This window comes from Marinomonas sp. UCMA 3892, from assembly GCF_012726345.1.
Lineage (GTDB): Bacteria > Pseudomonadota > Gammaproteobacteria > Pseudomonadales > Marinomonadaceae > Marinomonas.
On sequence record NZ_PTXN01000015.1, the window covers coordinates 1 to 57,671 of the forward strand.

At 42.9% G+C, this 57,671-nt stretch carries 58 protein-coding genes (1 of these 58 running past the window's edge); 20 read left to right on the forward strand and 38 right to left on the reverse strand.

Annotated elements, in window-relative coordinates:
* Nucleotides 1–333: 333 nt before the first annotated feature.
* From nusB to nrdR, 3 genes are all read right to left on the reverse strand, one after another.
* Nucleotides 334–858 carry a transcription antitermination factor NusB gene (nusB, locus tag B6N13_RS18375; protein WP_012071710.1) on the reverse strand — a complete coding sequence of 175 codons (525 nt, stop codon included), beginning with the start codon at nt 856–858 and terminating at the stop codon, nt 334–336.
* Between the two features lie 290 nt (nt 859–1,148).
* Nucleotides 1,149–2,303 carry a bifunctional diaminohydroxyphosphoribosylaminopyrimidine deaminase/5-amino-6-(5-phosphoribosylamino)uracil reductase RibD gene (gene ribD / locus B6N13_RS18380; RefSeq protein WP_012071711.1) on the reverse strand — a complete coding sequence of 385 codons (1,155 nt, stop codon included), beginning with the start codon at nt 2,301–2,303 and terminating at the stop codon, nt 1,149–1,151.
* Nucleotides 2,300–2,812: a transcriptional regulator NrdR gene (gene nrdR / locus B6N13_RS18385; RefSeq protein WP_169460237.1), complete on the reverse strand. Its 513-nt coding sequence runs from the start codon at nt 2,810–2,812 to the stop codon at nt 2,300–2,302. Before nrdR ends, ribD begins: the two co-directional genes overlap by 4 nt.
* A 162-nt stretch (nt 2,813–2,974) precedes the next feature.
* Here nrdR and B6N13_RS18390 point away from each other — a divergent pair, with 162 nt between their 5' ends.
* The gene (locus tag B6N13_RS18390; RefSeq protein ID WP_012071713.1) at nt 2,975–3,880 is read left to right on the forward strand and encodes a DMT family transporter; all 906 of its coding nucleotides are present in this window, start codon (nt 2,975–2,977) and stop codon (nt 3,878–3,880) included.
* Nucleotides 3,881–3,994: 114 nt separating this feature from the next.
* Complete coding sequence (gene ettA / locus B6N13_RS18395) at nt 3,995–5,656, forward strand: energy-dependent translational throttle protein EttA (RefSeq protein ID WP_012071714.1); 1,662 nt, start codon at nt 3,995–3,997, stop codon at nt 5,654–5,656.
* An 82-nt stretch (nt 5,657–5,738) separates the two neighbouring features.
* Here the strand turns inward: ettA and B6N13_RS18400 are convergent, their stop codons facing one another.
* Nucleotides 5,739–6,686, reverse strand: a complete 948-nt coding sequence (locus B6N13_RS18400; protein WP_012071715.1) for an Abi family protein — start codon at nt 6,684–6,686, stop codon at nt 5,739–5,741.
* Nucleotides 6,687–6,872: 186 nt separating this feature from the next.
* Nucleotides 6,873–7,829 carry a DMT family transporter gene (locus tag B6N13_RS18405; RefSeq protein WP_169460238.1) on the reverse strand — a complete coding sequence of 319 codons (957 nt, stop codon included), beginning with the start codon at nt 7,827–7,829 and terminating at the stop codon, nt 6,873–6,875.
* A gap of 136 nt (nt 7,830–7,965) precedes the next feature.
* On the opposite strand from B6N13_RS18405, the gene B6N13_RS18410 reads away from it, so the two are divergent.
* Nucleotides 7,966–8,427, forward strand: coding sequence for an Lrp/AsnC family transcriptional regulator (locus B6N13_RS18410; protein ID WP_169460239.1), 462 nt, complete (start codon nt 7,966–7,968; stop codon nt 8,425–8,427).
* A 75-nt stretch (nt 8,428–8,502) separates the two neighbouring features.
* On the opposite strand, the gene B6N13_RS18415 is transcribed toward B6N13_RS18410, so the two are convergent.
* Complete coding sequence (locus B6N13_RS18415; protein ID WP_169460240.1) at nt 8,503–10,116, reverse strand: methyl-accepting chemotaxis protein; 1,614 nt, start codon at nt 10,114–10,116, stop codon at nt 8,503–8,505.
* Nucleotides 10,117–10,467: 351 nt separating this feature from the next.
* Here B6N13_RS18415 and B6N13_RS18420 point away from each other — a divergent pair, with 351 nt between their 5' ends.
* On the forward strand, nt 10,468–11,793 hold the full coding sequence (locus B6N13_RS18420) for a DUF2868 domain-containing protein (RefSeq protein WP_012071719.1): 1,326 nt from the start codon (nt 10,468–10,470) through the stop codon (nt 11,791–11,793).
* A gap of 3 nt (nt 11,794–11,796) precedes the next feature.
* Nucleotides 11,797–13,161 (forward strand): DUF3482 domain-containing protein, encoded by a 1,365-nt coding sequence (locus B6N13_RS18425; RefSeq protein WP_169460241.1) that lies wholly within the window; start codon nt 11,797–11,799, stop codon nt 13,159–13,161.
* Here the strand turns inward: B6N13_RS18425 and B6N13_RS18430 are convergent.
* The 4 genes from B6N13_RS18430 to B6N13_RS18445 all read right to left on the reverse strand — a co-directional run bounded on the left by B6N13_RS18430 (nt 13,158) and on the right by B6N13_RS18445 (nt 18,395).
* Nucleotides 13,158–13,883, reverse strand: coding sequence for a 1-acylglycerol-3-phosphate O-acyltransferase (locus B6N13_RS18430; RefSeq protein ID WP_169460242.1), 726 nt, complete (start codon nt 13,881–13,883; stop codon nt 13,158–13,160). The two genes, B6N13_RS18425 and B6N13_RS18430, sit on opposite strands and share 4 nt — an antisense overlap.
* Nucleotides 13,884–13,946: 63 nt before the next feature.
* Nucleotides 13,947–16,253, reverse strand: a complete 2,307-nt coding sequence (locus tag B6N13_RS18435; protein WP_169460243.1) for an EAL domain-containing protein — start codon at nt 16,251–16,253, stop codon at nt 13,947–13,949.
* Between the two features lie 115 nt (nt 16,254–16,368).
* Complete coding sequence (gene rlmF / locus B6N13_RS18440; protein ID WP_169460244.1) at nt 16,369–17,352, reverse strand: 23S rRNA (adenine(1618)-N(6))-methyltransferase RlmF; 984 nt, start codon at nt 17,350–17,352, stop codon at nt 16,369–16,371.
* Nucleotides 17,353–17,462: 110 nt separating this feature from the next.
* Entirely contained in the window at nt 17,463–18,395 is a 933-nt protein-coding gene (locus B6N13_RS18445; RefSeq protein WP_169460245.1) for a LysR family transcriptional regulator, read from the reverse strand.
* A gap of 111 nt (nt 18,396–18,506) precedes the next feature.
* On the opposite strand from B6N13_RS18445, the gene B6N13_RS18450 reads away from it, so the two are divergent.
* Nucleotides 18,507–19,472 carry a DMT family transporter gene (locus B6N13_RS18450; protein WP_169460246.1) on the forward strand — a complete coding sequence of 322 codons (966 nt, stop codon included), beginning with the start codon at nt 18,507–18,509 and terminating at the stop codon, nt 19,470–19,472.
* 24 nt (nt 19,473–19,496) lie between these two features.
* Here B6N13_RS18450 and B6N13_RS18455 read toward each other — a convergent pair whose 3' ends face one another.
* From B6N13_RS18455 to B6N13_RS18500, 10 genes are all read right to left on the reverse strand, one after another.
* Entirely contained in the window at nt 19,497–19,847 is a 351-nt protein-coding gene (locus B6N13_RS18455) for a DUF6164 family protein (RefSeq protein ID WP_012071726.1), read from the reverse strand.
* 86 nt (nt 19,848–19,933) lie between these two features.
* On the reverse strand, nt 19,934–21,487 hold the full coding sequence (locus tag B6N13_RS18460) for an EAL domain-containing protein (protein WP_169460247.1): 1,554 nt from the start codon (nt 21,485–21,487) through the stop codon (nt 19,934–19,936).
* Between the two features lie 246 nt (nt 21,488–21,733).
* Entirely contained in the window at nt 21,734–22,285 is a 552-nt protein-coding gene (locus B6N13_RS18465; RefSeq protein ID WP_169460248.1) for a DUF3833 domain-containing protein, read from the reverse strand.
* Between the two features lie 36 nt (nt 22,286–22,321).
* Nucleotides 22,322–23,050: a hypothetical protein gene (locus tag B6N13_RS18470; RefSeq protein WP_012071729.1), complete on the reverse strand. Its 729-nt coding sequence runs from the start codon at nt 23,048–23,050 to the stop codon at nt 22,322–22,324.
* 25 nt (nt 23,051–23,075) lie between these two features.
* On the reverse strand, nt 23,076–23,591 hold the full coding sequence (locus tag B6N13_RS18475) for a DUF2878 domain-containing protein (protein WP_012071730.1): 516 nt from the start codon (nt 23,589–23,591) through the stop codon (nt 23,076–23,078).
* Nucleotides 23,592–23,605: 14 nt separating this feature from the next.
* Entirely contained in the window at nt 23,606–24,874 is a 1,269-nt protein-coding gene (locus B6N13_RS18480) for a cyclopropane-fatty-acyl-phospholipid synthase family protein (RefSeq protein ID WP_012071731.1), read from the reverse strand.
* A 39-nt stretch (nt 24,875–24,913) separates the two neighbouring features.
* Nucleotides 24,914–25,699 carry a DUF1365 domain-containing protein gene (locus B6N13_RS18485; protein WP_169460249.1) on the reverse strand — a complete coding sequence of 262 codons (786 nt, stop codon included), beginning with the start codon at nt 25,697–25,699 and terminating at the stop codon, nt 24,914–24,916.
* Nucleotides 25,693–26,943 carry an FAD-dependent oxidoreductase gene (locus B6N13_RS18490; protein ID WP_169460250.1) on the reverse strand — a complete coding sequence of 417 codons (1,251 nt, stop codon included), beginning with the start codon at nt 26,941–26,943 and terminating at the stop codon, nt 25,693–25,695. The genes B6N13_RS18485 and B6N13_RS18490 overlap by 7 nt, the downstream gene beginning before the upstream one ends.
* A gap of 65 nt (nt 26,944–27,008) precedes the next feature.
* On the reverse strand, nt 27,009–27,767 hold the full coding sequence (locus B6N13_RS18495) for an SDR family NAD(P)-dependent oxidoreductase (protein ID WP_169460251.1): 759 nt from the start codon (nt 27,765–27,767) through the stop codon (nt 27,009–27,011).
* Between the two features lie 10 nt (nt 27,768–27,777).
* Nucleotides 27,778–28,221 (reverse strand): nuclear transport factor 2 family protein, encoded by a 444-nt coding sequence (locus tag B6N13_RS18500; RefSeq protein ID WP_100186794.1) that lies wholly within the window; start codon nt 28,219–28,221, stop codon nt 27,778–27,780.
* A gap of 266 nt (nt 28,222–28,487) precedes the next feature.
* On the opposite strand from B6N13_RS18500, the gene B6N13_RS18505 reads away from it, so the two are divergent.
* From B6N13_RS18505 to B6N13_RS18525, 5 genes are all read left to right on the forward strand, one after another.
* Nucleotides 28,488–29,063, forward strand: coding sequence for a sigma-70 family RNA polymerase sigma factor (locus tag B6N13_RS18505; RefSeq protein ID WP_012071736.1), 576 nt, complete (start codon nt 28,488–28,490; stop codon nt 29,061–29,063).
* A gap of 5 nt (nt 29,064–29,068) precedes the next feature.
* A complete protein-coding gene (locus B6N13_RS18510; protein ID WP_012071737.1) occupies nt 29,069–29,764 on the forward strand; it encodes a ChrR family anti-sigma-E factor in 696 nt (231 codons plus the stop codon).
* Nucleotides 29,765–29,889: 125 nt separating this feature from the next.
* A complete protein-coding gene (locus B6N13_RS18515; RefSeq protein WP_048814147.1) occupies nt 29,890–30,072 on the forward strand; it encodes a hypothetical protein in 183 nt (60 codons plus the stop codon).
* A 187-nt stretch (nt 30,073–30,259) separates the two neighbouring features.
* Nucleotides 30,260–30,469 carry a hypothetical protein gene (locus B6N13_RS18520; RefSeq protein WP_012071738.1) on the forward strand — a complete coding sequence of 70 codons (210 nt, stop codon included), beginning with the start codon at nt 30,260–30,262 and terminating at the stop codon, nt 30,467–30,469.
* Between the two features lie 192 nt (nt 30,470–30,661).
* Nucleotides 30,662–32,392 (forward strand): lysophospholipid acyltransferase family protein, encoded by a 1,731-nt coding sequence (locus B6N13_RS18525; RefSeq protein WP_169460252.1) that lies wholly within the window; start codon nt 30,662–30,664, stop codon nt 32,390–32,392.
* A 7-nt stretch (nt 32,393–32,399) separates the two neighbouring features.
* On the opposite strand, the gene B6N13_RS18530 is transcribed toward B6N13_RS18525, so the two are convergent.
* On the reverse strand, nt 32,400–32,576 hold the full coding sequence (locus B6N13_RS18530; RefSeq protein WP_157036014.1) for a hypothetical protein: 177 nt from the start codon (nt 32,574–32,576) through the stop codon (nt 32,400–32,402).
* Between the two features lie 366 nt (nt 32,577–32,942).
* On the opposite strand from B6N13_RS18530, the gene B6N13_RS18535 reads away from it, so the two are divergent.
* The 4 genes from B6N13_RS18535 (at nt 32,943) to B6N13_RS18550 (ending at nt 37,890) form a co-directional block, all read left to right on the forward strand.
* The gene (locus tag B6N13_RS18535; protein ID WP_012071740.1) at nt 32,943–33,248 is read left to right on the forward strand and encodes an isoamylase early set domain-containing protein; all 306 of its coding nucleotides are present in this window, start codon (nt 32,943–32,945) and stop codon (nt 33,246–33,248) included.
* Between the two features lie 308 nt (nt 33,249–33,556).
* Nucleotides 33,557–35,014: a betaine-aldehyde dehydrogenase gene (gene betB / locus B6N13_RS18540; RefSeq protein ID WP_169460253.1), complete on the forward strand. Its 1,458-nt coding sequence runs from the start codon at nt 33,557–33,559 to the stop codon at nt 35,012–35,014.
* A 61-nt stretch (nt 35,015–35,075) separates the two neighbouring features.
* Nucleotides 35,076–36,758, forward strand: coding sequence for a choline dehydrogenase (gene betA, locus B6N13_RS18545; RefSeq protein ID WP_169460254.1), 1,683 nt, complete (start codon nt 35,076–35,078; stop codon nt 36,756–36,758).
* A gap of 259 nt (nt 36,759–37,017) precedes the next feature.
* The gene (locus B6N13_RS18550) at nt 37,018–37,890 is read left to right on the forward strand and encodes a hypothetical protein (protein ID WP_169460255.1); all 873 of its coding nucleotides are present in this window, start codon (nt 37,018–37,020) and stop codon (nt 37,888–37,890) included.
* 173 nt (nt 37,891–38,063) lie between these two features.
* On the opposite strand, the gene B6N13_RS18555 is transcribed toward B6N13_RS18550, so the two are convergent.
* Nucleotides 38,064–39,998, reverse strand: coding sequence for a bifunctional 2',3'-cyclic-nucleotide 2'-phosphodiesterase/3'-nucleotidase (locus B6N13_RS18555; protein ID WP_169460256.1), 1,935 nt, complete (start codon nt 39,996–39,998; stop codon nt 38,064–38,066).
* 225 nt (nt 39,999–40,223) lie between these two features.
* Between B6N13_RS18555 and B6N13_RS18560 the strand changes: the two genes are divergently transcribed.
* Both B6N13_RS18560 and B6N13_RS18565 read left to right on the forward strand, forming a co-directional pair.
* Nucleotides 40,224–40,475, forward strand: coding sequence for a type II toxin-antitoxin system prevent-host-death family antitoxin (locus tag B6N13_RS18560; RefSeq protein ID WP_169460257.1), 252 nt, complete (start codon nt 40,224–40,226; stop codon nt 40,473–40,475).
* On the forward strand, nt 40,472–40,732 hold the full coding sequence (locus tag B6N13_RS18565; RefSeq protein WP_169460258.1) for a Txe/YoeB family addiction module toxin: 261 nt from the start codon (nt 40,472–40,474) through the stop codon (nt 40,730–40,732). Before B6N13_RS18560 ends, B6N13_RS18565 begins: the two co-directional genes overlap by 4 nt.
* 7 nt (nt 40,733–40,739) lie before the next feature.
* Here B6N13_RS18565 and B6N13_RS18570 read toward each other — a convergent pair whose 3' ends face one another.
* On the reverse strand, nt 40,740–41,063 hold the full coding sequence (locus tag B6N13_RS18570) for a hypothetical protein (RefSeq protein ID WP_169460259.1): 324 nt from the start codon (nt 41,061–41,063) through the stop codon (nt 40,740–40,742).
* Between the two features lie 443 nt (nt 41,064–41,506).
* Nucleotides 41,507–42,184: a zinc metallopeptidase gene (locus B6N13_RS18575; RefSeq protein WP_169460260.1), complete on the reverse strand. Its 678-nt coding sequence runs from the start codon at nt 42,182–42,184 to the stop codon at nt 41,507–41,509.
* A 110-nt stretch (nt 42,185–42,294) separates the two neighbouring features.
* Between B6N13_RS18575 and B6N13_RS18580 the strand changes: the two genes are divergently transcribed.
* Together B6N13_RS18580 and mltA are read left to right on the forward strand one after the other, a co-directional pair.
* On the forward strand, nt 42,295–42,873 hold the full coding sequence (locus tag B6N13_RS18580; protein ID WP_169460261.1) for a DNA-J related domain-containing protein: 579 nt from the start codon (nt 42,295–42,297) through the stop codon (nt 42,871–42,873).
* A gap of 251 nt (nt 42,874–43,124) precedes the next feature.
* A complete protein-coding gene (gene mltA / locus B6N13_RS18585; protein ID WP_348981556.1) occupies nt 43,125–44,204 on the forward strand; it encodes a murein transglycosylase A in 1,080 nt (359 codons plus the stop codon).
* Between the two features lie 114 nt (nt 44,205–44,318).
* Here the strand turns inward: mltA and B6N13_RS18590 are convergent, their stop codons facing one another.
* The 10 genes from B6N13_RS18590 to B6N13_RS18635 all read right to left on the reverse strand — a co-directional run bounded on the left by B6N13_RS18590 (nt 44,319) and on the right by B6N13_RS18635 (nt 53,285).
* Nucleotides 44,319–45,242, reverse strand: coding sequence for an energy transducer TonB (locus B6N13_RS18590; RefSeq protein WP_169460262.1), 924 nt, complete (start codon nt 45,240–45,242; stop codon nt 44,319–44,321).
* Nucleotides 45,239–45,670, reverse strand: coding sequence for a biopolymer transporter ExbD (locus B6N13_RS18595; RefSeq protein WP_012071748.1), 432 nt, complete (start codon nt 45,668–45,670; stop codon nt 45,239–45,241). The genes B6N13_RS18590 and B6N13_RS18595 overlap by 4 nt, the downstream gene beginning before the upstream one ends.
* Nucleotides 45,667–46,089, reverse strand: coding sequence for a biopolymer transporter ExbD (locus B6N13_RS18600; RefSeq protein ID WP_012071749.1), 423 nt, complete (start codon nt 46,087–46,089; stop codon nt 45,667–45,669). The genes B6N13_RS18595 and B6N13_RS18600 overlap by 4 nt, the downstream gene beginning before the upstream one ends.
* Nucleotides 46,079–46,759, reverse strand: a complete 681-nt coding sequence (locus B6N13_RS18605; protein WP_157036015.1) for a MotA/TolQ/ExbB proton channel family protein — start codon at nt 46,757–46,759, stop codon at nt 46,079–46,081. The genes B6N13_RS18600 and B6N13_RS18605 overlap by 11 nt, the downstream gene beginning before the upstream one ends.
* A 196-nt stretch (nt 46,760–46,955) precedes the next feature.
* Nucleotides 46,956–47,909, reverse strand: coding sequence for a magnesium/cobalt transporter CorA (gene corA, locus B6N13_RS18610; RefSeq protein ID WP_012071751.1), 954 nt, complete (start codon nt 47,907–47,909; stop codon nt 46,956–46,958).
* Between the two features lie 307 nt (nt 47,910–48,216).
* Nucleotides 48,217–48,960: an amino acid ABC transporter ATP-binding protein gene (locus B6N13_RS18615; RefSeq protein ID WP_012071752.1), complete on the reverse strand. Its 744-nt coding sequence runs from the start codon at nt 48,958–48,960 to the stop codon at nt 48,217–48,219.
* Between the two features lie 12 nt (nt 48,961–48,972).
* A complete protein-coding gene (locus tag B6N13_RS18620) occupies nt 48,973–50,091 on the reverse strand; it encodes an amino acid ABC transporter permease (RefSeq protein WP_012071753.1) in 1,119 nt (372 codons plus the stop codon).
* Between the two features lies 1 nt (nt 50,092).
* The gene (locus B6N13_RS18625) at nt 50,093–51,226 is read right to left on the reverse strand and encodes an ABC transporter permease subunit (protein ID WP_169460263.1); all 1,134 of its coding nucleotides are present in this window, start codon (nt 51,224–51,226) and stop codon (nt 50,093–50,095) included.
* A 96-nt stretch (nt 51,227–51,322) separates the two neighbouring features.
* The gene (locus tag B6N13_RS18630; RefSeq protein WP_012071755.1) at nt 51,323–52,342 is read right to left on the reverse strand and encodes an amino acid ABC transporter substrate-binding protein; all 1,020 of its coding nucleotides are present in this window, start codon (nt 52,340–52,342) and stop codon (nt 51,323–51,325) included.
* Nucleotides 52,343–52,613: 271 nt separating this feature from the next.
* Nucleotides 52,614–53,285 (reverse strand): GntR family transcriptional regulator, encoded by a 672-nt coding sequence (locus tag B6N13_RS18635; protein ID WP_012071756.1) that lies wholly within the window; start codon nt 53,283–53,285, stop codon nt 52,614–52,616.
* A 185-nt stretch (nt 53,286–53,470) separates the two neighbouring features.
* Here B6N13_RS18635 and iadA point away from each other — a divergent pair, with 185 nt between their 5' ends.
* Entirely contained in the window at nt 53,471–54,640 is a 1,170-nt protein-coding gene (gene iadA / locus B6N13_RS18640; protein WP_248280383.1) for a beta-aspartyl-peptidase, read from the forward strand.
* A 40-nt stretch (nt 54,641–54,680) separates the two neighbouring features.
* Here the strand turns inward: iadA and B6N13_RS18645 are convergent, their stop codons facing one another.
* The 4 genes from B6N13_RS18645 to B6N13_RS18660 form a co-directional block, all read right to left on the reverse strand.
* On the reverse strand, nt 54,681–54,905 hold the full coding sequence (locus B6N13_RS18645; protein ID WP_169460264.1) for a hypothetical protein: 225 nt from the start codon (nt 54,903–54,905) through the stop codon (nt 54,681–54,683).
* Nucleotides 54,906–55,052: 147 nt separating this feature from the next.
* Complete coding sequence (locus B6N13_RS18650) at nt 55,053–55,637, reverse strand: LysE family transporter (protein ID WP_169460265.1); 585 nt, start codon at nt 55,635–55,637, stop codon at nt 55,053–55,055.
* Nucleotides 55,638–55,702: 65 nt separating this feature from the next.
* Nucleotides 55,703–56,530, reverse strand: coding sequence for an AraC family transcriptional regulator (locus B6N13_RS18655; RefSeq protein ID WP_169460266.1), 828 nt, complete (start codon nt 56,528–56,530; stop codon nt 55,703–55,705).
* 80 nt (nt 56,531–56,610) lie between these two features.
* A protein-coding gene (locus tag B6N13_RS18660) for an MATE family efflux transporter (RefSeq protein ID WP_169460294.1) crosses the window boundary here: on the reverse strand, nt 56,611–57,671 show its 3' portion. 274 nt of this gene lie beyond the right edge of the window; 1,061 of the gene's 1,335 nt are visible here — the last part of the coding sequence; the start codon falls outside the window, past its right edge; the stop codon is at nt 56,611–56,613.

Genomic DNA, 57,671 nt, shown 5'->3' on the forward strand with positions numbered 1-57,671 from the left:
CAGTTACTGCACTGACGCCCTGTTAACAATGCCACCCTCAAACACAGCCTAGGTCTGACTGAGTATCGGGCTTTGCGCTATTTTGCACGCTTACCCACCTAAACTGCCGAAGCAGGTTCACTTGCGTTGTGTACTGTTAACTTCCTATCGCTTCCTTCAGACCCTGCCGTTGGCCAGCAACGCCCTTGCGATTCGGATTCTCTTCCCCCCAGTCGGGGTGAGACAGGTTTCTTACAACCTGACGGGTTTGCCAGCTTCGCTGGGCAAACAAAAAAGCCCCGTTATTAGCAAGTAATAACGGGGCTCTTAGGTATCTTTTCGTAATACTTTCTATTACTTGTTCGACTCTTTATTCGCTTCTCGGCGAGCGGCGATTTCTTCACGGCGCACGCGTTGTGCTAGTTTGTCCAGTATACCGTTTACGTATTTGTGACTTTCCGTCGCGCCAAAACCTTTTGCCAGTTCTACGCTTTCGTTGATCGCAACACGATAAGGTACATCTAAACGCTGAGACAATTCGTAGGAACCAATTCGCATAACTGCCAATTCGATTGGGTCTAGTTCGCTTAATGGACGGTCTAGTAATTCTTCAAACAAAGTATCCAGTTTTTTAGCGCTGGCTGTCACACCTTGTAGTAATTCGCGGAAGTAGACTTTGTCGCAAGAATCCATATCGCGGTCTTGGTCTATAACGAATTGAGTTTCGATCTCGCTAACGGCCGTTTTGTTCATCTGCCATTGGTAGACCGCTTGTAATGCCAAACGACGTGAAGCACTGCGCAACTGCGAACGTGAAGGCTTTTTATCCTTACGTTTTGGTGCTGGAGTTTGGTCGTTTGTTGTTTCCACTTCGCTCATTTTTTGCCTCAATTGTCCAGACTACGCCGCCTTATGGGCTGACGCTTTTGCCTGTTTGGCTTTTGTCTGTTTGGAAATACCCTTGGTTGTTAAAGAGCTACTAGATACAGCCTTTAGACAGCATCTGAGTCATATCGACCAAAGGTACGAATATACGGGTTGTCTTGGGCGGCGATTATAGCAACATTTATTCTAGGTTTCTCGGCAAAGTTGGCGAAATTTCAGCAAGAAAAAACGATTTTCAGGCTTTTCTTAAAAAAAGCCTGAAAAAGCAATGACTCAGCTTTTAGCTATTCGTCAAAATCGCCTTCAAAATCTTCATCGAGGTATTTTGGTATATAGACCAAACGCACATCTTGCCCAACTTGGCGGACCGATTTAAGCGTCAAATCAACCGCTTCGTCCATCACATCTAAAGGCAACTTAAACAAAGGACGAGCGCTGGAGCCCAATAATTTCGGCGCCATGTAAACAATGATTTCGTCAATCAGACCCGCTTCTAAAAACCCACCCGCTAATTCCGCGCCAGCTTCTAACAAGACTTCATTAATACCTGCATCGGCAAGCTGTTCCATGGCATCTAGTAAGTCTAGTCGGCCATCTTCGCCACGGGGAGCAAAACGCACGGTTACGCCTTTTTTCGTTAACAACTCTAAATGCTCTGCTTCGACCTCTTCTTCTACCGAAAATACCCAAGCTTGATTTGCTGGATAAAGAATTTTCGCTTCTGGAAGAATCGACAAAGCCGTGTCCATTACCACACGAATCGGCTGACGCACGCTTTTCGGATCAGCTTCTTGGTCATCGTTGTCTATGCGAACTGTCATGCTTGGGTTATCTGCCAACACCGAGCCAATACCTGTGACAATAGCATCACTCTGGGCGCGTAAACGCTGCACATCAAGACGCGCTGCTGAATCGGTAATCCATTGGCTTTCGCCAGATTCCATAGCCGTACGGCCATCCATGCTCATAGCCAGTTTCACTCGCACATAAGGAAGACCTTCGCGCATGCGTTTAATAAAACCGGGATTCAGAGCTTCGCAATCAGATTCCAGAATAGGACCAATAATTTCAATGCCGGCTTTTTTGATTTTCGCTAAGCCATTGCCTGACACTTCTGGATTTGGATCTTGCATACCATAAACAACACGCGCCACGCCCGCTTTAATCAAGGCATCGGCACAAGGCGGAGTTTTACCTTGGTGGCTGCAAGGTTCCAAGGTGACGTAAGCCGTTGCACCAACCGCGTCGTGCTTTGCATCCGCCAATGCATTGACTTCTGCGTGGCCCTCTCCAGCTTTAACATGAAAGCCTTGGCCGATAATTTGCTGATCTTTAACCAACACACAACCAACTCGTGGGTTTGGATGAGTGGTATAGCGGCCTTTTTTCGCCAGTTGAATGGCTTTCGCCATCCAGTATTCGTGATTATATGCTGTCATGCTTGATCTTCTTTCTTCGATTCTGGAGCGGTTTTTTTCGATTCTGGTATGCTAACGCTGTGGCTTTCTAGGCGGTCTATTGCCTCGCGGAATTCACTGATGTCTTTAAAGCTTCGATAAACGGAAGCAAAACGCACATAGGCGACTTGATCAAGACGCTGCAGCTCCTCCATCACAGCTTCTCCAGTCCAACGAGAAGGCAATTCACGTTCACCTGTTGCCTGCATTTTTTCTTTGATTCGAGTGATTGCGGTTTCTACCGCTTCAATGCTGACTGGACGTTTTTCAATGGCTTTAATAATGCCATTACGTAATTTGTCTTCATCAAAGGCTTCTCGGCTGCCATCGCTTTTGATCAATTTAGGCATTTGCAATTCAGCCACTTCAAAGGTGGTGAAGCGCTCTTGGCAATGAATGCAGGTACGACGGCGGCGAACTTGTGCGCCTTCAGAAACCAGTCGAGAATCCACTACTTTAGTATCTTGAGTTCCACAAAAAGGGCATCGCATGGTGCTTCCAATATCGCTAATTTGGTGTAAGAATGCCTGAGACTAGGCCATCGTTTGATGGATGAAATCATACCAACCCCGCCATAATATAGCTACCAAGCTACTGTATGCGCTTTTACCATTCTTCTACATCAGAGAATGGATGAGTTTATAAGGATTTATATGCCGTTCGCAGAATTATCGGGCTTGGTCGCTGCCTTATGCTGGACCATTTCGAGCCTAATGGCACCAAACTTAATTCAACGTTTTGGTACCATGCGTTTTAATACCTTTCGTATTGTTATCGCTAGCTCCATTCTGCTAGTAATTTGTTTAATCACCCAGCGTTTCAATGCAACTTTGTGGCAACATGCCGAGATAGTCATGTTGTCTGGTTTGCTAGGAATTTTTATCGGCGACACCATGTTGTTTACCGCAGTCCATCGCCTTGGCCCTCGACGCACAGGCGTGCTTTTTGCCACTAATGCGCCTATGTCGATTTTATTAGCTTGGCTGTTTTTAGGTGAAGATTTAACACTCAGCCAACTATTCGCCTGCTTCTTGGTGTTAATAGGAGTAGTGATAGCCATACTCTTCGGCCGAAAAAATAATCTCCACGCTTGGGAACAAACCAAAGGAAAACTAAGTGTTGGTATCCTGCTCGCTCTTGGCGCAGCACTTGGTCAGGCCAGTGGTGCTTTACTTAGCAAACCCGCACTAATCGATGGCGCAGACCCTATCGCGGTATCCGCTTTGCGGGTTGGAACTGGCGCGCTCGCATTGGTTTTGGCTTATAGCTTGTACTACCGACATAAACAGCCAGCCGATGCCATTCCATTTGGCCAACTTACTCGTGCTGATTTCATGGGCATCGCTACCCTCGCCACCATTGGTATGGTTATCGGCATGAGCGTCTTAGTCTGGGGTGTCGGCAACGCCAACGTCGGTATTGTCACCACGCTATCAGCAGTCGTTCCCGTACTTATTTTACCGGGCTTGTGGATTACCACAGGCCAACGCCCTGCATTTGGTGCGTGGATTGGTGCTATTTTCGTTGTGGCTGGCGCGGCTTTGATTATTCTGAAATAGCCTTGATTGTGCTATCCTTAACCCCACTAATTGCATTTGGCTCTCCATCAATTTGCCTACTTTGTATTTGGCGAATCATGGAGCGTTTTTTAATCTAGGATAAGTGGCATTTCTATGGCTCAGTTCGTATACAGCATGAACCGCGTTGGGAAAGTTGTTCCCCCAAAACGCGAGATTCTAAAAGACATTTCTCTTTCATTCTTCCCTGGCGCTAAGATCGGTGTATTGGGTCTTAACGGTTCTGGTAAATCGACTCTACTTCGCATCATGGCGGGTGTTGATACCGAGCATAACGGTGAAGCGCGTCCAATGCCGGGTATCAAAATCGGCTATTTGGAGCAAGAACCTCATCTTGACCCAGAAAAGAACGTGCGTGGCATTGTTGAAGAAGCCTTCACTGATGTAATCGAAGCCATGGCTCGATTGGATGCGGTTTACGCAGAATACGCAGAACCTGATGCTGACTTTGATGCCCTAGCAAAAGAACAAGGCCAACTTGAAGCCTTGATCGAAGCGAAAGAAGGTCACAACCTAGAGCGCGCTCTTGAAGTAGCAGCCGATGCGCTACGCCTTCCACACTGGGACGCAAAAGTAGAACACCTTTCTGGTGGTGAGCGTCGCCGTGTTGCGCTGTGTCGTCTATTGCTTAATAAACCAGACATGATCCTGCTAGACGAACCAACCAACCATTTGGATGCGGAATCCGTTGCTTGGCTAGAGCGCTTCCTAAAAGATTACCCAGGCACTGTTGTGGCGATTACCCACGACCGTTACTTCCTAGATAACGCGGCGGGCTGGATTCTAGAACTTGACCGTGGCCATGGTATTCCATACGAAGGCAACTACTCTTCTTGGTTGGAGCAAAAAGACGCTCGACTACAAACCGAAGCGAAGCAACAAGCCTCTCACCAAAAAGCCATTAAATCGGAACTAGAGTGGGTTCGCCAAAACGCCAAAGGTCGTCAGTCCAAATCCAAAGCACGTTTGGCTCGCTTCGAAGAAATGAACTCTCAAGAGTTCCAAGATCGTAACGAAACCAACGAGTTGTACATTCCACCAGGACCACGTCTTGGTAACAAAGTGATCGAAATCGAAGGCGTGAGCAAAAGCTTCGAACACAAGATGCTACTAGAAGACTTCAACATGGTCGTGCCACAAGGTGCAATCGTAGGGGTTGTTGGTGGTAACGGTGCAGGTAAATCTACTCTATTCAAAATGATCGCTGGTATCGAAAAACCTGATACAGGCACAGTCACTATTGGCGAAACGGTACAGCTTGCTTACGTAGACCAAATGCGTGAACTGGATGGCGACAAAACTGTCTTTGAAGAAATCGCAGATGGCCTAGACATGATCACGGTACACAACTACAAAGTGCCGTCTCGTGCGTACATTGGTCGCTTTAACTTCAAAGGGTCGGATCAACAAAAATTGGTTAAGCATTTGTCAGGTGGTGAGCGTAACCGTTTGCACCTTGCCAAACTGCTTAAAGAAGGCGGCAACGTATTGCTACTGGATGAGCCAACCAACGACCTTGACGTAGAAACATTACGTGCACTAGAAGACGCGCTACTGGCCTTCCCAGGTGCGGCGATTGTTATTTCCCACGACCGTTGGTTCCTAGACCGTATCGCGACACACATCCTAGCGTACGAAGGCGATTCTAAAGCCGTCTTCTTCGAAGGTAACTACGCAGAATACGAAGCCGACTACAAACAACGCACCGGCAACGAAGCCACACCAACACGTATCAAATACAAACGTATTGATGCGTAATTCTATTTAATAGGATTGGTTGGTTTGAATGGAGAGCCGCTTTCAGAAATGGAAGCGGTTTTTTTATTATAGAGCATTAAGATCAAGACCAAATAGGATCATCATACCACTCTACGGGAAAACCAGCTGAATGCGCTCTAGTCTTGGACTCAGTATACTTATCAAATAAACTCAAAAGATGGTGCTTCACCTGAAAACCCATTGATAAATGGTCATCCACTCTCTTAAGTAAAATACAAAACAAATAGATTTTATTCGGATTCGTTGGAAGATAACTAGCATGTAACTTATTTAATATTCCGCTAGCCTGCCTATGATTAGCGTTCCAAACCCTAGAGTGGTGTGCACATCGATTACGAACATCTCGTATTGCTATAATCCAATTATTAAGTTCTTTTAAATTTCTTGCCCCAAATTCATTAGCTAAAGCATCTAACCTATTCGAATTCTTAACCCCTTGAAACTGAGCTTTATCTAAAGAATTGTAAATAATAGGTATCTGCCCAAAAGTCGCTAACTCACTAATCACCCAGAATGGTGGCAATTGCTTAAAGTCATTATTTGTGTCGTTATAATAGTTATTTTTAAAGTGATTTGAGAAATCGTCTTTTGATCGAAGAAAGTTAGAGGACAGGTTTGTCCTAACGCCATCAATGGCACGGTGGGCGTTTTTAAGGAATAACGTATTATCTAGATACCAAAATGGATTATTAGTATGGGAAGCAACAACCTGATCTAGCTTCGAACGCAGCTTAATCTCAATTCTACAAATTATAGAGAAGATATAACTACGTAGCTCCTCATCGAAACGATAAAGCTCAACCCCTTGCTCAAAGCTTGATGGTGATAAGTAAAACGCCAAATTCTCATCGAGAAAAGGCCAAAGATAGGCTTTAAAACGATAGTAATTAACATTCTCAATAAATCGCTTTGCTTCATAGTCACTCGCTACAGACAATCCCTTAGTTTGCATATATAGCACGAGCTCTTCAGGGGATTTATACCCTTTATTGTAATAACGATATGGCATGATACTTCCCTTATCATAGACATAAAAAAGCCCACTGACTTCTTAAGAATAAGAGTAGCGGGCGTTGTTGCTATTCATAATATACTCACTCTAATAGACTGTCAAACAGAGCAAATACTCAATAACTAGTTACCGTCAAGCTCAGTAGTTGACCTCTTAACCTGCTCAGGTGTGAAACCAACAAAACTACCGCTTTTTAAAGATCCCACTCGCGATGACAACACCAACGCTGACGAAGATAAGTCCGGCGATGGAGTAACCTTCTAAGTGTTCACCAAGAACGGGGATGGCGATGAGCGCGGCGAGAACTGGGGTAAAAGCGCCGATGGCGGCCATGTTTTCAGCGCCCAGTTTTTGGATGGCATAGCCGTAGGAAAATCCGGTCATTAAGCCGACGAGTAAGCTTTGCACAAGAATTTGACCTGCCAACATATCCCAAGAGGCATCAGCCAGTCCGCTAGAAGCTAGCCCACTTGCCCATAAGAAAAGCAGCGCGATCAAGGACACCAAGCCCATCAGTGCTGTCGATACCAATGGTGGCAAGCCTGCAATCCGTAAACTGACGGTATACACCGCCCAGAAGAAGCTCGCAGCTAGCAGTAATAAATCACCTTTCCATGTGTTCTCAGGCGCAGTAAGCAGCGACAAGCTGAACAAAACCAGTACGCCAACACTGACTAAACTCAAACCAATCTTGCGTTCACGGCTGACTTTTTCTTGATAAAAGAGCACAGCTAATAAGGTCACGAAGAAAGGAAAGGCACCAAGGATTAATAAGCCGGCATGAGATGCAGGAGCGTATTTCAAGCCGGTCGCACTTAGGTAGAAAAACGGTAAACCTGCGCCACAGACAATGCCTAACAAAAGTATGGGAGAAACGGTTTTAACTTGGGCTCTGGCGCGCCACAAAAAAGGCAACAGCAATAAAGCTGGCGGAGAAAATCGTAAGATGCCCAAATCGAAAGCAGTCAAAGTATTAGTCATGCCAGCGCGCATGCTGACCAGCCAGGAAGCCCAAATCAAAATACTAACAAAAGCAGCCAATAGACCAAGGCGAAAGCCCCAACCCGTGGCGTATTGTTTGTACTTTGGTGGTTCTTGAGTGGACATGGTTGATGTGTGTTGTGTGACTGTTTGCGGCATAACCACCTCGCGGGAAATCGATAGCTTTATTATCTGCTCTCATCCGCGAGCATGTCCTTGCTATTTACCCTCAAGAAAGGCTACTTTTTAGTATATAACACTCAATTCAATCCTATAAATTACTAAGTGTGCCAATATGGATAAAACAGACCTAGATATTCTCTCTCATCTGCAATCAGACGGACGCCTGACCAACGTCGCATTAGCGGAGGAAATTCACTTATCACCCTCGCCTTGTTTACGTCGCGTGAAGCAATTGGAAGACACTGGTGTGATCGAGGGTTATCACGCACGCATTGATCGTCAAAAAGCCGGATTTTCCATGACGGTGTTTGTGGAAGTGCGTTTGAAGAGCCATGCTGGCGATAAACATATTGTGTTTGAGAATGCGATTTTAGAGATGGAAGACATCATCAGCGCCCATCTTGTCTCCGGCATTGCTGATTATCGTCTAGAAGTAGTCGCGGTGGATCTACAAGATTACGAGCGAATCCTAAAAGCCCTTCAGTCTTTGCCTCATGTAAAAGACATTCAAAGTCATTTTGCTATTCGCTCAGTAAAAACTGCTGCGCCATTGCCGTTAAAAAGAATGTCGTAAGCGTTTATCTCAAACTCTAAACGAAAAAACCGCTTATCTTTCGATAAACGGTTTTGGGTGCGTTACTTGGTAGAACTAAACTTTAAAGCTACCAACTTGCTGATCAAGGTTTTTATACAGCTTAGTAATGTCTTTGGACTGTTGTTGAATAAGGTCCGATACCGACTGAACAGAGTCCGTTTGGTCTTTCAACGACACCATATTTTGGTTGATGTCATTGGAAACAATAGATTGCTCTTGAGTCGCCTGCGCTGTCTGGGCGGCCATTTCTTGAACTTTTGCAAATGATGCCCGTATACCGTTAAATATTTTAGTTACTTCACCAAAGTTGGTAACCGTAGACTCAGCATTGTCACGACTGTTTTGAATCGCTTTAGAAGATTCCGTTACATTGATTTTTAACTGTTCAATCATGCCTTCAATTTCATTGGTGCTATCTTGAGTACGGGTAGCCAAGGTACGAACTTCATCCGCAACCACCGCAAAACCACGACCTTGCTCACCAGCACGGGCTGCTTCTATCGCTGCGTTCAATGCCAACAAGTTGGTTTGTTCAGCAATATTACGAATCACTTCCAAAACAGAAGCGATACTTTCTGAACTCTTTTGTAGCTCACCAGAACGGCCAAGGGCAACTTCTATATCAGCCACTAGCGTCGTAATAGCATGTTGGGATTTATTGACTGCAGCCATTCCATTTTGCGTCAAATTATTAGAATTCTTAGCTTCGTCTGCGGTATCACGAGCTACCGTCGCCATTTGTTGATTAGACATATCCATTTGATGACCTGCACTAACTATGGAAGCCGAAGCATTCGCTAGTGCGGTCGTAATTCCAGACGTCTGTTTTGCAACATTATTTAGCTGGCCCGTCATTTCACCTAACGCATCAGACTGTTTGTGGATGCTTCCGATGATACTTCTTAGGCGATCGACAAAATCGTTAAATTCATTAGCAAGATCCCCCAATTCATCTTTAGTAGAAAATTCGATACGTTGAGTTAAATCGCCGTCGCCTTCAGAAATTTCACGAATACGCTGTCCTAAATAACGCACTTGGTGAGCCAAGGTTTTAGGTGTTTTATAACTGAACCAAACGGCAATAAGCAAACCTACAACAACAATAACAATGGCAACTTTTTCAAACGCTTTTTCTTCTTCTATTATGGTCTTTTTAGACATTTCTGCATGGTTGTTTACCGCTTCACCCGCTTTGTCGAGGATACCTCTAAGAGCACTAAAGTCTGCATTAGCTTTTTGCTCAGCAGCTGTAAAAGTGGGAGCATTTTTATCTAATGCAACAAAGGCGTTGGAAGAGTTTAACCAAGTAGTAAAAGCTTTATCAAAGTCACCCAGTGACTTATAAATCAGAGGTTCTGCAGACAAGTACTGACGGAATAAATTAAAACGATCTTTTACTTGTTGAGCATTTTCAACCCGGTCCTTTTCTTCGTCATCAAGCTTGCCCACACCAACCACAATACGCTGCTCAGCAAGCTTAGCTTGATAAAGATCTCGGTCCGCATTCAAAATAACTGCTGAAGCTTTTCCATAAGAGTCTGCCTGTGCATTAAGAGCACCGCTTAGCTGATTAACGATATACACCATTGAAGCTAAGGCTACAATAAGAGTAATACTCATCACAAGAACGGGCAAAGAGCTTTTTACCCTGATGGAATTAAAACGCATAATTTTGTCTCCTAACAAAAATCACCGTGTCTACGGCATATAAGGTGATAGTAGAGTGGCTTTACACAATGAATCAATTAGGATTAACAATTACCTACATTTATACTGCCTTTAATAACTTATAAACACGATCCTCTTGATCTAGCACAATAAAACATTGTCGCTAACTAATTGATGGGGCTATATTTTCAAATACCAGTATAAAAATATTCAAGAAACATCTCACGACTTTTGCCTTTGTCGACAACATCAAGTAAAACAAAGTGAAGTAAGAGGATAATGCTGTCACTCCAAACATTTGGCATTACAACGAATATAAAGAGTAATAAATGAAAAGAGCAACGCGATAACATGACTTTTCCAACTCCCAGCGCCAAACTTGCCCTCGCAGCTTGGTTAGAAACGCATACCGATTTTCGATTGTCTGCTCATGCAAACGATTTGCCTAATGCATTAAAAGAACTAGATACCTCACCTAAATCCACTAGCTACTTAGCTCAGTTTACAATGCTCAAGCGCTACTTCAATCGTGCAATTTTAGGCTTACTGCTCATTTCTTTGTTGTTAGGCTTTATGGCTGTGCCGCCTGCTTTTGCGACCGGCCAATCCAATCAGGTGAATATCTTCTGGTTGTTCATTATCTTGCTAGGATTTCATGCGCTAAATTTTGTCGTTTGGTTTGTTACCATGATAGCCACCATGAAACAACACACAGAAAGCAAAGGAATGCTACTAAGCTTGCTGATTTTCCTAAACCGAAAGATAAGTAAGCACTCGCATATAAATACAGATGTAAGTGCTGCTTACATCCATTGGCAATGCCCCGCCCATTCAAATAAATGGTTAATCAGCAGTATTTCACATGGGGCGTGGGGCTGCTATTTACTGGCGGGGTGGATAATGTCTCTGCTCCTGCTACTGACCAATCAAGTCAACTTTGTCTGGGAAACCACACTATTAAGTGATGATGCTTTTATTCAACTGACGCAAACCTTAAGCATTATTCCTCAGTGGTTTGGTATTTCTCTACCCAATCAATTGGATATTCTCGCCAGCCGCGTCGACCTAATTTCACAAACCGCAGCAACAAGACAACATTGGGCGAACTTTTTACTCGCCAGTATTTTCATTTATGGCGTGTTGCCAAGGCTGGTTTTCACTTTTATTTGCTTGGGTATGTATCACTTTAAACGAGCAACACAACCACTTAGTACACAAGAAAAAATCATTCAAAATCGTTATCGCCAACAGGAAAGCCAAAGCCGAAATATCCTAGATGCAGATCATCACAAAACCCCTGCTTCTGCGATGAATACAAACGGAACCAATAATGGGACTCTTACCGACAGTGCATTTGCTCAACATTGGGCTTTGTTTGAATGGAGTCATGCTAAACCTAATTATTTAAGTGCCGCTCGTTCCGTATCGCTATTAAACAGTCGAGAAGAACAAGATAGCTTTTTAGCCTCCTCCAGTGATGAGCCTATTTATATTTTGGTCAATGCCGAACAAAGCCCAGATCGTGGCACAAGACGTTTTTTCTCCCGAGTAAGTATGACGTATCCTTCGTTATTTATGGTGATATCGGGTGATGATAACGCTAGATTCGTTGAGGATTGGCAGCGACTTGCCAGAGAAACACGCCTTCACTTTACACAACTCAAACAAAAGGACTAAACCGTGTCGATTTCCCTTTTGGTCGTTGGCCACGCGAACACAGGTAAAACCTCACTGATCCGTACCTTGTTGCGTAGGCAGGACTTTGGTGAAGTGAGTGACAGAGCTGGAACCACTCGTCACGTGGAAAGTGTGAAGATCAAAATCGGCCAACAATCCGTTATCACATTAACTGATACACCAGGGTTTGAAGATTCAATTGGCCTTTGGCAGATTCGCCATTCGGACGCATTCCGTTCCTACCAAGATGCAGACTGGCTACAGCCATTTTGTGAAAGCCACTTTGCACAAGATGAGTTTGAACAAGAAGCGAAGATTCTTAAGCAATTAACCAAGGCCGATATCATTTTATACGTAATAGATATTCGTCAAGCACCACTAGGCAAATATCTAGATGAACTGGCGTTATTGGCCAGCGCGAATAAACCGATTATTCCTATTTTGAATTTCAGTGCGTCCCCCAGCGCTCACTTAGAAGCTTGGCGTAAAATCTTGGCCGAACGTCATTTACACGCCGTAATAAAATACGACACGGTGGCGTTTTATTTTGAAGACGAAAAACGTTTATATCAAAGTATTCAGAGCCTGATGCCGGAAGACTACGACGCTATCAAGCACCTTATAGCATCCCGAGAAGAAGCGGCACAATTACGCCGCACAATGGCGGCAAACCAATTAGCCGAGTTGATACTCAAAGCGGCCAGCACTCGCATTGAATGCTCAAGTTATCCACCAAAGCCCAACGAATCCTCCGCTTTCGAAGAGAAAATACGCGTATTGGAAAGCAGCTATATTGCAGGGCTATTACGTCTTTATGAGTTCCAAGAAGAAGATTTAAAAGCCACGCCTCTTGCGATTAAAAATGACCGCTGGCAGCAAGATATATTCGATACTGATACGTTAAAAGAATGGGGGATAGAAACAAGTACCAGCGCACTCACTGGCGCAGCGATTGGAGCAGGCATTGATGTCATGTCGGCAGGGTTAACATTAGGCACAGCAACGACAATTGGCGCTATTTTAGGTGCCACATGGAAAACTGGCCAACATTACAAAGACACCTTAAAAAGCAAATTTACCAAGCGCTATTATCTGTGTCTCGATAAAGCCACATTGACGCTATTATGCCTTCGTGGTCTTACGGCGATTCAGCATTTGCATCAACGTGGACACGCTTCTCAACAAGCCTACGAGCTAGCTAGTCATATGCAAGATGATGAACTAATTGAGCATATAAAGCCTTATTGGAAAAACGCTCAGCAACACCCAGAATGGGAAACGCAAACCTTACCGGATTCCCATTCAAGCAAATTAGGCTTACAAAAAGTACTGGAAAAAGCACTTAGTGCGGATAATAGACCAGACTAGCGCTGTTGATTAAGAAGTTCCTGATCTAAACGCAGTTGTGTTTCATGCATCTGCTGTTCACAAGACTTTAATAAGCCAACAACATCGGTTTCATGCAACCCTGTTGTATCTATTGGTGGCAACATCTCAACGATCACTTTGCCATTATCCCAGCGATTCAAACCAATTTGCCCATGCGTACTACTGCAAACAACGGGAACAATGGGAACACCAGCTTGAACAGCTGCATGAAAAGCACCACGTTTAAAGGGCAACCAACCACGCCCTCGACTGCGCGTACCTTCAGGAAACATCCATATAGATAAACCAGTTTTTTTCATGCTAGCAGCGATCTGATCAATAGTGGCAATCGCTTTTTTACGATTTTCTCGGTTAATCAAGAAATTACCACTGGCCCAATACAAAGCGCCAAAGAAAGGAATCCAACGTAAACTGGTTTTACCAACCGTCACCACGCCTTTGGGAACAACCACAGCTAAGGTAAACAAGTCGAAATTATTTTGATGATTCGCCACATAAACGGCTTGGAGGATATTTTTTGCTGATTCAGCAACTCTACCTTCGACCGATAAACCAAACAGAGGACTAACTTGGGCAAATACACGCCCTAAATAATACACACGGTTTTTTGACCATAAAGTAAGCAAACAAAACACAATTCCCAGCAGTGTCACACCTACAATCAACAAGAATAGCAATGTCATCCGTATCAAAAGCAACATATTGGATTAAACCTAACATTAATAGCGTTTAAAATTAATTGGTCTCTTATGGTAATTTATGGCTTATTGCCTATGAAAAGCTTCACGCCATTTAAAGAATTCTTCTGCAACCAATGGCTTAGAGAAAAAATAGCCCTGTATCTTATCACAATGATATTGTCTTAAAAGCGCCGTTCCCTCAGCATTCTCTGCGCCTTCAGCGGTTACCTGAAAACCCAAACTATGAGACAGTTCAATAGTCGCTTTAGTAATGAATTCATCACCCTTATTAGTATCAATAAATTGGATAAAGGCTCGATCAATTTTCACTTCATTAACAGGTAACTCGCGCAAATACGCCAAGGAAGATTGGCCAGTGCCGAAGTCATCAATGGCAAGATGAATGCCCATTTCATGAAGCGCTTTTAGCACATTAATTACTTTCACGCGGTCTTTCATTACTGCACTTTCTGTTACTTCTAATGCAAGCGCACGAGTCGGTAATCGATTCGCTTGCAGTGCCTCAGAGACAATAAATGGCAGCTGTTCATCTAACAAGTCATGGGCCGATAAGTTTACCGCGATGCGTATTTCATGGCCTTGCGCCCACCATTTACTCAGTTGAGACAAGACAGTATTCAGCACCCATTTTGTTAACTGCTGAATACTCCCCGCATGTTCTAATAAAGAAATAAACTCATCGGGAGGAAGGAAACCCAATTCAGGATGAATCCAGCGAATCAAGGCTTCGGCTTCATGACAATCATCGCCAGCTAGACCAACTTTAGGCTGATACACAACAAACAATTGACCGCTGTCTAATGCAGTTGGTAGGTCTCGAATAATCGTCAGCTGACGACGGTGATTTTCATCCTGACCTACTTCATAAAAAACGCATAACTCGCTTGATTCACGCGCTTCATCGGCAACGATATCCAAACGGCGCATGGCGCTGTTTACACTGGCCGTGGCATGTTCAAATGGGAGCACGGCAATACTAATATCCAAGCGAATACCAGAACCAGCTTCTACCTCAAACTCCTTACTAAACTGACATTTTAAATTGCCACAGTCTTGCTGAGTGATTGGTCGGCTAAAAATTAACAAAAATTTATCGCCGCTTAATCGAGCCAACATATTGGCATCATGCCCCCACCTTTGAAGCCGTTCAGCTACTTTTGAAAGTAGCGAACTCCCGACATCAAATCCCAACATATTATTGATGTCTTTAAAGTGACGAATATTAACAAGCACCAAACCGCCTTGCTCTTTTGGCAATTCATCACTTAGGTACTGCTCTACCGCACTCTGATTAAACAATCCTGTTAGCTGATCATGGGAAGCACGAAATTTCATCTCTTCTTCCCTATTGATAATCGAGTCTTGCATTGTCTTCATGGTATGAGACAAGACACCAAACTCGCCGTCAATATCCGGCGCTCTAACTTTTTCTTTATTACTACCTAGACCAATTTGCTTCGCGTAATCTACCAAGCGGCTAATTGGCTTAGTCATATTGCGAGCCAGTGCCACACCAAATAACAACGCCAGCGCCAGAGCCCCGGTAAAAATCAATACCAATTGATTACGTGTATTATTGTAACTCTGTAACCAAGGGCCATAAGGCAAATGAATAATGCCCCATTGGTTTGGCATACCAAGATCTACACCAAGGGATAGATACTTTTCATCATTAGAAAACACTGGGGACTTGAGAATACTTTCGACGTTACCAATATCCTTCAGCAACTTTTCTTTTTCTTCTAACGGCAAAGTCGATCCGCCAGAAAGAGTGTGTGTATTATCAGCTTCGTAGACAAAGCTTATATCTAATCCCGTTACATTTTTAATCTGCTCTGCCAAGGCTTGATCGAGCAAAAAAGCCATTCCAACCCATGCCACTACATTGGGCGCTTTAATGGGTACCAGAACTAACTGATAAGCACGATTATCCAACGCAATCATAGTACTAATAGATGAACCACCTGAACGACGCGCGGCAAAGACTAGCTCTGCGATCGTATTACTAACATTCAGCTCTTGAGTAGCGGTAATTAACTCGCCTTGAGGAGAAACGAGAACAGAAATGTCCGCATTAATACGTGCGCCATGATTTTGTAAAACAGAGCGAATAGTGCCAGTTTCTCGAGTCGCTACAGCCTGTTTAAAGCCAAAATCTGAGGTTAAGATCTCAACCCCTTTCGTTAGCTGCTCAGCGCGTGCTTCGAGAAACAAATCAAAGACATTACGTGACACATCTATAGAGTGAACGCCTTGCCTGTAATTATCTTCTTTTAAAGATGACAATACCGCCAATGCCGTTCCTAACTGGACCAGAGCAAGCAACACCAAGACAAACATAATGAGTCGTGCTTGAAAGCTTTTTAACACCTTAAAACCTCTTTAATGCTAATGACCTAGGCTGCTTAACTTAAAACCAAAAAACACAACAATGATCAAGAATAATAGGGCTTATCTTGTTTTTATGCCATATTTCCCAATAACCCTAATTTTGCCAATAATTATCTTTCCAATAATCAATTTGATCATCACCAAGGAAACTCCAAGCAACAAATCGACTAATTTTCTGACCTTGCGCCATTTCAATCGTTTTCACTTGGCGAGCACCAACATCTTTTAATGTTCGATAAATCGCATCTAAATTCCCCTGACGCGCCACCAAAGATGTAAACCAAAAGCAACGATCAGCGTACTGCACACTTTCTTTTACCATACGTGAGACAAAACCTGCTTCGCCACCATCGCACCATAGCTCTGCTGCCGTGCCGCCAAAGTTCAACACTGGCTTTTGCGTCGTCGTTTTTTTACCTTTAACACCACGCCATTTACGCTGAGACTCGTCAATCATCGCCGATTCGCTGGTATGAAACGGCGGATTACATAAGGTCAAATCAAATCGGTCTTTTTCTTTCCACACACCATCAAAAAGTTTAGCTGATTGAGTTTGCAAACGCGCACTAATGGCGCCCTTCAAGCATGGATTAGATTTAACAATGGTGTCACAAGTCGCCACAGCAACAGGGTTCACATCGGATCCAACAAACTGCCAGCCATATTCCTGATGACCGATTATCGGATAAACACAGTTTGCACCAACACCAACATCCAAAACTTTCACGCCTTTTCCACGAGGGATCACGCCCAGATTACTCGCTGCCAATAAATCAGCTAGATAATGAATGTAATCCGCTCGGCCTGGAATCGGTGGGCAAAGGTAACCAGGTGGAATATCCCAAAAAGCAACACCATAAAAATGGCTTAATAAGGCACGATTTAAGGTTTTCACTGCATTGGGATTGGCAAAGTCCACTGACTCATTACCGTATTGATTCAGTTGAATAAAACCAGAAAGTTCAGGACAAGAATCCGCCAATAGCGCAAAATCGTAACGCGCACGATGCGGGTTACGAGGATGAAGCTCTAATTTATTGGTGCGTTTGCTTTTCGTATTCTTGCTTTTTAAGACCACTGCGATGCCATTGTTTTAAACCAAAACGCGAGTATAACCGAATTCCTCAGCTTGAACTAAATGTGCTGGATTGGAAAGTCACTGCTATGAAATATCACTGAGTATAAATATCATGGTTCTGGATAAGGAATTAAGCCTTTTACTACTCGCTCACAAATGTCTCTAAACCAGATCACACCGGGATCATTTTCTACCGATTTTGGCCAACTTGAGTAATAGTGAATAAAAGGAAAATCCATCGGTAAATCTTTGATCACCAAACCAAATTGCTGTTGAAACCGTTCTGGCAACAAACCGCTGTTACTCATTAAAAGTGACGTTCTGCCTACCGTTTCCAAAGCAGCCAACATGTAAGGCGTACGAAAGGCAAAATGCCGCTCACGTGCACGTTCACCAAGTAGGGCATCACTAATCACAGGATTAGAACCACCCAAATTAACTAATACATGGGAGTAAGCCAAATAGTCATCTAAGGTAATGCTATCTTTCATAGCTAACGCATGATTCGCAGACATGACGCAGCGAAATTTCTCACGCCCCAGAAGATGTTTCTCAAAGCTATTAGGGAGCTGAATGTAATCACTACACAAAGCAAGATCTAAAGAATGCTCCGCTTGGTTTAGTAAACTGGTTTCAGTAAGCGTACTGGTTTCCAATGAGGCAAAAGGTGCTTCTCGATAAAATTGCTCCGCAATCGCAGGCATATAAGCTTGAGCCTGATAATGGGTGGTTTGCATACGAAAAGTACGATAACTGCTTTGCGGTTGAAATTCAGATTCTGTCCACAACCCTGCCAATTGTTCCAACATGAGCTTCAATGGCGCTTCTAGTGCTAATGCTTTTGACGTTGGTATCATGCCTTTTGAGGTACGAATAAACAAAGGATCATCAAAGGCATCACGTAATCGATTAAGCAATCGACTCATTGCGGATTGACTCAAGTACAGGCGATCAGCCGCCCGCCCAACGTTACGTTCTTCCAATAAATATAAGAGCCCAGTCAAGGATTTAAGATCCAAATGTTGTAGCGAGCTAGGAATCATGACCAAATCTCGATTTATGCATAATAATTAGAACTATTATGCATTGGATTTAATAAAGAGGGAAAGCCATTATGAAATTTCTAACTATCTTCACTTGAAAAGGCTACAGGCATGCTAACTGCAAAACAGACTTTTTTGTACGGCCTCTTTTTTAGCTCCGTCACTGTGCTGTTTTGGGGAATGTTGCCCATTGCTCTCAAACTTTCTGGAGGTTTTTCCGATCCTATTACTCTAACTTGGTTACGTTTTTCGGTGGCAGCCATAATTTTAGGCTTATGGCAATGGCAACGCGGCAAACTGGGTGAATTCAAATCCCTGTCAAAAAATGACTGGCTGAGACTTTTCGCCGCAGGAACATTTTTGATTGTTAACTACACAAGCTTCGCATGGAGCTTAAACTTTTTACTACCGGGTTCAGCACAATTAAGCTTTCAAATTGCACCGCTGTTTCTTGCCTTAGGCGGTTTATTTTTTCTAAAAGAAAGCATTAACTGGCAACAATGGCTATGCTTTGTGGGAATTGGGTTAGGAATGCTGGTTTTCTTCCATCCTATTTTTGGGCAAGGTAGTCAAGGCTCAATCTGGATTGGTTTTGCTATTATTCAAATGTCTGCCGCAGCATGGTCTATGTATGCGCTGCTGCAAAAATCTTTGTTCAAACACCTAGCTCCTTCCAACATATTACTAGCGATTTATATTTATGCTTTAGTCGTTATGCTGCCGTTTTCATCACCAAGCGAACTGCTAAAAATGTCTTCTGATGATACTTGGATTGCCGCATTCTGCTGCCTTAATACACTCATTGCATATGGCGCTTTCGCACAAGCCATGCGTTATTGGCAAACCGTACAAGTCAGTGCTTCGATCGCGTTAACACCTGTGATGGCGTTCATATTGACAGAATTCTGTGTGGCTTTTGGTTGGTGGTCTGACAGCATAAGCTCCTCTCATGCTGACATGCTCAGTTTATTTGGCATGTTGATAGTTGTCATCAGCGCGATTAACGTGCAACTGATAAGCGCGAGAGTACAGCGTAAAGCCGCATTACTGACAAAGTCACTAAGTGAAGCGGCTTAGTTTGATATTCAGAACTTTAGGTGGTTACAGCCATAGCGTAAATGGAATGATTGAAATACCTAAAATAAGCAATACCGCGACTAGAGTAAAAATAGCCTCCGCAGGATTTTGACGAGCGTGTTGTAAATAACCCAATATCCATTGTCCAAAAGTAATGGGACGCATGGTTTGAGCACGAGCGATTTGATCTTGATGAATTAACTCTCTTGCTTTAATGGCTTGCTCTTTGTCTTTTACCCAGAGTCCTGCCATGGAAATTTGCCAACGTCCAGCAGTGGTTTCGTAGAAGGCAATGTCATGATCGACTAGTAATTGACGAATATCGTCAGCTTCCTCATCAGGGACATATTTAAGCCGAAAAACCAGAGTCGCCATATCGTAAAAACCTTGAGCATAGAAATTAAGCGGTAGAGAGTAAGAGAAGCCAGACAATAATACAATCTTGTATTGTGAATGGTGTTTTAAGGAGAGGGATTTTCTTCAAACCAAGTAATAACTTGTTCTTTTGGTAGCGGACGACAAAAGTAATAACCTTGTACCCTATCAACCCCAAGCTCTCGAACCGCATTAAGCTGATCTTCATGCTCAACGCCTTCGGCGATTAGTTCCATATTAAGTTCTTTTGCTAATTTCGTGACTGAGGTTAGTATCTGACGAGTGAACTGATCATCCTTCAAGCTAGCAATAAAAATTTGATCCAGTTTCAATGTGTCATATGGGAAACGGCGAAGAAAATCTAACCCAGCATAGCCAGTACCAAAATCATCTACAGACAAACTAACGCCTAGCGCTTTAATATGTTCAAAACGACTCACCATCAAAGGCAACTCTGCAGCGTCTAATACACTGGTTTCTGTTACTTCAAGGCCAAGCCGACCTTTCAATTCAGGATACTCTTCAAGGATCTCTGCCAAATCTGACGCAAAGCATTCTTTAAGAAGGCTATGCCTATCAACGTTCACTGATATTTTAATGTGTCTTAGTTGCTCAGGATATTCTCTATAAAAGTCCCCAACTTTGCGAATCACCATCCAAGTAAGATGATCGATCAAGCCCAACCGATCCGCCATATCTACAATCACTAATGGCGAGACCTGACCATAACGAAATGAATTCCATCGAATAAGCGCCTCCATTTCATGAAACCCACCCTCTTGTAGTGAAACAATCGGCTGAAAATGCACTTCCATGGCATTGTTTTTAATTGCTCGTTTGATGCAATGACGTAAAGAATGTCGATAATAAACAAGCACTAAATGCCCAATATAGAATACGAAAGACAACAACACCCAGCACACTATAATAAATGGCAAAAGCGACCATAGATGACGCCAATATAAACTTGAGGGGAAAATCACAGCCAATGTCATCGACCAATCAGCTAAAGACACTTCTGTATTACCCAATACGCTGGAATCTATGTCATTACTATTTGAAAAGAGTACCTGCTTACCAAGAGTCAGTTCATAAAAGTAATCTGGTAAAAGGATTTGATCAACACTAGCAGCAATCCTATCTGGCGGCGCTAATCCATTTACCCCAAGACCATCATCTCTCTGATAAAAAGCAAAAAATGTAGATTCTCCCAACGTATTAGAATTCACTAAAGAGACTGTTTTTCGACCCATACTCTGCGTAATACGCGACGCTATTGAGTCATATATTTTAATATTCATAGCCCCTAAATTTGAGCAATACACTCTAAATTCTGAATTGAACAAACCAAATTCTTTAAAGGTAGGTGAATAAAATGTGGCACGCCTTAAACGCGTAATATCGGCTTTTTCACAAGATAAACTGCTATCATCAACAACCCGCTTCAACTCTGTAAAAATACCATTCATTCGATCTGACAAAGCATTTTTGGCAACGTTTGTACGATTATCTAAATCATTCAATAAAGATAAATAAAGTCCAAGAGTAAAAACCGTAAAAATAATAAAAAGGGCAAGGAAAGCATAGAGGAAGACTATTTTTTTCTTAGAAGGCACTAGTGCAGTGATGTTTTTAAACATAAAGCGCCCTCCCTGTTACTTAGTCTAAAAGAAATAAAGCATACATTTTTAGGTCTTTTAAAAGACATGCAAATCATTACATAGATATTAAAAAGCACCAATAAAAAAGACCGCCTAAAGCAGTCTTTTATATATAACACAGAAAATAAATCTTGTGCTCACTATCTCTATTCAACACGGTAATAAAGCATCTGTAGTATTATGCATTTTTGTACGAACGATCAGATGTAATTAAACGTATCTATACTACTGAGGAGCCTTTTCAATAACGATAGACAAGTAACCAACTTCAACGCCAAATTTTTTCATTACCGATTCGTTAATAACAACACCCTCTTTTACCATATACATACGATCATCAACATTTACTTCTATTAAATCGCCATCATAGGGAACCTGTAATACATAATTCATAAATAAGGCGTTACCAGACATTTTAATGTCACCTGAGCCAACAACATCATTCGCTGTTGCGGAATATTCACCCTGCTCGTTGGGCGTCATAATCCAAGTTCTATGTTGGATTTCACCATCATCAAACACAAATTTCTCAGCTAATATGCCAACCCCACCTTTCCAACGTCCTTCTAACGTAGCATTGAAATAACGAGTCACTTCACCACTACGATTTTTCAAAATGCCATGCGCAGTTAAAGGCCCAGTAAAGAAGCTTTGTAAGTCAAACTTTGGCTCATTTTTAGCGTACAAAGACACGTCAGACGTAGAGCATGCCGTAAGCAATAATACACACAGTAAAAAAGTGAGTTTACCCGTAACAGATCGGAACAGATGTCTCATATTACTTACTTCCCCTAAGCTAACGTTGAAAATAGATTACATATAATGATATTGGATATCGACGGTTTGATACTTACCTTGTGCGTCACAGATATTTGCTCGACCTGTAAAACGTAATAATCTTTTATCTGCTGGATCATAAGCAACCACAATAGGATCGACCGCCAATTTTACCAACCAAGAAACAGGGGAAAGAGCGAAACACTGAGCACCATCCTGAGTTCCTTCCACGCATGCGGCTTTACTGAAACGAAATGTAAAGGTCGTTTGTTTACTGGGTACTAGATATTCAACATCCATATTTTTACCTGACTCTAATGCGTCCCAATATTGTTTAATAAAAGCATCGAAGCCAGCATCCACTACCATGCCAGCCGCTAATTTCAATGAAGCCTTGTCTTCTTTGCCAGCACTATTCTCTTGATAAACAACATCTAACTTTCCACCAGATTGGGTGACTTCAATCTTTTCTCCGTTACGCTCATTTAGCTGCGAGAAACTTGGCGTTATCATCGACTGAGAAAAATTTAGAGTTTTATGCCCAAAAACACGACCATCTGGCTCTGAGTATTCGACATTATAAGTCCCATCAGCAAGTTTTTCGTGGGTTTCTCTGTATAACAAAGCCCCCGTTTTCACACTGTAGGCACTGCCTACTATTTTAGAAAAAGACGTATCAGCCAAACATACAGAGCTAAATAAGAAGGCACAAAAGGCAGCAATAAAAAACCGCTGCTGCGGTAAAAATACAAAAGAACACTTCATTTTCTTATCTATCCTCACTCTTTAACTAATGCTCATTTTTAACTAATGTCCACTTTTCACAAAGCCATACGCCCAACGGTAACACCAAAGACCAAATAATCGCTACTATAAAAAGAGTCAAGAATATGGGTTCTAACAAGCTGATTCCGGCTAAATTAGCACCAGCAAAATAACTCATCGTTGGCCCAACTCCCCCCATTAAAGCACTCAAAACATAACGTGAGCGCAAAAAAGCCAAACTATGAGCAAATAAGGTGCCGACACAAACCCAAAGACAAAGCAGCCAAATCGGCGGCAATTTTGTTTGTCCGAATAAGGTTACGCTTGATGAAAACACACCAATCTGAAACAAAGTACCATCAATGACGACACCTAGTGCTAGGAAGGTAAACAGCAAACGCCATTCTCTACGAGTCTGCATAAAATAGCGATCATGCAAAAAAAGATAAACCAGCGTTGCGACCAATGCCCAAGCATTGCCAGCAAGCAAGCAGATAAACCAAACAATTTGAAACAAAATGGCATTCATCAAAGGTTTCATGCCATTTACTCCATTTACTTAGTGCCAATCGACAAACGATGATCTGGTTTAGCAAAAACAAACTGCCCAGTACTAATGGCTCGCTCTTTAAAGCCACCTTCACAATAAGCCAGATAAAAATCCCACATACGGCAGAACACATCATCGAATCCCATCTCCGTAACTTCACGACGTGCTGCATGAAAACGTGTACGCCAATCGGCAAGGGTTTTCGCGTAATGTTCGGTAATGTCTTCTAATCCAACGATCTGCATGTCGGTCTTAGAGGCAATCTTATGAGCAATCACTTGGTTAGAAGGCAAACAACCACCTGGGAAGATGTAACGCTGAATAAAGTCCACAGAGCTGCGTGCGTAGTCGTAACGCTGATCGGCGATAGTAATAGCTTGAATCACCATAACACCGTGTGGTTTCAAGAGCGCACTGCACTTAGAAAAATAGCTGTCGTAGTATTCGTGGCCGACCGCTTCGATCATTTCAATAGATACAAGTTTGTCATATTGACCTTGCAGATCTCGATAGTCTTCGAGTAACAAAGTGATTTTGTCTTGCAACCCTTCGGCTTCCACCCGCGCTTTGGCAAATTCGTACTGTTCTTTGGAAATAGTCGTCGTGGTTACTTGGCACCCATAATGCTTCGCCGCATGAATCGCCATGCCGCCCCAACCCGTTCCAATTTCTAACAGATGATCATCTTCGCTAAGCTGTAGCTTTTGGCAAATACGATCCAGTTTATTCACCGACGCTTCTTCTAAAGAAGAGTTAACCTGAGGATAAACCGCCGAGGAATACATCATGGTAGGATCTAAAAACAAAGAGAAAAAATCGTTACCCAAATCATAATGAGCAGAAATATTATCTTTAGAGCCTTTTTTAGTATTGGCGTTTAACTTATGAACAATTTTGGCACCAATACGGCTCCAAATTGGGCGTTTAGCATCCATTTTATTAATCAGGTTTAAGTTAGCGACCATCAAGCGAATAACGCCAACAACGTCTGAAGAAGACCACCAGCCTTTCATATAAGCTTCGCCAGCACCGATACTGCTGTTTAAAAACACATCGCGGTAAGCATGAATATCATGAACATGAATATGAGCAATGTATTGAGTATTATCTTTCGCTTCACCAAAAGAATAGGTCTCACCATTCTCTTCCAACGTAAGATGACCCACTTCCAATTTACCCAGCATAGCAAAGACCATTTTGCGGGCTAAATTATCAAACCATGTTGTTGTGCGATTTTTTCTCACTTTTTGATTATCCATACTGACGGAGTTCATACTTGTTAGTCTCCTAATGCATTTGTTCTACTTAATTTATTATTTCAATTTAGTAGTGGTAGACGATGAATTCGGATGTGAATAAAAAGGTACTTTCTTCATCCAAAGCTTAAGTGCTTGCCAATAAATACCGAATGCGACTTTCATCGTCATGACAGGGTAATTAAACAGCACCCTAGCCATGGAGCTTGACGTTAGTGTCATTCGAGTCAGCGACAATGTGGCATCAAACACACATTGCTCACCCTCTAATTCTTTGTTCTGCATGTGTACAGCTAACTTCTTATTCGGAACATTGCTGCGCCAATCATAAAAATGTTCCATCGGATGAAAAGGCGACACATGCATTGCCTTATTGAATTGAATACGCTGCATTTGATCGCTTGGATCACATTTTAAAACGTAAGGGATTTTTTCGTTCCAAGGTGTGTTAGTTACCTCAAGCAACATAGCTTGCAGCTGCTCACTTTCATCAAAGCAGTAATAAATAGTGATGGGGTTAATAATGAAGCCGAAATAGCGACAATTGGTCAGCATGCGAACTGAGCCAGATAAACTCAGCCCCAAACGCTCATTCACTTCAGACAATACAGCTTGTTTGATTGACAAAGACTCATCCCCGAAATAATCCTTTCGAGAAAACCGAGCGAGTGACCAAGATTTCATCGACCACCAAGGGCTCATCGCCAGTACATCATCCAACTCATCTAAATCAAAATACATCATAAAGACGCGATAGCGAAAGGCATGGGAGCGCGGAGTAAAACGACGATGCCTCACCATTCCATGATAAATAGCACTGTGCTTAGGAACAAAATCTACCATGAAACACCAAGTCCATTAGCGACACGAACACCGCTCCAACAACCATCTTCATGAAAACCATTGCGCCAATAGGCACCACAGAACCATGTCTTGTTTACGCCATTTATATCTGACCAACGATCCTGTGCTTTGATGCCTTCCAAGGTAAAGGTAGGATGTGAGTACTGAAAGCGCCCAACTATTTTGTCTTCCGCGATCATGTCGGTCTGATTCAAAGTCACCACATAAGTCGTGTCGCTGGAAAAATGCTGCAGAATATTCATGTTGTAGCTAAGGGTTGCAGGTTTAGTTCGATCCGTGCCGAGGTGATAATTCCAGCTCGACCAGGCCAATTTTTTCTTCGGCAACAGTCGCGTATCGGTATGAAGTACCACGTCGTTATTTCGATAAGGAATCGCACCCAAAACGGCTTGCTCGTCTGGGGAAGGGTCTGCCAACAAAGCCAAGGCTTCGTCACTATGACAAGCGAACACCACTTGATCAAAAATCTGTGCTGAGCCATCACCAAAGTGAATGATGACTTTATCCTCAGAGCGATGCACTTGAGTAATATCTGCCCCAAGCTGGATTCTGTCTTTGAACTTTTCTACCAAAGGCTGTAAATACGCCGAAGAACCTCCTTCGATTACTCGCCATTGCGGCCGATCATTAACGCTCAATAAACCATGATTCTTAAAGAAGCGAACGAAGAACACCAAAGGAAACTCCATCATTTCATCAAGTGTTGATGACCAAATAGCGCTTCCCATAGGAATCAAATAATGGCTCGCAAAGCGGCTACCGTAACCCTTTTCTTTTAGATATTCGCCAAGCGTCACGCCTTCTTTTAACTGGCCACTTTCTAGGTCCAAAATGGCTTCTTTATTAAAACGTAAGATGTCTTTTAACATGCCAATAAAAGAGAAGTTCAATAGGTTTCGACGCTGAGCAAACAAGGTGTTTAAGTTGTTTCCACCATACTCTAATCCACTACGCTGACAGCTGACGCTAAAGCTCATTTCTGTTGCTTTAGATTTCACCCCTAGCTCGTCCATCAAACGAATGAAGTTTGGGTAAGTCCAGTCATTAAAGACAATAAAGCCAGTATCAATTGCCCGAGTACTCCCTGCTTCTTCTACTTGTACGGTCGCAGTATGGCCGCCGATCCGCTCTGCAGATTCAAACACCGTCACATCATGTTGCTGCTGTAAAAGATAAGCGCTGGTTAGACCGGAAATCCCTGATCCAATAATGGCAATTTTCACTCATTGTCCCCTTAAAACATATTTTGTTATTACCAGCTGAACTGGTGTTTTTAGATTTGAAATCGTTATTTAGTTTTTGGCGCCAACATCGATAACCATAATTTTGGGAAATGTCTTCCTGCCCACAACATGGCCGTTAGCCGTTTTGGAAAGGCGTACTCAAATGGACGAGACTCTAGTGCACTGAACATGCGTTTTGCAGCATCATCCGGTGACATTAGAAACGGCATAGAAAAGGTGTTTTTCTGCGTCAAAGGCGTATCAACAAAACCCGGCAATAAACAGGTGACATCGACATTGAATTGCTTCAAATCCATGCGCAAAGAAGATAAGAAATATCGAATAGCGGCTTTACTTGCACCATAGGCTTCAGCTTGCGGAAAAGCAGCCTGTACGGCTTGAGAACTCACACCAATCAAATGCGGACGTAAGGATTTCTTCAGCAATGGCAAACACACTTCGACACTATTCACCAAACCAATAAAGTTAACCGACATAATACGATCCATCATTTTCCAATCTGGATCAGTGTCCGTCATATCCAAATACTCACAGGTACCTGCGTTTAATACCGCACAGTCTAAATGGGCAGAATATGAACTCAGTGTATCTCGGACGGAATCCATTTGACTGTCATCCGTTATATCAAAAGGAATAAATGTTAAATGTTGGTGTTTGTCTATTAGAGGCTCTAGCTCGCCTTGCTTGCGCGCACTGGCTAATACCCTCCAACCGTCATCTAAATAACGTTTGGTCAACGCAAGACCAATACCTGAACTCGCTCCGGTTATCCAAACGACTTTTCTATCCACTGCCTGACTCATGAGACTCTCCTTAGTTCGCTAGGCGCTTTTTTAAGCCTTTCACCACAGCACCCAACAAAGGCACATGTTCATAAATCAACTGGCCAAGGTCATAAACATCTTCATGGAAATAAATACGCTCGTTAAATTGCACCTGACTAATGCCACGCACCGTAATGGTTTTATTGCCGAGTTTTGGGTGTTTAAAATGCATATTCCATTTTATGTACGCTGTATTCTCGGACACAATTTGGTCCAAGTATTCAAAACGGCCACTGTGAACGTTGACACACATCTCAGACAAATAAGCATGTAAGTTTTCTGCACCACGTAATTCATGGACAGGATCTTTAAACAATACATCTTCTGTATATACGTCATCTATTTTGTCGAGCTTAGGATGCTTTACATCAAGATAAAACGCTTTGAAACGTTCTATTAACAAAGAATTGGGATCCATTTTAGAGTCCGTCATGCCCATCACTTACCTTAGCCATCTTGATCTGGAGAATTGATCGAAATCGATTCATTTCATTTATTCCCATTAAACGTGTTTAAACAAATTATGGATCACTCTTTTTAAAATAGATGGTCTGAAAAGTAAGATTTTTCACACCCGCTATTTTTACCTATTTAAAAGTACAAATGTTTTTACTATTAAAAAAGACGAATGTGATCCATCCTTCTGATTAGCACGTATATTTGAGAAACGACATGTCAGCCTTCCTTTTGGAGCAATAAATGGAACGCGCAATACAAATAGAACCAGATGAACAACGCGTAGCAGATATGCTTGCTATTGCGGAGCACAGAGATCAAGCCGCGCTCGCTCGCCTGTTTGATTACTATGTTCCGAAATTAAGAGCCTTCTGTCTCGCAGCACAACCTGGCGCCAATTTAATGGCTGATGATATTGCTCAAGAAGTGATGATTCGCATCTGGAATAAGGCTCATACCTACAAACCGGAATCCGCATCGTTGAATACTTGGGTTTTTACGCTAGCAAGAAACGCACGTATTGATTACTTGCGTAAGAACAGTCGTCATCAGTCTGATATTGACCCTGAGTATCTTTGGCAAAATGTGGTCGATGAAAATGCCGATCCATTCAAAGATGCCCAACAAAAAAGAGATCAGGAACGCATCCAGCAAGGCTTAGATAAATTGCCAGCGGATCAAAAACAGGTTTTGGCCAAAGTCTACTTAGAAGGCAAAACCCACAAAGAAGCAGCAGAAGAGCTATCTCTTCCACTTGGGACGATTAAGTCTCGAGTTCGGCTTGCTTTGCACAAACTCACTATTTACGTTAAGAGGTAGTATCGATGATTAACTACCATCCATCGATTGAAATACTGACCGACTATGCTGCCGGCTCATTACCATTAGCGCATTCTTTATGTGTATCTACGCATCTAGAACGTTGCCATGAATGCCAACAGCAAATCCGCAAGTTGGAAATGCTTGGTTCACACCTATTCGATCAAACTAAAGCCGACAGCCGTCAACTTAGCAATTTGAAAGACAGCTTTTTCGAAAAAATAAACGCACAAGCTGAGCAAAAAAGCGATCTCTTGAAGACAGAAGAAGAGCCAACAGCGATTGATTGGGGTAACTACACCGTTCCGAAGAGTCTTCGTCAGTTTATTAAGAAGAGCTACGATGACTTAAATTGGATGCGTCTTTCACCTTCATTTAAAATCGCTACGCTTTATAACGAAGAAGGCGGCGCACAAATTGCTCTGACCAGAGTTAAAGCTGGTGCTCACATGCCAACTCACACTCATACTGGCGATGAAATTACCTTAGTTTTAGAGGGCGCTTTTTCTGATGAAAGCGGAGTTTATCGCCAAGGCGATTTTATCAATCGTGATGCCAGCCATAAACATAAGCCAATCGTCACCAAAGACGCGGAATGCATCTGCCTAACAGTGTTGGACGCACCGATTGAATTTACTGGTTGGTTAACACGACTATTGAACCCAATTATTCGTCGTTACCATCCTCATTCAAGTAGATAAAACAACATGACATTGGTCTCAATGCTAAAGATAGCCACACGATTGCAGACGTTAGCCAATAACAAGCAAATTTTGTGAAAATCTGGTATAGTCCTTGTTCAATCTAAAAACAAGGACTATTTATCATGGCAACTAAGAAGAAACAGCCGGCTGCTTCGGAGACTTCAGAATCCATTGAAAAGCAAATGCAAGAGTTTCTAGCTCGCGGTGGACACATAGATAAAATCGATTCAGGAGTTAGTGGACAATCTCAGCTAACAGGATCACGTCATATTTCCCTAGGAAATAGCAAAACGAAAGCGCAATAAGCTTTAGGGATACTTTACTCATAGTAAATATCCCTCGCTATTTTCGTTTGTACGCCAACTCTATAGACGCTATTTTAGAATTACTTTAAAAAGCAATTAGGTTGGCGAATCAAATAGTTATCTATTATTTCCCTATTTATACACAAAACCTAAAATAACAATTTAACAGCATAGATAGAGGAACATTATGCTTACCGAATCAGATCGCGCTTTTTTTCGTCCTAAATGGCGTAGAGTAGTAGTAACTTTATTTTGTGTTGCGTGGGCGATTCTTGAATGGGTATCGAATGAACCTATCTGGGCCATGGTTGCAGCAGGCATCACGTTATATTGTTTGTGGAACTTCTTTTATAAGTTTGAAGAAGAAACAGATGAAGATAACACGCCAATCAGTTAACTGATAAAGACAGAACACGCGCCGATTTAATCTATTCCACCATTTTAAACAAAGCATTGACGAACAAAGTAGTCACGAAAGGCTTTTATTAACGAGTCATTTATTCGCCACATAACCGTCACGACTCTGTCATATTGACGTTCTACTCTCTCTAATAAGATACACAAAAACTTATTAGAGCGGAGCACTACTGTGATACAAGTCGAGCAAATGATTGCCAGTAAATCACCTCAGTTTTTCGACAAAAGCCCTCTTATCACTCGCCCAACGTTAAGTGTGCTAAAACGCTTATTCCACGAAAGCGAAGTAAACCAATTCCTGGAAAAAAACTACGGCTGTGTCGGCTTCGAATTTATTGATCGTGTACTGGATCACTTCAACTTTAGTTATCAAGTGAGCCAAGTAGACCGTCGAAACATTCCCGCCAGTGGACGCGTGATGATCATCGCCAATCACCCTCTTGGCGCTTTAGATGGCCTCGCCTTACTCCGGTTAATCGGTGAAATTCGTCCAGACGTGAAAATCGTCGCTAACGATCTGTTAATGGGGTTTGATGGCTTAAAACAACTGGTTCTTCCTGTGGATAACCTAGGCGGCAAAACAGGACGCCAACAACTTAAAGCCATTATGAGCTGCTTGCACAACGAAGAAGCCGTAATTATTTTTCCGGCAGGTGAAGTGTCGCGAATGTCGCCAAGCGGTGTTAAAGATCAACACTGGAATCAAAACTATCTAAAACTGGCGCAAAAAACCAACAGCCCGCTATTACCTGTTCATATTGGCGGACGTAATTCCATGTTGTTTTACACCAGCTCCATTTTGTATCGTCCACTATCTACCCTGCAGCTAGCAAACGAGATGTTCCGCCAGCGCAACCGTAAAATTCCCATGCAGGTGGGTCAAGCCATTCCGATTCAAGAACTGGCACAACTACCATTAAGCGACAAAGAAAAGAATAAACTGGTAAAACGTCATTTGTACCGTATCGCTAAAGGCAAGAAGCCACTGCTCAAAACAGAAAAAACGGTTGAGCACCCGCAAAACAGACAAATGATCAAACAAGAGCTGAAAATCGCCGAGCACCTTGGCAGCACCAAAGATAACAAACAAATTTACCTGTTTGATTACGACCCAATGTCGGTGACGATGAAAGAAATTGGACGTTTACGTGAAATCGCCTTTCGTAAAGTAGGTGAAGGTACTGGCGAGCGTTCTGATTTAGACAAGTTCGATCAATACTATCGCCATTTGATCCTATGGGATGAAGAAGAGCTAGAAATCGTTGGCGCATATCGAATAGGTGAAGTTGCACGTTACATGAAGTCAGACACACCAAATCGTATCTACAGCGCAGAACTGTTCCAATACTCTTGCGATATGGAGCCCTACTTTGAACAAGGTATAGAACTTGGACGTAGCTTTATCCAGCCTAAATATTGGGGCAAACGCAGCTTAGATTATTTGTGGTACGGTATTGGCGCGTATTTAGACAGACACCCTGAAATCCGCTACATGTTTGGGCCTGTCAGTCTAAGCAACAGCTACCCACAAGTAGCGAAGGATTTTATTGTCTCCTTCTACAAACTCTATTATGCCGACAAAGAACATTTAGCGCGATCGTTTACGCCTTATCAAGTCAATGCAGAACACTCTGACATCATTTCAGCCATGTTCAGCGGCGATAACTATGAAGAAGACTTTAGAATATTAAAAGAACAACTCAGCCACTTTGGCGCCAGCGTACCAACACTGTTCAAACAATACAGCGAATTATGTGAACCTGGTGGAGTTCGCTTCTTGGACTTTGGTGTCGATGCCGACTTTGGCTACTGTGTTGACGGTTTAGTCCTAGTAGACCTAAATACAGTCAAAGAAGCGAAAAACAAACGTTACCGAGGTCACAATGACGGTACGCAACCATAATTAGCTATCACGAATCATGGTGATGTCCACGATAGTGACGGCCATGTGAATGATGACTATGTGAGTGATGGTCATGGGAGTGCTCATCATCCTGTTGTTCTGGGCGTTTAAAGACAACCAGATAAACAATTTTAATGACCAGCATAATGCTTAACACAATAAGAACGACCATTTGAATATCCATAAAACACCTCATTATTTTTGTTGGTGTCATTTGAGTATAGGACATGAAAATACGTTTAAATGTGAATTTACGTCTTAAGTTTGTATAAATGTGGTAAGCCCTGAAATAGCGCATTTAGTGTCTTGATTGATACTAAAATGGATCGAAGAAGATAAACCCAGACTAAAAATAAACCGTTTTTTGTTTTGGGATTAATCAGTTAGTAAATATGGCGTAGGCTTTGCTTTACCATTAAAAAAGAGTCTTCTTAGAGAGCCTTTTTTAACGAGCCTATTCAAAGAGTACGTTTTAAAAGCACGTTTCATCTAACCTCGGGCTTTTGTCGTAGCTTTACACATTTGTCTATCCTAGATCATGGAGCTGAAAATGATTGAAAAAACTTATTTAAAAACTAAACCCGAATGCAAAGTGAAATTCGCTTTACCTGCTGAAGCAATTGGTGATGCAAAAAGCGTTGCTGTCGTTGGTGACTTCAATAATTGGGACTGCACAGCCAACCCGATGAAAAAACAGAAGTCTGGCGATTTTGTGTCGACGCTTAACTTGGGCATCGAAACCTCGTACCAATTTCGTTATGTTCTAGATGGCACAGAATGGTTAAATGATGACATGGCTGACGCTTACGTTCCAAGCCCAATAAGCTATGACACAAACGGCGTCATCAGCCTGTAATAGCGTTTCGTAACGTTTATAGCACTTCAATCAGTGCGTCTCGCTTTTAGGCTTTAAGCCGAGACGCTCGCCTCTCTCAACATCTTGCTTTGAGGGAGCTTCTGCGTTCAACAATCCTGAACCCAATCACCAAAGCGCTTCACATTATACCGTCATCTTTTTGCCCCAAAACCACGATTTAATGGATTCGAGCTGCAATTCATAGTCAAAATATGTACAATTGTTTTTATTAAACGCGCGTTTAATAAAAACTTAAATATCTCAATGACTCTAAACAGAGCCTTGAAACAGACATAAAGAGGCACATCATGGCACATCAGCAGCAATACATTCATGGCCGCTACCATGCATCCACCAGCGGTGAACACTTTGAGACAATCAACCCAGCGACAGGCGAAGTGATTGCAACAGTTGAGCACGCAGGACAAGCTGAGTTAGATGCTGCTGTTGAGTCTGCAAAACAAGGTCAAAAGGTATGGGCTGCAATGAGCCCAGTTGAACGCGGACGCATCCTTAAAAAAGCCGCTGAACTATTGCGTGAAAACAACGAAGAGCTTGCTCGTCTGGAAGTATTGGACACTGGTAAGCCACTTCAAGAAGCCATTGTGGTTGATATCCAAACTGGTGCCGATGTGATCGAGTACTACGCTGGGCTAACCGATAAAATCCAAGGCGATTATCAAGACCTTGGCAATGGCAACTTCTTCTACACACGCCGCGAGCCTCTCGGTATTTGTGCTGGTATTGGTGCATGGAACTACCCGATTCAAATCGCCATGTGGAAATCAGGTCCTGCGCTTGCGGCGGGCAATGCAATGATTTTCAAACCGTCAGAAGAAACACCATTAACCGCACTGAAATTGGCGGAGATCTTCACTGAAGCAGGTTTGCCCGATGGTGTTTTTAACGTCATTCAAGGTGATGCGCGTACAGGGCAATTGATCACCAACCACCCAGACATCGACAAAGTCTCTTTCACTGGTGAAGTGGGCACAGGCAAAAAAGTCATGGCCGCTTCAGCACAATCTTTGAAGCAAGTCACCATGGAGCTTGGCGGTAAATCGCCAATGATCATCTTCCCTGATATGCCAGTGGATCAAGCCGTTTCTGCTGCCATGTTGGCTAACTTCTACACCCAAGGGGAAGTCTGCACCAACGGTACTCGCGTATTCGTTCATGCGGACATGCTAGACGCTTTTACCAAAGAACTAAAAGAGCGCACCGAAGCCATGATCATTGGTGACCCAATGGACATGGACACGCAAGTAGGCGCGCTGATCTCCAAAGATCACATGCAAAAAGTCTTGGGCTACATCCAAGCGGCCAAAGACGCTGGTGCAACCTTGTTATGCGGCGGTTACCAAGTCACTGAAAATGGCTTAGACAAAGGCGCCTTTGTGGCACCAACAGTATTTACCGATTGCACCGACGACATGCCACAAGTACGCGATGAAATCTTCGGCCCTGTTATGTCAGTACTAAGCTTCACAGATGAAGACGAAGTGATTGCCCACGCTAACGATACTAAACTTGGCTTAGCTGCTGGCGTCTTTACCAAGGACTTCGCTCGCGCACATCGCGTCATCAATCAATTACAGGCCGGTATTTGCTGGATCAACTCATGGGGCGCTTCACCGGCTGAAATGCCAGTAGGCGGCTACAAACAATCTGGTATCGGTCGTGAAAACGGCATTGAGACTCTGTACCACTACACACAAAACAAGAGCGTCTTTGTTGATCTAAACGACATTCAAAGTCCTTACTAGGCGAGACTCTTACTAAACGAGTCTCCCAATAAAAGAGGCTCTTATTAAATGAGAAAAGGTCATGGCAAACGAAACGTACGATTACATCATTGTCGGTGCTGGCTCTGCAGGCTGTGTGTTAGCGGACCGACTAACCGAAAGTGGCGAACACAAAGTGCTGTTGCTGGAAATGGGTGGCTCAGATAAGAGCGTCTTTATCCAAATGCCAACCGCTTTGTCTTATCCCATGAATACCAACAAATACGCTTGGCAATTTCATACCGAAAAAGAACCCGGCCTTGATGGCCGTGAAATGCATTGTCCACGCGGCAAAGTACTAGGCGGTTCATCGTCTATCAACGGCATGGTTTATGTGCGTGGTCACGCTTGTGATTTCGACCAATGGGAAGAAAACGGCGCCAAAGGCTGGAACTACCAATCTTGCCTACCCTATTTCAAAAAAGCCGAAACATGGAAAGGCGGCGCGGACTTATACCGTGGCGGCAATGGCCCATTGTCGACCAACAACGGCAACGACATGACCTACAACCCGCTTTACCAAGCCTTTATCGATGCTGGCGAAGAAGCCGGCTACGGCAAAACGGAAGATTACAATGGCTTCCGCCAAGAAGGTTTTGGTCCCATGCACATGACGGTTAAAAATGGCGTGCGTGCATCTACAGCTAACGCCTACTTACGTCGTGCTATGAAGCGCCCTAACCTAACTCTCAAAACTGGGGTGTTAAGCCATAAAGTCCTCTTTGCAAATGGAAAGGCCAATGGCAAAACCGCCACGGGCATTGAGTTCAGTAAAAACGGCCAAACTCAACAAGCCAATGCCAGCAAAGAAGTGATTCTATCGGCTGGCTCGGTTGGTTCACCACAGTTATTACAACTGTCTGGCGTAGGTCCAAAAGACGTCTTGGAAAAAGCCGGCGTGCCTGTGGTTCATGAATTACCGGGCGTAGGTGAAAACCTGCAAGACCATTTGGAAGTCTATTTCCAGTACTACTGCAAACAACCCGTGACGCTAAACAGCAGACTTGGCTTGATCAGCAAAGGCTTGATTGGTACCCGCTGGATGTTATTTAAAACCGGACTGGGTGCAACTAACCACTTTGAATCTTGTGGTTTTATTCGCTCGCGCGCTGGACTGAAATGGCCAAACATTCAATATCACTTCTTGCCAGCTGCCATGCGCTACGATGGACAAGCCGCCGTGAAAGGTCATGGTTTCCAAGTACATGTTGGACCAAACAAGCCAGAAAGCCGTGGTAAGTTATGGATCGAGTCTGCTAATCCAGCTGCGAAACCGCGTATCTTGTTTAACTACATTTCGACCGAGCAAGACAAGCAAGATTGGCGCGATACCATCCGCCTAACTCGCGAAGTATTGCAACAATCGGCGCTAGACGAATACCGTGGTGATGAAATTCAGCCAGGCATGAATATTCAGAGCGATGAAGAAATCGACCAATGGGTAAAAGAGAACGTGGAAAGTGCTTATCATCCATCTTGTACTTGTAAGATGGGCGATGACAACGACCCAATGGCTGTTCTAAACGAGCAATGCCAAGTCCGCGGTATCGAAAGCCTACGCGTGGTGGATTCGTCTATCTTCCCAACCATCACCAATGGCAATTTGAATGCGCCAACTATCATGGTGGCAGAAAGAGCCGCCGACATGATACTTGGTAAAGACACCTTGCCAAGCCTAAATGCGCCCGTTTGGATTCACCCAGAATTTGAAACCAAACAGCGTTAATCGTAAACTTTACCATTATTTTAAAGGCCTCTTCGGAGGCCTTTGTTGCGTTTTACATACCAACCAACGCTTATCTATCGAGGACGACATCCTCGCACTATCTCAGATAGTTAGCTTAGCTGGCATCATCAAACTTACTGTTTTGGTAGCTGTGTAGAAAAAGCGTGATATTAAGAAGACATAATTCACTAACAGCTGAAAGAATGACATGATGAACTTCATTTCATTAAATAAAGCATAAATAGTATTTATGAGGCCTATGATGAATGCTAGATCAATTAAATTAGATCTTATTGAGAACAGCCACGCTTTCTTTGTTGAAGCAGCTCAAAAGGCTATAGGTGCAGAAGACGATATTAGGCATTGGCAATTCGCTATCTTAAATTTGGTTCAGTCTTTAGAGCTCACGCTTAAAGCAATGCTCAGAGATATACATCCGATTTTAATCTACGAGAATATCGATAATCCAAAACACACTATAAGCATTACAAAAGCTATTGAAAGGTTAGCAGATAAGAATATAGGCAACATTTTATTTTCCAAGCAAGAGCTAGAAGGAATGAGTTCTGCGATAAAGCTTCGAAACAATATAACCCACTCAGACTTCGAGCTATCCATTGATCATGCTCAAGCACAGTTTCTAAAAGTTTTAGAGCTCTATATTAAAATTCAAAGAGTTCATCTTAGCCGACAAATCGAGGACATACTTCCAAAGGAAGTGCACGAAGAGTTGCTAGCAATCGAAAAGTCGAAAGAGGCCCTAATTAAAAATGCTTTGCAAAGGACTGAAGAGCAAGGAATTCCAAGTAATGACATTTGGACTTGCCCAAATTGTTTGTCTGATACTTTTGTGGTCTATGACGGCCTAGATACCTGCTATGCATGTACCTTTAAAGATGAACTTCAGGAGTGTCCAAGTTGCCATGAGCTATTCTTTGAACATGAATTGGAACCAATTTCTCAATATTTTGATACCGATCTTTGCGAGGGAGAAGTAATTTTACACAACACATATGGATATGACTTCTATCAAGCTTGTAATAGCTGCTCAGAAAAAATAAAAGAAGACATTCAAGAGCAACGGGACAAGGAACATTATGACTTCTTGGAAAGAGAATATTACATGCGCTAACTATCCTCACGTGCCAGTTCAATGACGGCATGCACTAGCTAAAACAGCGTGTCGAAGTTGGATATTATATTTAGCTTTATAGCTTTACAAAATTTAGAAAAGCTATTAGCAAAAACGCCTGCTAAATCCTAGCAGGCGTTTTCGTTCAGACGCATCTTTCTATTTCAACAAAGCTATTTAATTTGAAAGATGGCAAAACCATTGTCATCTAAAGACTGATAAGTCATATTTTTAGCTGCGGCTTCTTTTGCTTTTGGCGAGCTTGTAAACAAGACTTTTGCTTTACCAAAATCGGTGAACGACCAATTGCCGTCAGCGGCAGGATTAATAGTCTTTTGGCTCAATAAGTAATTTGCCACCACATCACGGTTCTTATCTGGCGCATCAATCACAATAGTCTCACCATTAAGGTTAGGGAAATGCCCGCCACCACCAGCGCGATAATTATTAGTTGCGATCAAGAACTCATCTGTTGCTCTTAATGGCTCGCCATTGAACATCGCCTTAGTAATACGATGTGCGTCTTTATTTACCACTTCACCATCCGCATTGTAACGAGCGGGTTGAGTCACATCGATACGATAAGAAATGCCATCGATCACATCAAAGTTATAGGTAGGGAAAGACGCATTTACCAAGCTTTGAGGTTCAGTCGAGTTAGGGTCAATCTGGTTAAACTGCCCAGCCGCCGCTTCTAACCACTCAACCACTTGCTCACCAGTCAATTTCACCACTTTTAAGTCATTAGGATAAATGTACAAATCGCTGACGTTTTTCAGCGCAATGTCACCTTTTGGCACATCGGTGTAATACTCTGGGCCACCGCGACCACCAGCCTTGAACGGTGCTGCGGCAGACAAGATTGGCAAACCTTCATAAGACGTACCACGAACGATATTTTCCACATACCAAATCTGCGCATTGTTCACGATTTGGATCGATGGATCATCTTGCACGAGCGCAAAGAAGCTATTGATGTCAGCTGTGGATTCACCCACTTTACGACGCATATAGGCCAGAGTACCTTCATGCTCCGTTTCAACCGCCTCATTCACAGCAACATCTGCTTCAACTAATGGCACTGTCTTACGTCCTTCACGACGAGCAATGGCACGCACTTCAGCTTTGCCATCGGCAACTTTCCAGCCATCGCCAGCTGGCTCAAGCTTCAAATCAATCACCCCAAGGTGAGACCCCCAAAACCCCGGCATAGTCGCAGGCTTACCAAATACCGTACCTTTTTCACCATCCACACCTTCGAAAGCATCTAATGCTTTGTCGCCAGGAAAGATGCGATGAGAGTGGCCAAACAAAATCGCATCGATACCGTCAACCTTCGCCAAATGATAAGAAGCGTTTTCCTCGCCCTTCATATAAGGCGAGTTCATCATGCCACTGTGTGGAATCGCGATAATCACATCCGCACCTTTGGCTTTCATTTCAGGAACGTATTTATTGGCTGTTTCGATAATATCTTTGGCAATGACTTTATGAGTTAAATTGTCCTTATCCCACGTCATAATTTGTGGCGGTACAAAACCAATGTAACCTATTTTAACTGTTTGCTTTTTGCCGTCGGAATCGACGAAAGTTTTGTCTTTAATGATATAAGGCTGGAAGTAAGGCTGATCGTTAGACGCATCGTTGTCGCCATCGTCCACATACACGTTAGAGTTAACGTAAGGGAAATTAGCGCCGCTTAAACTTTTCATTAAAAAGTCTAAGCCATAGTTAAATTCGTGGTTACCGATATTACCCACATCGTAATCCAACAAGTTCATCGCTTTAAATGCAGGATGCGTCTCACCAAAGCGCAGCACTCGACCTTTGGCAACATAATCGCCCAACGGCGTACCCTGTAATAAGTCACCGTTATCCACCAACACAGAGTTCGTCACTTCCGCACGCGCCGCTTTGATCAAAGTCGCCACACGAGACAACCCCACCGCATCACTTTGCTTATCGCCGTAGTAATCGTAATCCACCAAATTCATGTGAATGTCAGTGGTTTCCATGACCCGCAAGTCAATGGTGGAAGCCTGCGCCATCGCAGCAAACAACAAAGAAGAGGCGAAAATCGACGCACCCTTAGGAACAAAAAACGTCATGAAAATACTCCATTAATACAAACATCTTGCGTATCAAAAATACTAACCAAAAAGTCAGCTTTCATAGTAAGACGATTTTATGCGAAGTTCATGCCTTTTTTGTGACAGTTGTTTATCGATTTTGTGGAGTCGTATAAAGGTATCAGATCACTTTAGCTGATTGCTTATTATGTAACCACAAGATATCATGTACACAATAACGTACATGAACATTTTGGAGTCACTATGGATGCAATAAGCTATACAGCTGCTAGAGCAAACCTAGCCAACACAATGGCAAATGTTTGTAATGACCACGCGCCAATTATCATTACTCGTAAGAATGAAGCGCCTGTAGTTATGATGTCTTTAGAAGACTATAACGCCATGCAGGAAACAACATACTTACTAAGATCTCCAGCAAATGCTAGAAACCTATTAGCATCGATTGCGGAGCTTGAAGCGGGGAATGGAACCGAACGAGAGCTTATTGAATGAAGCTAACGTTTTCCACCAAAGCTTGGGAAGAATATCTTTATTGGCAAACAACAGACAAAAAAGTACTAAAACGTATTAATTTGCTCATTAAAGACATTCAAAGGACACCCCATGAAGGCATTGGAAAGCCAGAGCCGCTAAAACACGGCTTAGCTGGATATTGGTCTCGTCGGATAAATGATGAACATCGTATCGTCTATAAACACCAAGATGGCGCGATTCTCATTGCCCAGCTTAGATATCATTATGGTGTCTAAAAGTTAATCATAAAAGTAAACTATAAATGAAGTTTACGAGCAAAGTGGTTACGATACCCACAAATACGCCTATACCTATCAAACCCATTGGTTTTTCATACCAAGACTTTTCAGCTCTTGTTAATTGCAGAAAAGACTCCGTATTCTCCACAGCTACCTTCAAGCTTTCATGCACAAAAGTACCTGATTTTGACTCCTGATAGTGAAACCTTAATACAAACAAAAAGTTATTTAGCTCTTTAACATTAAAATGTTGATATGAACCACTCTTACTTATTTCTAATAGCTCATCTCGCTGAGCCAAGGTTGATTCAAACGAAAGATTTTTCAAGAATTATTCCATATTCGAAACGACATTAAAGTACTAGCAAAACTACTACAAAACCTAGAGCATTTCATCTTAAACACAGCAAGAACCAAACGGCGTTTTGATGAGGTAGGCGCTAGTTTCGAGGAAAAACGCCGGTTGGTTCGAGTCTTGTGAGGACGTGGCTTGTCGGCTAGAAAGCGCGACTTACGCTGTTATGTCGGATCACGGTCGTGCCTCCCTCATCCGACCTACAAGGCTTAATGCATCCATACATACATACATACATACAATGAAACCCAAAACGGCGTTTTGATGAGGTAGGCGTTAGTTTCGAAAATAAACGCCGTTTGGTTCGAGTCTTGTGAGGACGTGAGATGTCGGCATGAAGGCGTGACTTACATCAACACGTCGGATTACGGTCGTGCCTCCCTCATCCGACCTACGAGGCGGAGGAAAGAAGGGAGTTATCGTTTAAACCAGCGCCAAACAAACAAAACTTTGATGAGCGCAGCAGCGACGTAGGTCATAGCGCAGGCGGTGAGGATTTTCTTCACTTTGGGTAGGTCTTCCTGTGGGATGTAGTTGCCTTCTCTCAATATTGGTAGTGCCTTGTTAAAGCTGGCATCCCATTCTTCTGGCAGTATCGCGACTTGTACCAGTACAGCTAACAAGCCAGATAGACCAACGACTAAGGCATGCAAAGGCACGGCGTAAGGAATATGCAACAATAGGCTCAAGGCGGGCCAGCCAAGCAATAAACCCGCGGTAATTCGACGGGCAAAATGCGCCAAGGGTAAATAGCGAGAGCTTAAATGAGAGATCTTTTGTTTCTTTTCATGCGCAATAGCGTGTCCTACTTCATGGGCTGCCACAGCGACCGCCGTTAACGAACGCCCATTGAAAACACTTGGACTCAGACGAACCGCATGTTGCCCAAAGTCGAAATGGTCATGACCTTCTTGAGTTTGCTCTACTTTTACATCTGTTAGCTCAAAGCGTTTTACTAAATGAGTTGCTAGTTCGCCGCCCGTTCCCGGCAAGTATTTACGGTCGGTGGCGTAGCGTTTAAGAGTAAACTTTACCCATAAATTCGGCCCAACTAGCAATAACAAAGCAATGGCAATACCAACAATCCATAACATAACGTTGTCTTTCTACTATCCAAATTAACAAAAAATATCTGGCTCAACTTTGACCCTTTTTAGGTTCATCACATACACTGTAATAAATACCTAAAGTATACGAGCTAGATATGAAAAATCCTTTAGTTGGTCCGATTCTCGCGATCCTAAAAAACCACCCAAATGGTATGAGTGAGTTTGACATACTAAAAGCGTTAAAAGATCAGCTACCAGAATTTAGCAAGCTTGCCGACGATGCGAATTTGCAGCTGTTTCGCCAGCATTTTCTTATCATGAATGCTTTGTATCAATTACAAAGCAGCCTTTGGCAAGAAGAAAACCTGATGTTAAACATCAGTGCACTTCGAATCCACTTGCTTAGCGCATCAGAAATTCAATTGTCTGCTACTACCAGTTTAAACGATAGCGTAGACGCAAAGTTAGCCGCTTACTACCTAGACTGGGAAGAATACGAAAAAACCGATGAGGATGAAGTCTCTCGCCTTCTCAATAGCTTCTACAAAGGCATTAGTTTACCTGGTAACCGAGACTCAGCACTTAAAACCCTACAAATCGACAGTAGCAACCCAACCAAGGCGATAATAAAACAACAGTACCGCAAGCTGGCCCAAAAACATCATCCAGACAGAGGCGGCGATCAGGATGCGTTCATTGGACTGAGGCAAGCCTACGAATACCTAATGTTCTAACCACTAACGCTGGTAAAGTGTAAAACTCTTCTTCTATCGTTGCTTTCGATTCTATAAAAACTCAAGATGAACCTCGCTCTTTATTTGTGGTCAAAACTCGACCTTTTATTATTTTATCGATTCATTTTATAGAAACAGGGCTTATGATTTTTTCTTCTTTTTTACGACACCTTTTACCGCCTAAAACACATCGCCGTTTCCTAATTCGTCCACTTTGCCTCATTTCTTTTACCCTGCTTAGCAGTTGCAGTGTGAACGAGATCGATAGCTCCAATGACTTCGAAAACAATGGCCGAGACATAGCTGCGCTGAAACGTGAGACGCTATATTTAAAAGAAAGCCTGCCACCGGGTTTGCCCATGCCTGACGCGAGCTTCGAAAGTGGCTTACAGCAACAACTAAAGTACTTGAACCGTATTGGGGATAAAGATTTTGTTCTTGAAAATACGCAAACTAGCGTGGCGGATTTGAAAGTCGTTGCGCAGGAGATTGGTAAATGGCTGCACAATCCAGCACAGCAGCCGCAGCTAATAGCCCATCAATTAGCGGGGCAAGACCAAAGAGGCAACGTGCAAATCACAGGCTATTATGTGCCTGTTTTGCCCGTTCGACATTTACCAGATGAAGTGTATCGCTACCCACTTTATCGCAAACCAGCACAACGAAATGTTGACGGAACTTACCCTTCGCGCGAAGAAATAGATTTTGAAAATGCTCTCGCAGGGCAGGGATTAGAAATTGCCTATACCTCTAGTTTAGTCGACAATTTTTTCTTGCACGTACAAGGTTCTGGCGTTGTCGAATATGAAGACGGCGAGCAGAAGCTCTTATCTTGGGGCGGTGTAAATGGCCACGCTTATCGCAGTTTAGGAAAAGAACTTATTGAGAGGGGTGAGATTGATCGAGCCAATATTTCAGCACAAAGCATTCGCCAATGGCTAAGTGATAACCCAGATCGTAACCGTGAGATTCTATCCACGAACCCAAGTTATTTGTTTTTTAGCGAAGGCCCACAAAGCCCAGTTGGTGCCGCTAACGTGCCATTAACGCCTTTGTATTCAGCAGCAGTGGATCCAAAAGTGATTCCGCTTGGCTCAATTCTATTGGCTCAAGTTCCTAAGCTAGACACCTATGGGAATTTAGTCGGCCATGAGTTCCGCCTACTACTAGCTCAAGATAAAGGTGGTGCGATTAAAGGAGCTGGCCATATTGACTGGTACCAAGGCATTGGCGAAGAAGCGCACTTCCATGCAGGTCAGTTAAAGCATTTTGGCAAGGTTTGGTTACTACTACCGAAAAACCCAACCCCGAAGATACTCATCGCTCAATAAGTTTATTCTTTAAAAAGTAGTCTCACTTTTAAAATAGAAAAGCAAAAACGCCGCACTTTAATGACTAAAAGTGCGGCGTTTTTTATCATTCGAACCTATGATCTGACTAATTCATCACATAAGGTCACTTAACTTAAAGGAAACAGGTAAGTTAATCCGTAGCTCGGTTTCCGACATATCCTTTGAGAATTTAGGCAAAGGTGTCGAGCGCTTGATCATATCTAATACCGCATTATCCAAACGTTTATGACCAGAACTCTCAGTGATCTTTACGTCTGATACTGAACCATCCGCGTGAGCAACAAAAGACAAGGAAACAACGCCCTCTTCATTGCGACGACGGGATGCTCTTGGATAACGTTTATTCTGGGCCAACACCGATTTTAACTTTGTAAAATAGTTTGCCTTAGCGCCTGGATTACCACCACTCGTTGCTGAGTTCGAACTTCCCGTTGTTGCTTTTTGGTTCGCCATTGATGACGGTGCAACCGGTTTGGGAGTCGATTTTACTACTGGCGTTTCTTTTTTCGGCTCTGGCTCAGGTTTTGGCTCAGGTTTTGGCTCAGGTTTCGGCTTTGGCTTTGGCTTTGGCTTTGGCTTAGGTTCGGGCTTAGGCTCTGGTTTTTTCACTTCAATTGGCGATTCTTGCTTAACTTCAACCGGTTCTGGCTCTTTAATAATTTCAGGTTCAATAATCGGTTCTGGTTCTATTTCTGGCTCTGGTTCTATTTCTGGCTCTGGTTCTATTTCTGGCTCTGGTTCTATTTCTGGCTCTGGTTCTATTTCTGGTTCAACTTCCTCTTGAACCTCTTCAATCGGCTCCTCTACCGTTTCTTCAACTTCTTTCACTTCTTCTTGTGCAGCTGTGGTTTGTGCTGCAGCACCAAGATCGCCAACCATACCAAGATCAAACTCAATACCCTGAGAGCCTGCTGACTGACTACCTACTGTTGGGGCATAAAATACTGCATAGAAGGCACCTGCATGTACAGAAATAGCTAGGCCACCAGCAATAATCCAATGACGCTTGGGAATCATTTGTCTCCTCGCTCTAACTGTGTTGCCAAGCTAACCTTAGTAAGACCAGCTAAACGCACCTGGTTAAACACCGGACGTAGCTTTTCTAGTGAAATAGCACCATCTGCTTTGATTTGTACCCAGAAAGCATCTTTATTAGGAGCCGAGGTAAATTGTTGCTCTAGATAGGCTTGAACATCCTCTACCATAAACAATTTATCATCTACATAAAGGCTATCATCCACACCCAAAACAATCTCAATATTTGGATCGGATGCTGCACGGTTATCATTGATAGATTGAGGAGGAATCACGGCAATCGGATCTGCTTTTTGAATTTGCCCAGCAACCATAAAAAACACCAGCATCAGAAACACCACGTTAATCAGTGGCACCATATTGTCATCGCTGCTGGCGTTTCTCGCGGCGTATTTTTCGCCTATTTTCATTTCGTCTCCGGCATAGCAAAAGCATTCGCAATAGATACGGTTTTTGCACCGTTTAATTTTAGGCGATCAGCAAGGTGCATCAGGGTCTGTAACGTGACGCCATCTTCCGCTTTGATAATAAAAACACCTTCATTATGATCTGTTACGAGCGTTTGAAAACGAGATTGATCGGAGAAACTAACTGCTTGGCCGTCAATCCAAACCTGATCATCGTTTTGTTTCAAGGTCAAAATGAGGTTGTCTTTTTCCTGCGGCGGATTTTGAACATCGGATGCCACAGACAGAGGTGTATCTACGATGCGCCAAGGCACAAAACTTGAAGTCAACATGAAGAACAGCAGTAGGATAAACACCACATCAATTAATGGTGTTAAGCTGATTGCATTCTTACGTTTAGGTTGAGACAGATTAAGCGGCATGTAACAACTCTTCGTCGACCTTTTTAACTAATTGTTTGGCCTGTTTACTGGTAAATACTTGAGTAACTGCATCGTTCATATTATGAGCAACACGCTCTACTTTACGTTCTAGCCAGCTGTGCAATGTCACTACCGGAATCGCTACCGCCAAACCAACAGCCGTTGTCAGTAATGCCTGCCAAATACCACCAGATAACACCGATGGATCAACTTGATTGCCCGCACCTTCCATTTGTTGGAAAGCGGTGATCATACCTAATACCGTACCAAGCAAACCTAACAACGGACTCAAGGTCGCAATAATCTCTAAAGGACGAAGGTAAGAGCGCAGCTGGTTTAGCTGGTTCATCGCACGACGCTCAACTTCTTCTCGAATCAAATCTGCTTGGGTATTTGCCGCTAATAAAGCGCGCATGGTGTAACCTACTAAAGCATCGATTGGACGCTTTTCATCTAATATCTCAAGCGCTTTTTCGCCATTTTCTTCACTGCGCCATTTATCTAAGGCTAAATTACTTGTTTTAAGACTCTCTGCACGAAGTGAGGAGAATTGCCATAGCTTTAACAAGACAATTGTCAAAGCAACGATAGAAAATACCATCAGTATCCAAACGACAGGCCCACCGACCTGTAAAAAGTCGACAATCTTCTGCTGAACTGAATCTTCCACAATCTTCTCCAATGAATAAAAAAACACCATTCAAATAATAGTCATTCTCAACCGCGTTTTCAATAAATAATTACTCAAATAGAAAGATATGGAGAATTAATAAGGCACAGTAGTAATAAATACTTACAGGAAAGGCTGCATGATCATGCCAAAGTCAGCATGATCATGCAGTTTAACAGAGACAAAAATATGAAGCTTATAACCATCCACGGTGTTTAAAATACCAATAAGGCGCAAACGCAGAAACGACCATCAAACCTAACGCGGCAGGATAACCGTAATCAAAGCCCAACTCTGGCATAATTTTAAAGTTCATCCCGTAGATACTGGCAACTAATGTAGGCGGTAAAAACACTACAGATGCAATAGAGAAAATCTTGATGATTTTGTTCTGTTCAATGTTAATGAAGCCTTGCGTCGAATCCATCAAGAAGTTAATTTTATCAAACAAGAATGTCGTATGTGACATCAAGGTCTCAACGTCTCGCATAACTTCACGTAACGTTTCTGAATAATCTTGTCTATTAGGCAAGTGTCGCAACAAAAAAGAGATATTGCGCTGTGTGTCCATCAGACACAGGCGAATCTTTCCGTTACTGTCTTCTAAACGCGCCAGCTTTTCAATGATGACATCCAGCTCCGACTCATTATCTTCAAGTACTAGATGACTGACTTCTTCTAATTGACGGTGTAAGTCTTCTAAAGCATCCGCATGATTTTCAACTTTATTTTCAAGTAATGTGACTAAAAGATGAGCGGGCGAATCAACAGCAATTTGCCCCCGACGCGCACGCATTCGCAATAATCTAAAATCCGCTAGCTCTGTTTCACGAATGGTGATCAGCCTGTCCTGCTGCAAGATACAGGCAACAGTTGAGGTTTTATGGCGCCCTTCTGTTTGATTTAAAAACAAAGAGTGAACATGGATACCCGCTTGGTCAACAAAACAACGTGCGGACGCTTCTATCTCTTCGACATCATCAGATTCAGGAAGATCGGTTCTCAACAACGCCTTAAGCTGTAATCGATCGTCGTCATCAGGTTCCGCGGCGTCAATCCAATTCGCCTCTTTTTGAAGGGTGGTAAGATTTTCATCTTCTTTGGAAACTTCTTGAATCAACCCGTTTCTGATTTTAAAAAATTTTAGCATGCTACTTCCTCGATATACTCGGTACCTTATTTCAGCCTAATCATGTTATTTGGCACGACTCGCAACCCACAAAACAAATATGGTGGATGTATTTGGTGATGTATTGGAAACCATTACACGATGTTACGATGGCTACCATTATACCTAGGTTATATCTCACGTCTGTGACAAATCACTAAGCAAAAAAAAGAGGCAATACAGACTAAGCTGAATTGCCCCAAAAAAGACCTTTTCCCTGGGAGGAGATGGTCCACTTCTTATCGAGTTGGATAAGAAACTTTAAATTTCATTGCTAAAACCAAAAAAATCAATGCGCTAGAATTTGATCCAAGAAAACTTTGGCCCGCTCTGTTTTTGGCTTCACGAAAAATTCTTCTGGCGGTGATATCTCAATGACACTGCCCGCTTCCATAAAGACAATTCGATCCGCGAATTCTTTGGCAAAACCCATTTCGTGAGTCACACAAATCATCGTCATGCCGTCTTTTGACAATGAACGCATAATCTCCAACACTTCAGAGATCATTTCGGGATCAAGTGCTGAGGTTGGTTCATCAAATAACATAATATCAGGAGACATAGTGAGCGCTCTGGCAATAGCAACGCGCTGCTGCTGACCACCGGACAGTTGGCCTGGGTACTTTTGCTCTTGATCACCAATTTTAACTTTATTAAGCAAATCACGCGCAATTTTATTTGCCTCAGCCAATGGCATACCCAACACATGACGCAAACCAAAGGTGCAGTTATCTAACACCGTCATATGAGGAAAAAGATTAAAGTGCTGAAACACCATCCCTGTATGACGACGAATTTTCTCGATGTCTTTCACATTGTCACTAATGGTGATATCGCAAATAGTGATATCTCCTTCGTCGTGTTGCTCTAAATTATTAAGGCAACGAATCAAGGTAGATTTACCCGAACCAGAAGGTCCACAAATCACAATGGTTTCGCCTTTGGCTACTGCTAAATCGATATCGCGCAGTGCATGATATTTACCGTACCATTTATTAACTTGATCCAGCTTTACTACTGTTTGTTCAGACATAATGCATTCCAATTAATGTTTTGTGCGTTTGATACGTCGCTCTAGATATGCGCCGTACTGTGCAATAGAAAAACAAGCGATAAAGAAAAACGCTGAAATAACGATTGGACCTTCTGCATGAAGGCCAAGCCATTCCGCGTTATGAAAAGTCGCATTAATCGCCCCCATCACTTCTAATAATCCAAGAATCATCACCAAGGTAGTTTCTTTAAATAAACCAATAAAGTTAGTGATTAGCGCAGGGACTGAATTACGTAATGCTTGCGGCATAACCACATACGCCATCGTTTTCCAGTAGCCACATCCCATCGCATAGGACGCTTCAATTTGGCCTTTTGGCACGGCTTGGATCGCACCTCGAATGATCTCAGCTTTATACACAGCCGAAACGAAAATCAGCACGAACAAGACTCGGAACAAGACGTCGATAGACACACCGCTTGGCAAAAAAAGCTGCAACACTAAAGACGCCATAAACAAGAAGGTAATCACAGGCACCGAACGAATAATCTCGATGTAGCCAGTGCAAGCCCAGCGCAAAATGGGTAACTGGGATTGTCGACCAAGTGCCAACAAAATAGACACTGGCAAAGATAAACACATGGCAATAATGCCCAAGAAGAAGGTCAGCGTCAGACCACCCAACGCACTGGTTGAAATGTCTTCAAAGATAAAGCCACCTTTAAGCAACAACCAAAGCACAACAGGCAAAACGAGGATATAAGCCACAATCCATTTTTGCGGGATTCGTTGACTAAACAATAAAGGAAAGGCAAAAAGCCCAACAGCAAACGCCGAATTCACTCGCCATTGCTCTGATTCAGGAAAAGGCCCATAGATGTAATAATCCATGTATTGTCGGATCGGAATCCAACACGCTGCTCCCGGTGCGCAATCTGCGCGGTTTGTTCCACTGAAGGTGGCGGAAAAAAACAACCAATCTAAGGCTTTTGGCAACAGTAAACACAAGAGTGCAATAAGAGCCAAAGTAACTACACTGTCTAACCAAGTGTTGAAAAGGTTACGCTTTATCCACACCATAACTCGACTAAAGCTAAAAGGAATCGCTTTTTTCGCTCTCGCTTCAATTGGCTTGCCAGTGATTTTTTCAATGCTCGCTTGATGATTCATCTTATCGTCCTTTCAACTGCATAGCTTTGTTGAAACGTCCCATAATGGCCGCCAGTATCAGATTCAAAATCCCATAACTCACCATCACGATCACAATGCACTCAATGGCTTGACCTGTAATATTTAAACTACTGCCACCCATGGTGCCCATAATGTCCATAAAGCCAACCACCGAACCTAATGCCGCGGCTTTTAATACGTTGATATAAATAGACGTCATTGGTGGAATAATAGAATGTAGAGCTTGCGGAATAATCACTTTATTCATCACAATATTAGGCCTGACACCAAGCGCTAAACCGGCTTCCATCTGACCTTTTGAAATAGCCAAGATACTACCTCGAATCACTTCTGAACCATGTGCCGCCGAGTAAGTACTTACTGCAATGATAAGCATGATAAATTCTGGAGGAAGCGTCCAACCATGTTTAAAGTTAAAGCCAACTAATTTAGGTGCGGTAAAGCTAATAACAGGCGTAAATACAAGGCTCGCCAACACCGCCAAAACGATTGTCATGAGCAGTACAGAGATAATACGTCGCCCTGTTGTAGAGACTCTTTTTTTGACAAAAAAGCACAAAACAATCCATAACGCAGCAAACACTAAAGACGCCAACAAACCGTAATTCCATTCCACGCTAGGAATGGATAAACCACGATTTGAAAGAAACGACACATCACCAAAATTAAACGCCTGACGCACACTTGGCAGCATCAGCGACAAGGTATACCAAACTGAAATATGCACCAGAATAGGTACGTTACGAACATATTCAACAAGGCAAAGAGATACTTTAGACAATAAGAAATTCTGCGACAAACGCATAACAGCCAAACACAACGCTATTACAGTCGTTAATAAGATAGCTACAACGGCAAACGCAATCGTATTGACCATACCGGCTGCCCACGCCATTAAATGCGTAGAGGTTTTTGGATCGTAGTGAATCAAGCTATAGCTAATATCATAGCCTGCTCGCTGAAAAAGAAAGTCAAAGCCGCTAGTCAAACCCGCATCGCGCATATTGGTCGCAGCATTTAGGGCAAGATAGGTAATCCCAAAACAAATGACTGCAAAAAATATGAGCTGTATCAGAGTGTCTCGAACTTTTCGGTTATATAAAAAAGAATGCATAAACAACTGCCATAGATGGTGCTTACAAGTGGAGCTTTCAAACGCTAATGACAATGAAAAGCCAGCTTGCATAGGGCAAACTGGCTCAAATTATGATTAACGGAACGGGTAGGCGTATAACAGACCGCCTTTGGTATAAAGGTTATTTAAGCCGCGATCAAACTTAAGCGCGGAATCCTTACCTAAGTTACGGTCAAAGATTTCGCCGTAGTTGCCTACTGCTTTAATGGCGTTGTAAGCCCATTTATCATCCAAGCCGAAGTTCTTACCTAAACTACCTTCAGTGCCAAGTAAGCGCATAACATCAGGTTTTGTGCTTTTTAGTTTTTCATCGACATTACTTTGAGTAATGCCCTGCTCTTCTGCTTCAATCAATGCCATTGCCGTCCAAGTGACAACTTGACGCCATTCATCATTGCCTTGTTTGACATAAGCACCAAGTGGCTCTTTAGAAATACGCTCAGGTAAAATGACGTTTGCTGATGGATCCGGCATACCTTGGCGATCAGCCGCCAGTGCAGAAGCATCATTGGTCACTGCATCACAACGATTCGCTAGATAAGCAGCGGTAGATTCTGCGCTACCCTCTACGATGAGTGCTTTATAACTTAAACCACGCGACTCAAAATAGTCGTTAATGTTTTTCTCGCTCGTCGTACCTGGGTAAGTACAAATAGTCGCGCCGTCTAATTCTTCAATCGAGTTCACACCCAATTCTTTTTTAACCATCAAGGCTTGGCCGTCATAGAACCAAGGTGTAGTGACATCAACACCATTCAAGCCATCACGCGTTGCGGTGAAAGTGGTAGAACGCGCCAACATATCAATTTCGTCTGTCACTAAAGCCGTCAAACGGTTACGCGAGTTCATTGTAATGAACTCAACTTTAGAGGCATCGCCAAATACAGCCGCAGCAACAGCTTTACAAAGCTCAACATCCAATCCAGTCCAATTACCTTTTGTATCAGGCGTTGAAAAACCCGCTTTACCAGGATGGATACCGCACTTCATAACACCACGTGCTTTTACTTCTTCTAGCTTGTCCGCTGCGTAAACAGAAGCACTAGCGGATAAAACCCCAGCACCAATGATCGCAGTCGCAATTAGTTTTTTCATTGTTGTAATCCTATATTGAGTTCCGATGTGACGAATAAAGAATACTTTGGATACATATTAAGAGTCAATAATGAATAAATGGATACATAAATTCAAGTTAATTACAAAATTTAGAACACACTTGACTCAAAATAAGATAAGGGTAAACCCAAATAAGGAGTATTAGCACAAGGAGTTTGGTAGATGAATAACAATGCCTTCCTAAAGAAAATCCCTAAGAAGACTATTGCAAAGGCCATTGAGAAAATACATGTAGTTGATACTGGAAGGTTTAAAGTGAAGCGGTTTGACGACGTTTTAATTGCTGTGCTTTTAACTGTTCGGCCAGTGCATAAGCACTCATCATGATATGGCTTTCCAGCGCGTAACAAGCGCCTTCTATGTCTTGCCGTTCACACCGATCTATCAATTCATCGTGTTCGCGCAATGAGCGCGGCGTATTACGGTGACTCAAAATAAAAGACTTTAAGCGCGCATAATGGCGATGATGTAGGTCTTTGATCACATTTTGCATCAAAGGACGATTGGCTGGTTTATATAAGACTTCATGGAACAGATAGTTCAATGGCGTCCACTCTTCAGGTGCGCATTTTTTCAGACTTTCATTGATTTCACGGGCTTTGGCAATATCTTCAGTGCCCATTAAAGGAATCGATAATTCTAGCAATTTTACTTCAATTAAAGCTCTAAGCTCACATTTTTCAAGGAAACTTTCCGGGGAAATTGTTGTAACCGTTGCCCTGCCTGTATCACGAATTTCAACCAACTCTTCTCCTGCCAATATCTGCAAGGCTTCGCGCACTGGTGTGCGGCTAACTTGATAAGTACTGGCAATATCCACTTGCGAAAGCGCCATACCTTCAGGATAAGTCCCGTCCAATATCTTAGATCGTATGTCTTCCGTAACTGACAGTACTGCTTTTTGCTTGTTATTTTCGCTCATGAAAGCCTATCTAATTGAGATTAATGAAGTTTCTGAATAAAACCGCATAAAATATGAACAAGATTTTAACATAGAGTCGTTATATCTGCGACTGTAGACAAGAGAAATACAGACGATAGCAACTTGATTAATGTACTCATTTAATATAAAAATACCAACAAAATGTATCCATTATGGTTTTATATATGTTCACTCTCGTCAAAAATGCAAATGTGTATGCACCTGAGGCACTTGGTATCAAAGATATTTTGATCGCTGCGGGCAAAATTTTAAAGATAGAAAGCAAGATTGATATCACAGGCATCGCTGATATCAATATTATTGATGCACAAGAACAAACACTCATCCCTGGTTTTGTCGATGGTCATGTACACTTGATCGGTGGCGGTGGCGAAGGCGGCTATCACACTCGTACGCCCGAAGTGCTACTCAGTCATTTAACACGAGCAGGTATTACCACGGTTGTTGGTTTATTGGGAACAGACAGTGCAACGCGCCACAATGAAAGCCTGTACGCTAAAACAAAAGCCCTGACTACCGAAGGTGTAAGCGCCTATATGTTTACTGGCGGCTACAAGGTTCCAACCGAAACAATTACTCAATCAATTCAGCGAGATATTGTCTTTATCGACCGAGTCATTGGCTTAAAAACCGCACTTTCCGACCATCGTTCTTCACAACCAACAATCGAAGAACTATCTCGCATGGCTTCAGAAGCCCGCGTTGCGGGTCTTATTTCTGGAAAGTGTGGTCGCGTTGTCGTACATCTTGGCAATTCCCAGAAAGGCTTTGGGCCGCTGTTTGAGGTAGTAGAACAGTCTGACATTCCGGTTTCTCAGTTCATCCCGACTCACGTCAATCGCACCGAATTACTGGCAGATCAAGGTATGGAATGGTTGAAGCAAGGTGGTTTTGTTGATTTGACCGCTGGTATTAACCCAGACAAAGGTGCGACAGGCAGCGTTAAAGCATCCACGTTCCTCACTCGCTGCAAAGCACAAAATATTGATACTAGCCGAGTTTGCATTAGCTCTGACGGTAATGGCTCTGTGCCGATATTCAATGAAAAACGCGAGCTGATTGGTCTAAAAGTAGCGGGATTTGGCTCTTTACTCTATCAGCTAAAAGAAATGATTCAGGTCGAAAATATGTCGATCACTGACGCGATTATTCCTTTCACTCAAGCACCAGCTCAATGCCTAGGATTGGCAAATGACAAAGGCGAAATATCGCTAGGAAAAGACGCTGACTTCTTAATTCTTGATGGAAACCTCGATATACAACACACCTTTGCGAAAGGCGTTTGCCATGTAAAAGATGGCGTAACGCAAATAAAAGGCACATTTGAGGACTAAACAAAAAACTCCTTGCTCTTTTTTGAGAGCAAGAAGTCTCCTATTCCCCCTCAGTGCGGTTCTTTTTTGCAGCCGCTAAGTGAGGAGCAGCAATCAATTCTTTGATCAAAGTAAACACATTACCTTTGCCAACTTCCGCCTCAAAACTGTCTTGCATGATGCCAAGGTCTTTGCGTAAATCATGAGACAAAGAGCTGAGTTTTCTGCGCGTTTTGTAGCGCTCAAAACAATTAGAAAAATGCTTAAGTAACGCAATAATGATCATACCAATCCCCTAATCAAATAAACTGTCTTAGTGAGTAATGATAGAAGGCTTAATACCAGCCAAACAGACGCAGACAGATCATTAAAAAGGCACACAGAAAACAATACAGTCAATCTGTATGGTAATTTCTTAAATATTCTGTATGTTTTACGGATTAACAATAAATCGATAGGCAACATAGAACAACAAGAACGCCATCACACAATTTACCCATGCCATGACTTTGGGGCTCATCGCCGCTTTTTTCAGAAAAGAGCCAGCCAGCAAATACGAGCTCGGCGCGCCACATGCCATCACGGCAAGCCCCAATGACCATAGTGCGATTTGCTCCCCCTCAATATGAAAGCGAGGAAACTGCACAGTAACAATAGGCACAATGGCGACTAAGGATTTCGGGTTGCAAAGCTGGAGCGTCAGCCCCATTTTAAAACTCACCGTTTTGTCTTGTTTATTAATCACCTTCTGATGAAAGCTCGCCTGTAATATTTTTATACCAAGATAAGCAATATAGATGCCCCCTAATATGGCGATAATAGATTGATATTCCTGAGGAATAATATCGGCGCCTAGATAACCAATAAGCAGAAACAAAATCAGCATGGCTAGCCCCACCCCCACGCAGTACAGAAAACCTCGCCAACCCTGACCATTAACCCCAGCAAACAATGCCAGCATATTGGCCGGACCCGGACTGTACATAACACCAAAGGCATAAATAATTATGGCGAGCATAAGCACTCCTCAAACAATATTTGATAGACATTAGAAATGGACGGAATTGGTAACGAATGGTTTAGCTAGGTGCGCAGCAAGGTACGCCTAAATTGAAAAGGAGTGAGCCCAAACATGGGCTTAAATCGACGGTTAAAATAGCTGAGATCGGAAAAGCCAAAAGTGAACGCCACATCGGCTGGCGCCATGCCAAGTTCAAGGGCGGCTTTGGCACGGTTCATACGGTAATTCTGCCAATATTGATGAGGCGTCATACCAAAATAATCACGGAAGCAACGCAACAAATGATACTTCGACATATGCGCCACTTGGCTTAACTCGTCAAGAGAAACCTCTTCCCCAACATGGCCGTGTAAATAATCGCGTACTCGTTCAAATACAGGGTCTTTCGTACGGCGCTTGAATTCAATTTGAACGCCTTTTTTAAGCGCAATAAATTCGGCAAATTCAAACAACGCAGAAGAGTATTCAAATGCCGAGGTAGAAGTATTTTCCACCAACGCGGCCAAGCGCAAAATGTGCGCTCTTAGCACAGCATCGTTTTGCACAGGATGCTCGATACGGAAATCTTTGGCTCGGCGGATGCCAGCACTTTCCAGCATGGGGCTTAATTGGTCAGGATGAACATAAAGCATTTTGTAGTGAAGCGGGTCATCGGCACCAGAATGACCATCGTGGGCATCTTCAGGATTAAAGACGATCACATTGCCTGAATAGCTCTTGTGGTGCTCCCCTAACGCAAAGAAGTCTTGGCGACCCGACAAAGTCACACCAAAGGAAAACTCCTCGTGTGCATGAGTGCCATAAGAAAAGTCGCTCATGGAAGCTTCCAGCAGCATAACTTCATCAAGCACTGCGCTTTTCGCAAACTGAAAACGATTTTCTGTCGACATCACAACCCCTTCAAACTAGTTCAATCTATAACAATAGACTAACCAATCACAAACAGAAAAGATTGGACGATATTGCGGTATTAAGCCTGATTCAACTTGTTTTCAACTTGCCCAAGCGCTCTTCGATACATACTCCAAGCACACACACCAGCCATCACATTACCGATCAAGACACCAAAGAATACACCTTTGAGGCCTGCGATTTCTGAACCTATCCACAAACAAGGTAGGAAGAAAGCAAATAGGCGCAATGCCGAGATAGTCAAAGCCGTATAGGATTTGCCTAACGCATTAGAGATAGACACCATCAACATACAGATGCCCAGTAAACCCAGGCTCACGGGGACTATCATCAGATGCCAATGCAATATCGACGAGACTTCTTCGTCGCTGGTCATCAAGTTCGCCAACATGCCAGAAATCAAGAAGGTAATCACCGCGATCGCTAATTGAAAGGATAAAACAAAGCGACACGCCAAGCGTACAACATAACGCACATCGTCCAAACGGCCTTCACCGAGCAAGCGCCCGACCATAGGCGGCATAGACATAGTCAGCGCCAACACAGCGACGATAGAGAAAAATTCAAAGCGCGAACCCAGCGCCCAAGAGGCGACCGCCGCCGTACCAAATCCAGCGATCAACTTGGTTGCTAACATAGAAGACACTGGCGGTAATAACTGACTGATCATGGCCGGTCCCATAATATGACCAATAGAAGCCAAACTCTTGCCAATATTCAGATCTTGCCAATCAAAAGTAATCCAATGCTTGCGCGCTACTTTGGGCGCAACGATCAAGGTCCCCAGACCAAATGCCACGGTCGTTGCCATAGCCGCACCATTCAAACCAAGATCCAAGGTAAAGATAAAAATCGGGTCCAACACTAGGTTCAACATGCTGGTGACTATCATCATGATGCCAGGCAACATGGTGTTCCCATTGGATCGACAAATGCTGTAATAAAAATAGATAAGCGCCCCAACCCATGCGCTGAGCAGCCAATGGGGCCAATAAGAATCGATAACTGGATAGACAGAATCTGGCGCGCTCAATAACGCCAAAATAGGATGGCGCAATAGCCAGATAATCACGCTAAAGAAAGCAATCCCCACACTGCCCATCAACAAAACCAAACCAC

Excerpts from the sequence above, each read along its gene's own strand:
- nusB (WP_012071710.1), bottom strand. The coding sequence starts at position 858 with ATGAGCGAAGTGGAAACAACAAACGACCAAACTCCAGCACCAAAACGT.
- ribD (WP_012071711.1), bottom strand. The coding sequence starts at position 2,303 with ATGACAGCATATAATCACGAATACTGGATGGCGAAAGCCATTCAACTG.
- nrdR (WP_169460237.1), bottom strand. The coding sequence starts at position 2,812 with ATGCGATGCCCTTTTTGTGGAACTCAAGATACTAAAGTAGTGGATTCT.
- B6N13_RS18390 (WP_012071713.1), top strand. The coding sequence starts at position 2,975 with ATGCCGTTCGCAGAATTATCGGGCTTGGTCGCTGCCTTATGCTGGACC.
- ettA (WP_012071714.1), top strand. The coding sequence starts at position 3,995 with ATGGCTCAGTTCGTATACAGCATGAACCGCGTTGGGAAAGTTGTTCCC.
- B6N13_RS18400 (WP_012071715.1), bottom strand. The coding sequence starts at position 6,686 with ATGCCATATCGTTATTACAATAAAGGGTATAAATCCCCTGAAGAGCTC.
- B6N13_RS18405 (WP_169460238.1), bottom strand. The coding sequence starts at position 7,829 with ATGCCGCAAACAGTCACACAACACACATCAACCATGTCCACTCAAGAA.
- B6N13_RS18410 (WP_169460239.1), top strand. The coding sequence starts at position 7,966 with ATGGATAAAACAGACCTAGATATTCTCTCTCATCTGCAATCAGACGGA.
- B6N13_RS18415 (WP_169460240.1), bottom strand. The coding sequence starts at position 10,116 with ATGCGTTTTAATTCCATCAGGGTAAAAAGCTCTTTGCCCGTTCTTGTG.
- B6N13_RS18420 (WP_012071719.1), top strand. The coding sequence starts at position 10,468 with ATGACTTTTCCAACTCCCAGCGCCAAACTTGCCCTCGCAGCTTGGTTA.
- B6N13_RS18430 (WP_169460242.1), bottom strand. The coding sequence starts at position 13,883 with ATGTTGCTTTTGATACGGATGACATTGCTATTCTTGTTGATTGTAGGT.
- B6N13_RS18445 (WP_169460245.1), bottom strand. The coding sequence starts at position 18,395 with ATGATTCCTAGCTCGCTACAACATTTGGATCTTAAATCCTTGACTGGG.
- B6N13_RS18450 (WP_169460246.1), top strand. The coding sequence starts at position 18,507 with ATGCTAACTGCAAAACAGACTTTTTTGTACGGCCTCTTTTTTAGCTCC.
- B6N13_RS18455 (WP_012071726.1), bottom strand. The coding sequence starts at position 19,847 with ATGGCGACTCTGGTTTTTCGGCTTAAATATGTCCCTGATGAGGAAGCT.
- B6N13_RS18460 (WP_169460247.1), bottom strand. The coding sequence starts at position 21,487 with ATGTTTAAAAACATCACTGCACTAGTGCCTTCTAAGAAAAAAATAGTC.
- B6N13_RS18465 (WP_169460248.1), bottom strand. The coding sequence starts at position 22,285 with ATGAGACATCTGTTCCGATCTGTTACGGGTAAACTCACTTTTTTACTG.
- B6N13_RS18470 (WP_012071729.1), bottom strand. The coding sequence starts at position 23,050 with ATGAAGTGTTCTTTTGTATTTTTACCGCAGCAGCGGTTTTTTATTGCT.
- B6N13_RS18475 (WP_012071730.1), bottom strand. The coding sequence starts at position 23,591 with ATGAAACCTTTGATGAATGCCATTTTGTTTCAAATTGTTTGGTTTATC.
- B6N13_RS18480 (WP_012071731.1), bottom strand. The coding sequence starts at position 24,874 with ATGAACTCCGTCAGTATGGATAATCAAAAAGTGAGAAAAAATCGCACA.
- B6N13_RS18485 (WP_169460249.1), bottom strand. The coding sequence starts at position 25,699 with ATGGTAGATTTTGTTCCTAAGCACAGTGCTATTTATCATGGAATGGTG.
- B6N13_RS18495 (WP_169460251.1), bottom strand. The coding sequence starts at position 27,767 with ATGAGTCAGGCAGTGGATAGAAAAGTCGTTTGGATAACCGGAGCGAGT.
- B6N13_RS18500 (WP_100186794.1), bottom strand. The coding sequence starts at position 28,221 with ATGACGGACTCTAAAATGGATCCCAATTCTTTGTTAATAGAACGTTTC.
- B6N13_RS18505 (WP_012071736.1), top strand. The coding sequence starts at position 28,488 with ATGGAACGCGCAATACAAATAGAACCAGATGAACAACGCGTAGCAGAT.
- B6N13_RS18510 (WP_012071737.1), top strand. The coding sequence starts at position 29,069 with ATGATTAACTACCATCCATCGATTGAAATACTGACCGACTATGCTGCC.
- B6N13_RS18515 (WP_048814147.1), top strand. The coding sequence starts at position 29,890 with ATGGCAACTAAGAAGAAACAGCCGGCTGCTTCGGAGACTTCAGAATCC.
- B6N13_RS18520 (WP_012071738.1), top strand. The coding sequence starts at position 30,260 with ATGCTTACCGAATCAGATCGCGCTTTTTTTCGTCCTAAATGGCGTAGA.
- B6N13_RS18530 (WP_157036014.1), bottom strand. The coding sequence starts at position 32,576 with ATGGATATTCAAATGGTCGTTCTTATTGTGTTAAGCATTATGCTGGTC.
- B6N13_RS18535 (WP_012071740.1), top strand. The coding sequence starts at position 32,943 with ATGATTGAAAAAACTTATTTAAAAACTAAACCCGAATGCAAAGTGAAA.
- betB (WP_169460253.1), top strand. The coding sequence starts at position 33,557 with ATGGCACATCAGCAGCAATACATTCATGGCCGCTACCATGCATCCACC.
- betA (WP_169460254.1), top strand. The coding sequence starts at position 35,076 with ATGGCAAACGAAACGTACGATTACATCATTGTCGGTGCTGGCTCTGCA.
- B6N13_RS18550 (WP_169460255.1), top strand. The coding sequence starts at position 37,018 with ATGATGAATGCTAGATCAATTAAATTAGATCTTATTGAGAACAGCCAC.
- B6N13_RS18555 (WP_169460256.1), bottom strand. The coding sequence starts at position 39,998 with ATGACGTTTTTTGTTCCTAAGGGTGCGTCGATTTTCGCCTCTTCTTTG.
- B6N13_RS18560 (WP_169460257.1), top strand. The coding sequence starts at position 40,224 with ATGGATGCAATAAGCTATACAGCTGCTAGAGCAAACCTAGCCAACACA.
- B6N13_RS18565 (WP_169460258.1), top strand. The coding sequence starts at position 40,472 with ATGAAGCTAACGTTTTCCACCAAAGCTTGGGAAGAATATCTTTATTGG.
- B6N13_RS18575 (WP_169460260.1), bottom strand. The coding sequence starts at position 42,184 with ATGTTATGGATTGTTGGTATTGCCATTGCTTTGTTATTGCTAGTTGGG.
- B6N13_RS18580 (WP_169460261.1), top strand. The coding sequence starts at position 42,295 with ATGAAAAATCCTTTAGTTGGTCCGATTCTCGCGATCCTAAAAAACCAC.
- B6N13_RS18590 (WP_169460262.1), bottom strand. The coding sequence starts at position 45,242 with ATGATTCCCAAGCGTCATTGGATTATTGCTGGTGGCCTAGCTATTTCT.
- B6N13_RS18595 (WP_012071748.1), bottom strand. The coding sequence starts at position 45,670 with ATGAAAATAGGCGAAAAATACGCCGCGAGAAACGCCAGCAGCGATGAC.
- B6N13_RS18600 (WP_012071749.1), bottom strand. The coding sequence starts at position 46,089 with ATGCCGCTTAATCTGTCTCAACCTAAACGTAAGAATGCAATCAGCTTA.
- corA (WP_012071751.1), bottom strand. The coding sequence starts at position 47,909 with ATGCTAAAATTTTTTAAAATCAGAAACGGGTTGATTCAAGAAGTTTCC.
- B6N13_RS18615 (WP_012071752.1), bottom strand. The coding sequence starts at position 48,960 with ATGTCTGAACAAACAGTAGTAAAGCTGGATCAAGTTAATAAATGGTAC.
- B6N13_RS18620 (WP_012071753.1), bottom strand. The coding sequence starts at position 50,091 with ATGAATCATCAAGCGAGCATTGAAAAAATCACTGGCAAGCCAATTGAA.
- B6N13_RS18625 (WP_169460263.1), bottom strand. The coding sequence starts at position 51,226 with ATGCATTCTTTTTTATATAACCGAAAAGTTCGAGACACTCTGATACAG.
- B6N13_RS18630 (WP_012071755.1), bottom strand. The coding sequence starts at position 52,342 with ATGAAAAAACTAATTGCGACTGCGATCATTGGTGCTGGGGTTTTATCC.
- B6N13_RS18635 (WP_012071756.1), bottom strand. The coding sequence starts at position 53,285 with ATGAGCGAAAATAACAAGCAAAAAGCAGTACTGTCAGTTACGGAAGAC.
- iadA (WP_248280383.1), top strand. The coding sequence starts at position 53,471 with ATGTTCACTCTCGTCAAAAATGCAAATGTGTATGCACCTGAGGCACTT.
- B6N13_RS18645 (WP_169460264.1), bottom strand. The coding sequence starts at position 54,905 with ATGATCATTATTGCGTTACTTAAGCATTTTTCTAATTGTTTTGAGCGC.
- B6N13_RS18650 (WP_169460265.1), bottom strand. The coding sequence starts at position 55,637 with ATGCTCGCCATAATTATTTATGCCTTTGGTGTTATGTACAGTCCGGGT.
- B6N13_RS18655 (WP_169460266.1), bottom strand. The coding sequence starts at position 56,530 with ATGTCGACAGAAAATCGTTTTCAGTTTGCGAAAAGCGCAGTGCTTGAT.